This window comes from Salinivibrio sp. MA607 (assembly GCF_001996245.1).
Taxonomy (GTDB): Bacteria; Pseudomonadota; Gammaproteobacteria; order Enterobacterales; family Vibrionaceae; genus Salinivibrio; species Salinivibrio costicola.
Map to the genome: position 1 here is coordinate 1 of NZ_MUFJ01000017.1, position 57,671 is coordinate 57,671.

The 57,671-nt window shown below is 50.2% G+C and carries 53 protein-coding genes, 7 tRNA genes and 1 riboswitch (1 of these 61 running past the window's edge); of the genes, 42 read left to right on the top strand and 18 right to left on the bottom strand.

Features of this window, described 5'->3' with window-relative positions:
* Positions 1-520: 520 nt before the first annotated feature.
* The 3 genes from hemG to BZG81_RS09420 form a co-directional block, all read right to left on the bottom strand.
* Entirely contained in the window at positions 521-1,057 is a 537-nt protein-coding gene (gene hemG / locus BZG81_RS09410; protein WP_025744923.1) for a menaquinone-dependent protoporphyrinogen IX dehydrogenase, read from the bottom strand.
* A gap of 18 nt (positions 1,058-1,075) precedes the next feature.
* Positions 1,076-2,533, bottom strand: a complete 1,458-nt coding sequence (locus tag BZG81_RS09415; RefSeq protein ID WP_077647278.1) for a TrkH family potassium uptake protein — start codon at positions 2,531-2,533, stop codon at positions 1,076-1,078.
* 85 nt (positions 2,534-2,618) lie between these two features.
* Positions 2,619-3,242 (bottom strand): YigZ family protein, encoded by a 624-nt coding sequence (locus tag BZG81_RS09420; protein WP_025744921.1) that lies wholly within the window; start codon positions 3,240-3,242, stop codon positions 2,619-2,621.
* Between the two features lie 216 nt (positions 3,243-3,458).
* Between BZG81_RS09420 and fadB the strand changes: the two genes are divergently transcribed.
* The 3 genes from fadB (at position 3,459) to acuI (ending at position 7,968) form a co-directional block, all read left to right on the top strand.
* The gene (gene fadB, locus BZG81_RS09425) at positions 3,459-5,639 is read left to right on the top strand and encodes a fatty acid oxidation complex subunit alpha FadB (RefSeq protein WP_077677231.1); all 2,181 of its coding nucleotides are present in this window, start codon (positions 3,459-3,461) and stop codon (positions 5,637-5,639) included.
* A gap of 16 nt (positions 5,640-5,655) precedes the next feature.
* Positions 5,656-6,819, top strand: coding sequence for an acetyl-CoA C-acyltransferase FadA (gene fadA, locus BZG81_RS09430; RefSeq protein ID WP_077677232.1), 1,164 nt, complete (start codon positions 5,656-5,658; stop codon positions 6,817-6,819).
* Positions 6,820-6,975: 156 nt separating this feature from the next.
* Entirely contained in the window at positions 6,976-7,968 is a 993-nt protein-coding gene (gene acuI / locus BZG81_RS09435) for an acrylyl-CoA reductase (NADPH) (protein WP_077677233.1), read from the top strand.
* Between the two features lie 171 nt (positions 7,969-8,139).
* Here acuI and BZG81_RS09440 read toward each other — a convergent pair whose 3' ends face one another.
* On the bottom strand, positions 8,140-8,343 hold the full coding sequence (locus BZG81_RS09440) for a hypothetical protein (protein ID WP_025744548.1): 204 nt from the start codon (positions 8,341-8,343) through the stop codon (positions 8,140-8,142).
* A 122-nt stretch (positions 8,344-8,465) separates the two neighbouring features.
* Here BZG81_RS09440 and tusA point away from each other — a divergent pair, with 122 nt between their 5' ends.
* Positions 8,466-8,714, top strand: coding sequence for a sulfurtransferase TusA (gene tusA, locus BZG81_RS09445; RefSeq protein WP_077461800.1), 249 nt, complete (start codon positions 8,466-8,468; stop codon positions 8,712-8,714).
* Positions 8,715-8,749: 35 nt separating this feature from the next.
* On the opposite strand, the gene BZG81_RS09450 is transcribed toward tusA, so the two are convergent.
* Positions 8,750-9,310, bottom strand: coding sequence for a TMEM165/GDT1 family protein (locus tag BZG81_RS09450; protein ID WP_077461799.1), 561 nt, complete (start codon positions 9,308-9,310; stop codon positions 8,750-8,752).
* Between the two features lie 92 nt (positions 9,311-9,402).
* Positions 9,403-9,512: riboswitch (yybP-ykoY riboswitch) on the bottom strand.
* Positions 9,513-9,686: 174 nt separating this feature from the next.
* On the opposite strand from BZG81_RS09450, the gene glyQ reads away from it, so the two are divergent.
* The 3 genes from glyQ to BZG81_RS09465 all read left to right on the top strand — a co-directional run bounded on the left by glyQ (position 9,687) and on the right by BZG81_RS09465 (position 14,313).
* The gene (glyQ, locus tag BZG81_RS09455; RefSeq protein WP_025673809.1) at positions 9,687-10,598 is read left to right on the top strand and encodes a glycine--tRNA ligase subunit alpha; all 912 of its coding nucleotides are present in this window, start codon (positions 9,687-9,689) and stop codon (positions 10,596-10,598) included.
* Between the two features lie 9 nt (positions 10,599-10,607).
* Complete coding sequence (gene glyS / locus BZG81_RS09460) at positions 10,608-12,677, top strand: glycine--tRNA ligase subunit beta (protein WP_077677234.1); 2,070 nt, start codon at positions 10,608-10,610, stop codon at positions 12,675-12,677.
* A gap of 382 nt (positions 12,678-13,059) precedes the next feature.
* Positions 13,060-14,313, top strand: a complete 1,254-nt coding sequence (locus tag BZG81_RS09465; protein WP_077461797.1) for a valine--pyruvate transaminase — start codon at positions 13,060-13,062, stop codon at positions 14,311-14,313.
* Positions 14,314-14,572: 259 nt separating this feature from the next.
* Here the strand turns inward: BZG81_RS09465 and BZG81_RS09470 are convergent, their stop codons facing one another.
* The 5 genes from BZG81_RS09470 to dnaA all read right to left on the bottom strand — a co-directional run bounded on the left by BZG81_RS09470 (position 14,573) and on the right by dnaA (position 21,281).
* Positions 14,573-15,013: an Hsp20 family protein gene (locus tag BZG81_RS09470; protein WP_025744545.1), complete on the bottom strand. Its 441-nt coding sequence runs from the start codon at positions 15,011-15,013 to the stop codon at positions 14,573-14,575.
* Between the two features lie 248 nt (positions 15,014-15,261).
* The gene (gyrB, locus tag BZG81_RS09475) at positions 15,262-17,679 is read right to left on the bottom strand and encodes a DNA topoisomerase (ATP-hydrolyzing) subunit B (protein ID WP_077576845.1); all 2,418 of its coding nucleotides are present in this window, start codon (positions 17,677-17,679) and stop codon (positions 15,262-15,264) included.
* A gap of 18 nt (positions 17,680-17,697) precedes the next feature.
* On the bottom strand, positions 17,698-18,777 hold the full coding sequence (gene recF / locus BZG81_RS09480) for a DNA replication/repair protein RecF (RefSeq protein WP_077647285.1): 1,080 nt from the start codon (positions 18,775-18,777) through the stop codon (positions 17,698-17,700).
* Between the two features lie 3 nt (positions 18,778-18,780).
* A complete protein-coding gene (gene dnaN / locus BZG81_RS09485) occupies positions 18,781-19,881 on the bottom strand; it encodes a DNA polymerase III subunit beta (protein ID WP_025744543.1) in 1,101 nt (366 codons plus the stop codon).
* Positions 19,882-19,883: 2 nt separating this feature from the next.
* On the bottom strand, positions 19,884-21,281 hold the full coding sequence (gene dnaA / locus BZG81_RS09490) for a chromosomal replication initiator protein DnaA (protein WP_025744542.1): 1,398 nt from the start codon (positions 21,279-21,281) through the stop codon (positions 19,884-19,886).
* 346 nt (positions 21,282-21,627) lie between these two features.
* Here dnaA and BZG81_RS09495 point away from each other — a divergent pair, with 346 nt between their 5' ends.
* From BZG81_RS09495 to BZG81_RS09660, 34 genes are all read left to right on the top strand, one after another.
* Positions 21,628-22,380 (top strand): amino acid ABC transporter substrate-binding protein, encoded by a 753-nt coding sequence (locus BZG81_RS09495; protein WP_025744541.1) that lies wholly within the window; start codon positions 21,628-21,630, stop codon positions 22,378-22,380.
* Between the two features lie 57 nt (positions 22,381-22,437).
* Positions 22,438-23,109, top strand: a complete 672-nt coding sequence (locus tag BZG81_RS09500; RefSeq protein ID WP_077461794.1) for an amino acid ABC transporter permease — start codon at positions 22,438-22,440, stop codon at positions 23,107-23,109.
* The gene (locus BZG81_RS09505; RefSeq protein WP_077677235.1) at positions 23,106-23,852 is read left to right on the top strand and encodes an amino acid ABC transporter ATP-binding protein; all 747 of its coding nucleotides are present in this window, start codon (positions 23,106-23,108) and stop codon (positions 23,850-23,852) included. Before BZG81_RS09500 ends, BZG81_RS09505 begins: the two co-directional genes overlap by 4 nt.
* 209 nt (positions 23,853-24,061) lie before the next feature.
* Complete coding sequence (rpmH, locus tag BZG81_RS09510; protein WP_025672864.1) at positions 24,062-24,196, top strand: 50S ribosomal protein L34; 135 nt, start codon at positions 24,062-24,064, stop codon at positions 24,194-24,196.
* 13 nt (positions 24,197-24,209) lie between these two features.
* Positions 24,210-24,581 (top strand): ribonuclease P protein component, encoded by a 372-nt coding sequence (rnpA, locus tag BZG81_RS09515; RefSeq protein ID WP_025744540.1) that lies wholly within the window; start codon positions 24,210-24,212, stop codon positions 24,579-24,581.
* Positions 24,533-24,793 carry a membrane protein insertion efficiency factor YidD gene (yidD, locus tag BZG81_RS09520; protein ID WP_077456636.1) on the top strand — a complete coding sequence of 87 codons (261 nt, stop codon included), beginning with the start codon at positions 24,533-24,535 and terminating at the stop codon, positions 24,791-24,793. Before rnpA ends, yidD begins: the two co-directional genes overlap by 49 nt.
* Positions 24,794-24,795: 2 nt before the next feature.
* On the top strand, positions 24,796-26,412 hold the full coding sequence (gene yidC / locus BZG81_RS09525; RefSeq protein WP_077461792.1) for a membrane protein insertase YidC: 1,617 nt from the start codon (positions 24,796-24,798) through the stop codon (positions 26,410-26,412).
* A gap of 99 nt (positions 26,413-26,511) precedes the next feature.
* Positions 26,512-27,876, top strand: coding sequence for a tRNA uridine-5-carboxymethylaminomethyl(34) synthesis GTPase MnmE (gene mnmE, locus BZG81_RS09530; RefSeq protein ID WP_077677236.1), 1,365 nt, complete (start codon positions 26,512-26,514; stop codon positions 27,874-27,876).
* Positions 27,877-28,095: 219 nt separating this feature from the next.
* A complete protein-coding gene (mioC, locus tag BZG81_RS09535) occupies positions 28,096-28,548 on the top strand; it encodes an FMN-binding protein MioC (protein ID WP_077661258.1) in 453 nt (150 codons plus the stop codon).
* A gap of 392 nt (positions 28,549-28,940) precedes the next feature.
* On the top strand, positions 28,941-30,830 hold the full coding sequence (gene mnmG / locus BZG81_RS09540; RefSeq protein WP_077576850.1) for a tRNA uridine-5-carboxymethylaminomethyl(34) synthesis enzyme MnmG: 1,890 nt from the start codon (positions 28,941-28,943) through the stop codon (positions 30,828-30,830).
* Between the two features lies 1 nt (position 30,831).
* Positions 30,832-31,458, top strand: coding sequence for a 16S rRNA (guanine(527)-N(7))-methyltransferase RsmG (gene rsmG / locus BZG81_RS09545; protein WP_077647289.1), 627 nt, complete (start codon positions 30,832-30,834; stop codon positions 31,456-31,458).
* A gap of 13 nt (positions 31,459-31,471) precedes the next feature.
* A complete protein-coding gene (locus BZG81_RS09550; protein ID WP_025744729.1) occupies positions 31,472-32,269 on the top strand; it encodes a ParA family protein in 798 nt (265 codons plus the stop codon).
* An 8-nt stretch (positions 32,270-32,277) separates the two neighbouring features.
* Positions 32,278-33,168 carry a ParB/RepB/Spo0J family partition protein gene (locus BZG81_RS09555; protein WP_077661257.1) on the top strand — a complete coding sequence of 297 codons (891 nt, stop codon included), beginning with the start codon at positions 32,278-32,280 and terminating at the stop codon, positions 33,166-33,168.
* Between the two features lie 180 nt (positions 33,169-33,348).
* The gene (locus tag BZG81_RS09560) at positions 33,349-33,738 is read left to right on the top strand and encodes a F0F1 ATP synthase subunit I (RefSeq protein ID WP_077461786.1); all 390 of its coding nucleotides are present in this window, start codon (positions 33,349-33,351) and stop codon (positions 33,736-33,738) included.
* An 8-nt stretch (positions 33,739-33,746) separates the two neighbouring features.
* Positions 33,747-34,535 (top strand): F0F1 ATP synthase subunit A, encoded by a 789-nt coding sequence (gene atpB, locus BZG81_RS09565; RefSeq protein ID WP_025744730.1) that lies wholly within the window; start codon positions 33,747-33,749, stop codon positions 34,533-34,535.
* A 70-nt stretch (positions 34,536-34,605) separates the two neighbouring features.
* Positions 34,606-34,857, top strand: a complete 252-nt coding sequence (atpE, locus tag BZG81_RS09570) for a F0F1 ATP synthase subunit C (RefSeq protein WP_025672872.1) — start codon at positions 34,606-34,608, stop codon at positions 34,855-34,857.
* A gap of 52 nt (positions 34,858-34,909) precedes the next feature.
* Positions 34,910-35,380, top strand: coding sequence for a F0F1 ATP synthase subunit B (gene atpF, locus BZG81_RS09575; RefSeq protein ID WP_077461785.1), 471 nt, complete (start codon positions 34,910-34,912; stop codon positions 35,378-35,380).
* A gap of 15 nt (positions 35,381-35,395) precedes the next feature.
* The gene (gene atpH, locus BZG81_RS09580) at positions 35,396-35,929 is read left to right on the top strand and encodes a F0F1 ATP synthase subunit delta (protein ID WP_077677237.1); all 534 of its coding nucleotides are present in this window, start codon (positions 35,396-35,398) and stop codon (positions 35,927-35,929) included.
* A gap of 16 nt (positions 35,930-35,945) precedes the next feature.
* Positions 35,946-37,487 carry a F0F1 ATP synthase subunit alpha gene (atpA, locus tag BZG81_RS09585; RefSeq protein ID WP_077677238.1) on the top strand — a complete coding sequence of 514 codons (1,542 nt, stop codon included), beginning with the start codon at positions 35,946-35,948 and terminating at the stop codon, positions 37,485-37,487.
* A gap of 47 nt (positions 37,488-37,534) precedes the next feature.
* Positions 37,535-38,401, top strand: coding sequence for a F0F1 ATP synthase subunit gamma (gene atpG / locus BZG81_RS09590; RefSeq protein WP_025744734.1), 867 nt, complete (start codon positions 37,535-37,537; stop codon positions 38,399-38,401).
* Positions 38,402-38,437: 36 nt separating this feature from the next.
* The gene (atpD, locus tag BZG81_RS09595) at positions 38,438-39,841 is read left to right on the top strand and encodes a F0F1 ATP synthase subunit beta (protein WP_025744735.1); all 1,404 of its coding nucleotides are present in this window, start codon (positions 38,438-38,440) and stop codon (positions 39,839-39,841) included.
* Between the two features lie 19 nt (positions 39,842-39,860).
* Positions 39,861-40,283: a F0F1 ATP synthase subunit epsilon gene (locus BZG81_RS09600; RefSeq protein WP_077661256.1), complete on the top strand. Its 423-nt coding sequence runs from the start codon at positions 39,861-39,863 to the stop codon at positions 40,281-40,283.
* Between the two features lie 152 nt (positions 40,284-40,435).
* A complete protein-coding gene (gene glmU / locus BZG81_RS09605; RefSeq protein ID WP_077661255.1) occupies positions 40,436-41,794 on the top strand; it encodes a bifunctional UDP-N-acetylglucosamine diphosphorylase/glucosamine-1-phosphate N-acetyltransferase GlmU in 1,359 nt (452 codons plus the stop codon).
* A 117-nt stretch (positions 41,795-41,911) separates the two neighbouring features.
* A tRNA-Gln gene (locus BZG81_RS09610) sits at positions 41,912-41,986 on the top strand.
* 2 nt (positions 41,987-41,988) lie between these two features.
* A tRNA-Arg gene (locus tag BZG81_RS09615) sits at positions 41,989-42,065 on the top strand.
* Positions 42,066-42,107: 42 nt separating this feature from the next.
* Positions 42,108-42,192: transfer RNA gene (locus BZG81_RS09620), tRNA-Leu, on the top strand.
* Positions 42,193-42,231: 39 nt separating this feature from the next.
* Positions 42,232-42,306: transfer RNA gene (locus BZG81_RS09625), tRNA-Gln, on the top strand.
* Between the two features lie 9 nt (positions 42,307-42,315).
* Positions 42,316-42,392 (top strand) — tRNA-Met (locus BZG81_RS09630).
* Positions 42,393-42,433: 41 nt separating this feature from the next.
* Positions 42,434-42,520, top strand: a tRNA-Leu gene (locus BZG81_RS09635).
* A 46-nt stretch (positions 42,521-42,566) separates the two neighbouring features.
* Positions 42,567-42,651, top strand: a tRNA-Leu gene (locus tag BZG81_RS09640).
* 153 nt (positions 42,652-42,804) lie between these two features.
* The gene (locus tag BZG81_RS09645; RefSeq protein WP_077677239.1) at positions 42,805-43,569 is read left to right on the top strand and encodes a DeoR/GlpR family DNA-binding transcription regulator; all 765 of its coding nucleotides are present in this window, start codon (positions 42,805-42,807) and stop codon (positions 43,567-43,569) included.
* Between the two features lie 21 nt (positions 43,570-43,590).
* On the top strand, positions 43,591-45,426 hold the full coding sequence (gene glmS, locus BZG81_RS09650) for a glutamine--fructose-6-phosphate transaminase (isomerizing) (protein WP_077677240.1): 1,836 nt from the start codon (positions 43,591-43,593) through the stop codon (positions 45,424-45,426).
* 279 nt (positions 45,427-45,705) lie between these two features.
* Positions 45,706-46,077, top strand: coding sequence for a helix-turn-helix transcriptional regulator (locus tag BZG81_RS09655; protein ID WP_021022741.1), 372 nt, complete (start codon positions 45,706-45,708; stop codon positions 46,075-46,077).
* Positions 46,078-46,264: 187 nt separating this feature from the next.
* Positions 46,265-46,636, top strand: a complete 372-nt coding sequence (locus BZG81_RS09660) for a helix-turn-helix transcriptional regulator (protein ID WP_021022740.1) — start codon at positions 46,265-46,267, stop codon at positions 46,634-46,636.
* 45 nt (positions 46,637-46,681) lie between these two features.
* On the opposite strand, the gene ilvA is transcribed toward BZG81_RS09660, so the two are convergent.
* Genes ilvA through ilvG form a run of 5 tightly spaced genes read right to left on the bottom strand, consistent with a single transcriptional unit; the run spans position 46,682 to position 52,963 of the window.
* On the bottom strand, positions 46,682-48,241 hold the full coding sequence (gene ilvA, locus BZG81_RS09665) for a threonine ammonia-lyase, biosynthetic (RefSeq protein ID WP_077677241.1): 1,560 nt from the start codon (positions 48,239-48,241) through the stop codon (positions 46,682-46,684).
* Between the two features lie 2 nt (positions 48,242-48,243).
* The gene (gene ilvD / locus BZG81_RS09670) at positions 48,244-50,085 is read right to left on the bottom strand and encodes a dihydroxy-acid dehydratase (RefSeq protein WP_077677242.1); all 1,842 of its coding nucleotides are present in this window, start codon (positions 50,083-50,085) and stop codon (positions 48,244-48,246) included.
* Positions 50,086-50,102: 17 nt separating this feature from the next.
* Complete coding sequence (gene ilvE, locus BZG81_RS09675; protein ID WP_021022737.1) at positions 50,103-51,044, bottom strand: branched-chain-amino-acid transaminase; 942 nt, start codon at positions 51,042-51,044, stop codon at positions 50,103-50,105.
* Between the two features lie 18 nt (positions 51,045-51,062).
* Complete coding sequence (gene ilvM / locus BZG81_RS09680; RefSeq protein ID WP_021022736.1) at positions 51,063-51,320, bottom strand: acetolactate synthase 2 small subunit; 258 nt, start codon at positions 51,318-51,320, stop codon at positions 51,063-51,065.
* Positions 51,320-52,963, bottom strand: a complete 1,644-nt coding sequence (ilvG, locus tag BZG81_RS09685) for an acetolactate synthase 2 catalytic subunit (protein ID WP_077677243.1) — start codon at positions 52,961-52,963, stop codon at positions 51,320-51,322. The genes ilvM and ilvG overlap by 1 nt, the downstream gene beginning before the upstream one ends.
* 488 nt (positions 52,964-53,451) lie before the next feature.
* Here ilvG and BZG81_RS09690 point away from each other — a divergent pair, with 488 nt between their 5' ends.
* The gene (locus BZG81_RS09690; protein ID WP_077677244.1) at positions 53,452-54,975 is read left to right on the top strand and encodes a YifB family Mg chelatase-like AAA ATPase; all 1,524 of its coding nucleotides are present in this window, start codon (positions 53,452-53,454) and stop codon (positions 54,973-54,975) included.
* On the opposite strand, the gene BZG81_RS09695 is transcribed toward BZG81_RS09690, so the two are convergent.
* From BZG81_RS09695 to ccoG, 3 genes are all read right to left on the bottom strand, one after another.
* On the bottom strand, positions 54,976-55,692 hold the full coding sequence (locus BZG81_RS09695; RefSeq protein ID WP_021022733.1) for a thiol:disulfide interchange protein DsbA/DsbL: 717 nt from the start codon (positions 55,690-55,692) through the stop codon (positions 54,976-54,978).
* A 32-nt stretch (positions 55,693-55,724) separates the two neighbouring features.
* Entirely contained in the window at positions 55,725-56,705 is a 981-nt protein-coding gene (locus tag BZG81_RS09700) for a serine/threonine protein kinase (RefSeq protein ID WP_021022732.1), read from the bottom strand.
* Positions 56,706-56,810: 105 nt separating this feature from the next.
* On the bottom strand, positions 56,811-57,671 hold the 3' portion of the coding sequence (ccoG, locus tag BZG81_RS09705; protein WP_077461774.1) for a cytochrome c oxidase accessory protein CcoG. Its footprint extends 567 nt past the window's final position; 861 of the gene's 1,428 nt are visible here — the last part of the coding sequence; its start codon lies off the right edge, out of view — the gene reads right to left on this strand; its stop codon occupies positions 56,811-56,813.

Here is a 57,671-nt window from a genome sequence, read left to right on the forward strand (position 1 = left end):
ACAAACGAATTGACTGTGCTCTTGTTGGCATCCACTTTTAAAAAAGTGAAATCAAAACAGCTCAAGGCTGTACCAACATGAATTGGTCACTCAGTTCATCGAATAAATCTTTTTGTCTATTCTCAACGAGTGCCCACACAGATTGCATAGGTCAAATTGTTAAAGAGCGTTGACTGTACGAAGCTGCGCTTCGCCTGGTCAGGGCTGCGTATCTTACGCGCCTTACCGTTAAAGTCAAGAAGAAATTTTATCTTTTATTTTCAACCCTCAGGCTGGAAACAAAACCTCTTTTTGACTCCCCTAACGCTTGGCGTTAAGTGGACGGCTATCTTAATCTTTTAAAAACTCACGTCAAGCGTTTATTTTTATTTGATTTTTTACTTCAACATGGCGCTGAGCGCTTGCCCTGTGTGCCGTGTCGATGGAGGCGCATTATAGAGAAGTTGATCGCCTTAGCAAGAGGGAAAAGCGACTTTTTTTGCAAAAAGCCGCCGTTCGGTCAAAGAACCAGCGCTATGGGCTAAAACTGAGCAAATTGATCAGTAAATGCTTTCACTTTTTGCCAATCGGTATATTCCACTTCCTTACTCGTATCCGTCTCGCCGCCGGTAATATGCATAATCAAGCGAATCATCATACGATCGAACCATTTATAGCGCGGATAGTAGAGGGCCCCGGCGAACACGCCATGCAACTGAGGCGTCCATGGCGACTTTTCTAGAAACTTACGACTATAGGCGCTCGTTTCTGCGGTATCTTTACCAGGTTTACGCGCGGTTAAATTGACACTAAAAAAGCCCGCTTTCACTCGGTTTAGCTGTTCGCTGTGCGTATCGATAAATTGATAGAGCTTTTTATTGAAGTGGCCATAACGAATCGATGCTCCGATTAACACCCGATCATATTGGGTAAGATCGAGTGTTGGCACTTGATGGAGATCGCTCACGTCACACTGCGCACGTTCTCCAAGCTGACTCTCTATATAATGTAGAATCTTCTTAGTTTGCCCTTCCCGACTTGAGTGTAACAGCAGCACTTTCTGCGTTGCGTTGCTCATTGCTTCTCCTTCCCCTGTTTAGCTACGCCAAAAAGTGGGGGTAAATAAAACCAGTAATGTGAATATCTCTAAACGACCAAACAGCATCGCCAGGATCAGTACCCATTTCGCTGTGTCATTAATATCACCAAAGTGAGCAGCCACTTCGCCCAAGCCTGGGCCGAGATTATTGAGTGTGGCCGCCACAGCCGAAAAAGCGGTCAGCTCTTCGATGCCGGTTGCAATTAACGCAAGCATACAGATCACAAAGACCAACGCATAGGCGGAGAAAAATCCCCATACCGCGTCGACGACTTGTTGACGTAAGGCTTTGTTGCCCACCTTAATCGTATACACTGCACGGGGATGGACTAAGCGCTTAAGCTCGCGCGTACCTTGTAGTGAAAGCAATAAGATACGAATGACTTTCATCCCCCCACCTGTTGAGCCTGCACACCCGCCGATAAAGGAAGTGAATAACAAGAGAACAGGTAAAAACAGCGGCCAATGAGCAAATGTCGTCGTGGTATAGCCTGCGGTGGTTGAAATAGATACCGACTGAAATAATGCTTGAGTGAAAGTTTCAGCGGAACTGTCATAGACTTGATGGCCACTAAGCATGGTGAAGACGACCAGCCATAGTAGAAGTTGAATAAGTAAAAACGCGCGAAATTCGGGATCACGTAAATAAAACTTTAGATTGAGCCCGTTATTAGCAAATGCCGCAAAGTGAAGCGAAAAGTTGCAAGCAGATATCAACAAGAAGACCACGGTGATCAGGTTTACGGCCGTACTGTCAAAGTGACCGATACTTGCGTCATGGGTTGAAAAACCGCCAATTGCAACGGTTGAAAAGCTATGCCCAATCGCATCAAACGCTGACATACCGGCCAACCAATAGGCTAACGCGCAGCTGACCGTCAGTGTCAGATAAATGTACCAAAGGACTTTCGCGGTTTCGGCTATCCTGGGCGTCATTTTGGTATCTTTGACCGGCCCTGGGATCTCTGCACGATAAAGCTGCATGCCCCCGATGCCAAGTACGGGAAGAATCGCCACCGCTAAGACGATAATCCCCATTCCGCCCAGCCATTGAAGCAGCTGGCGGTAAAATAAAATGGCCTTGGGCAACTCATCCAGACCAACAATCACGGTCGCCCCTGTCGTCGTTAACCCCGAAAAGGACTCAAAAAACGCCTCACTGACCGATAAATCAGGCTGTTCCGACAACATCAGCGGCACAGAGCCTGCGCTGCCGATCACCGTCCAGAACAGCACGACAATTAAAAAGCCATCGCGCGCTTTGAGTTCATGCCGGTAATCACGGTTTGGAAACCAAAGCAATCCCCCCCCCGCCAGCAGTAAGAAAAATGTCAATACAAACGGGAGCCCAGCACCGTCACGGTAAATAAAAGCCACCAGCGCAGGGGCGAGCATGGTAATGCTGAACAGGGCCAGTAGAAGTCCGACGATGCGGGTAATGGAACGAAATTGCATAGCCTGACGTGGCCCTCTTATCAGCGACAGCCTTTTACTGCCGTCTCATCGTTACACGTAAAGCAGGCTAAATGCCTGACGTTAATTATTGATGTTCTGTCGAGCAAGCTTGTGCCTGCCCACGAGTTTGATTTTTTAGCGCATCAAGAAAACCTTCGATGAATCGCGCATCAATACGGACAGCTAGCTGCACATTATGACTGAACGCAGCATCAAGCTGAATGCCATGGTACTGCTTTAGTAGCGCCTCGATAGTATCAATGTGAGCATATTCACAGCTTATTGTGTAAGGAACCGTGACAGCAACCTCACGCGTTGTTAATAAGCTTAGCGCTTGTTGCACACTGGTACCGTATGCTTTCACTAAGCCCCCGGTACCCAGTTTGATCCCACCGAAATAACGGACAACCACCGCACAGACCTCTCCGACTTTTGCGCCCGACAGTTGCGCAAGCATTGGTTTACCTGCGGTTCCTGCGGGCTCGCCATCGTCACCACAGCCCCATTGTACCGATGATTCGGGTCTTCCCGCGACGAAGGCCCAACAATGATGGCGCGCATCAGGGTAAGCGTTGCGTAAAGATTGAATAAACTGCTTCGCGTCTGCCTCACCCGGTGTGTGAGCAAGATAGGTGATAAATCGGCTCTTTTTTATTTCAAGCTCGTGCCTGACAGTCTCTGCAGGAACCGCATAAGGCGTGATCGGCATAATGATATAATCCTTCAGTTTCTACCTTGCACTTTATCATATCTCCGCTTCTTCTACAGGGACGCCCATGCAGTAAAAACAATCCACACCACATATTTTAAACATTCGTTTAACTTTTGGTTGTCATTTATTATAACAATGATCCACACTAGAGCTCATCTGGTCTAACCAGAATAGTATTCAACCAGGATGGTACGGCCAACGTGGAGAAAAACCATGATCTACCAAGGAGATAACCTTTCAGTTCGTGCATTGGAAAACGGCATTGTAGAACTGACACTGGACAGCCAGGGTTCTGTCAACAAACTGGATCTGTCGACGCTAGAAAGCTTAGACCGAGCCCTCGACGCCTTAGCAGGCCGAGAAGATGTAAAGGGGCTCATGCTCACATCTGCAAAGTCGGCCTTTATTGTCGGCGCCGATATCACCGAGTTTCTCGGTTTATTTGCCAAGCCCGACCAAGAGCTCTCTGATTGGGTGTCGCGCGCGAACGCAATCTTCAATCGTTTAGAAGATCTCCCCTATCCAACGATCAGCGCCGTCAACGGCCATGCCTTAGGGGGCGGCTGCGAGTGTATTCTTTCTACCGATTTACGTGTTGCAAGCTCTGACGCACGGATTGGTCTCCCCGAAACCAAACTGGGTATTATGCCTGGGTTTGGTGGCACCGTGCGCTTACCGCGTTTAGTGGGTGCCGATACGGCGATGGAAATTATCACTGCAGGTAAAGAAAAACGCGCAGCAGCAGCGCTCAAAGAAGGATTAGTGGATGCCGTCGTTGAAGTAGATAACCTTCGTGACGCGGCAATCAATATGCTCACTGAAGCCATCAATGAAAAAATTGATTGGCAAGGCCGTCGTCAGCAGAAAAAACAACCATTGGGGCTAAACCGCACAGAAGCCGCCATGAGTTTTACTATGGCTAAAGGCATGGTGGCTCAGGTAGCCGGTAAGCACTATCCAGCGCCCATGACTGCCGTGACGGCCATTGAAGAGGCGGCCGGCATGACACGCGATGAGGCACTCAAGGTCGAAAATCGCTATTTCGTCAAACTGGCAAAAACCGACGTTGCTCAAGCCTTAGTCGGGATTTTCCTCAATGATCAAGTGATCAAAGGCAAGGCGAAAAAAGCCGCTAAACAAGGGAAAGATACCCAGCGTGGTGCCGTTCTAGGTGCAGGTATTATGGGCGGCGGCATCGCCTACCAATCGGCCCTAAAAGGCGTGCCTGTGATGATGAAAGACATTGCACAAGCATCGCTAGATTTGGGCATGAAAGAGGCCACCAAGCTACTCAATAAGCAACTCGAACGCGGTCGTATCGATGGCTTTAAAATGGGCCAAGTGCTGTCGTCAATCACCCCAAGTCTACACTATGCCGGCATTGAACATAGCGATGTAGTTGTTGAGGCTGTGGTAGAGAACCCTAAAATCAAAGCCAGTGTTCTCAAAGAGGTAGAAGAGCAAGTGAGTGCGGATGCGGTAATTGCATCGAATACCTCCACCATTCCTATCAATACGTTGGCCAAGTCAATGGCGCGCCCAGAAAACTTCTGTGGCATGCATTTCTTTAACCCCGTCCACCGCATGCCGTTGGTCGAGGTGATCCGAGGCGAAAAGACCTCCGATGAAACCATTGCCCGTGTGGTTGCCTATGCAGCGAAAATGGGCAAATCACCGGTTGTTGTCAATGACTGTCCCGGGTTTTTCGTCAACCGCGTACTCTTCCCCTATTTCCATGCCTTTAGCCTTCTTCTTCGTGACGGTGTGGATTTCCAACGCATCGATAAGATTATGGAGAAGCAATTTGGCTGGCCAATGGGCCCTGCCTACTTACTCGACGTGGTTGGTATCGATACCGCGCACCACGCGCAAGCGGTTATGGCAGAAGGCTTTCCTGATCGCATGAGTAAATCTGGTCGTGATGCGATTGATGTGATGTTCGACGCCGAGCGTTTCGGTCAAAAGAACGGCAAGGGTTTCTATCGCTACTCTATCGATAAAAAAGGGAAGCCGAAAAAAGAAGCTGATGAGGCCGTACCTGGGTTACTTGGCTCCGTGATCGAGGGGAATCAGTCAGATATCAGTGATGAAGATATAATTGCTCGTATGATGGTGCCGATGGTCAATGAAGTGGCACGTTGTCTCGAAGAAAACATTATCGCCTCTCCTGCTGAAGCAGATATCGCCTTGGTCTATGGCATTGGTTTTCCACCATTCCGCGGTGGTGCTTTCCGTTATGTTGATACTCTGGGTGTTGATCACTATGTCGCAATGGCAGACAAATTCTCTGATCTTGGCGCCTTGTATCATGTCCCAACGGATATGAAACGTCGTGCGGGCGACAAACAGGCTTACTTTGATGTGACCCCGGTCAACGCACCGCAATCAGCCTAAGGTTAAGGAGAGAACAATGAACAATGTAGTGATCGTTGACTGTATTCGTACACCAATGGGCCGCTCTAAAGGCGGTGTATTTCGCAATGTACGCGCGGAGGACTTATCGGCGCACTTGATGAAATCCTTACTGACTCGCAACCCAGCAGTCGAAAGCAGCGCAATTGAAGATATTTATTGGGGCTGTGTCCAGCAAACGCTAGAACAAGGCTTTAATATTGCGCGTAATGCCGCTTTATTAGCGGGGATCCCACACTCCGTTGGTGCTACCACCGTCAACCGCCTGTGTGGTTCGTCGATGCAAGCGCTACACGATGCAGCGCGTGCAATCATGGTTGGCGATGGTGACACCTTCATGATTGGGGGCGTGGAGCATATGGGACACGTGCCGATGAACCATGGCGTCGACTTCCATCCTGGTTTGTCTAAATCGGTTGCAAAAGCAGCAGGTATGATGGGGCTTACTGCAGAAATGCTTGGTCGTATGCATGGTATTAGCCGCCAAATGCAAGACGAGTTTGCTGCTCGCTCTCATGCGCGTGCTCACGCAGCCACGGTAGAAGGGCGTTTTAGACAAGAGATAGCCCCTATCGAAGGCCATGATGCCAACGGTCTACTGACTCTGGTTGAAGATGATGAGGTGATTCGTCCAGAAACCACGGTTGAAAGCTTGGCCAACCTGCGCCCCGCCTTTGACCCTGTTACGGGCACAGTGACGGCGGGTACTTCATCGGCGCTATCAGATGGCGCATCAGCAATGCTAGTGATGAGCGAAGAAAAAGCCAAATCACTCGGGCTCCCTATTCGAGCACACATTCGTGCGATGAGCGTTGCCGGCTGTGATCCATCAATTATGGGTTATGGCCCAGTGCCAGCCACCCAAAAAGCACTGAAACGCGCTGGATTGAGTATCGATGATATTGATCTTGTGGAGCTGAACGAAGCATTTGCCGCGCAATCACTACCTTGCGTCAAAGATCTCGGCCTGATGGATAAAGTCGATGAAAAGGTCAATCTCAATGGCGGCGCCATTGCCTTGGGTCACCCATTAGGCTGTTCAGGTGCACGCATCTCGACCACCTTGTTGCATCAAATGGAGCGTCAAGATGCCACCTTAGGGTTGGCAACCATGTGTATTGGTTTGGGTCAAGGGATTGCCACCGTGTTCGAACGCGTGTAATGCCTTCTTCGTGACGATAAAAGAGCGGTGTTTACCGCTCTTTTTTTTGGGTTGCGTCTAACGGCGTTCAATCGCATAGTGATTGATATAACGCAAGTGGTCGATTATTCGCTCGGCCTAGTATGGCCGCTCACTTATTCCAACCGGGAGAATGCCATGTTTAACGCGCTTGTCCTCGAACAACACGAAAAACAAACCCTCGCCAACATCACCGCCTTAGCAGAGAGTGATCTCCCTGACGGCAATGTTACCGTCGATATTGACTATAGTTCACTCAATTACAAAGATGGCCTCGCCATTTCCGGCAAAGGGAAAATTGTGCGCCAATTTCCGATGGTGCCAGGTATTGATTTTGCTGGCACGGTTGCAGACAGCCAGCACCCAGACTATCAACCTGGAGATAAAGTGGTGCTGACCGGCTGGGGCGTCGGTGAAGGCCACTGGGGTGGCATGGCTGAGAAAGCGCGCGTTAACGGTGATTGGTTAGTCCCCTTAGCCGAAGGACTGACTGAACAACAAGCCATGATGGTCGGCACCGCTGGGTTGACTGCCATGTTATGCGTACAAGCCTTGATTGATGGCGGCGTTAAGCCAGAAGACGGCAAAGTATTAGTCACGGGCGCCAGTGGTGGCGTAGGCTCTGTCGCCGTCACCTTATTACATGCTCTAGGTTATCGCGTCAGTGCTGTCACTGGCCGCCTAGACGCAAACCAAACCTGGCTTGAACAGCTTGGTGCCGATGATGTTTTACCGCGCGACGCATTTAGCGCCCCTGGGCGCCCGCTTGATAAACAACACTGGGCTGGTGCAGTTGATACCGTCGGCAGTCAAATGCTCGCCAACGTGCTGTCACAAATTCAGTATGGTGGTACGGTCGCTGCATGTGGCCTTGCCGGTGGCTTTGACCTCCCTGCCACCGTCATGCCATTTATTTTGCGGAATGTACGCTTGCAAGGAGTGGACTCTGTCTCTTGCCCGAGACCACAACGGCTCGCCGCATGGCAGTCACTCACCAAGCTGTTACCCGCACGCTACTTTGAACAAGCGTGCCACACTATCGCCCTGGCCCAGACGCCAGCGTACGCCGATAAAATCATCAATGGCGAAATAAAAGGCCGCGTGGTGATTGATATCACCAAGCAAGACTAACCATAAACGCAAGATTCATCATATGACACAAGGTCAATACTCAGCGAGATATTGGCCTTGTTTCCGTTACTGGTTTTCTCTGAATAACAGGCAAAAAAAATCCCGCTCTGAAAGCGGGGAAGCCCAAGAAAACTAGGGAGTGAGAGTGAGTGTCGCTGTTGAGTGAGTTAGCTAGCCTTGCGAAGAATCTGTTGGCTGAACGGTCAATGTTTCCATCAACAACCCCAGCGCAGACACCAGCAATGCTAAAGTCGTTAATAGAGCGTGACCCTGACTATGCGCTAAGTCTAAAAAAGCAAGGGCGCTCAATCCTGTATAAGCCAATACACGGTAGCCATAAGTAAAACCAAATTGTTGCTCGTTTACTTTTCTCATGCTACTCGCCATTAGTTAACGACTTGTTAATTAATTTACACAATAACTTTACAATCACAACCCTATTTGAATAATTCTGACTCGTAAGTATGATCAGGTCGACATTTTTTGAGGACACCGACATGACGACGCTTTTTAACCATGCTGATCATCAGCTTGATGCTTTAGGGTTGCGCTGCCCTGAACCTGTAATGATGGTACGTAAGCGTATCCGCCATATGGATGACGGTCAGACCTTGCTTATCACCGCTGATGATCCCTCTACGACACGAGATATTCCGAGTTTTTGTCGCTTTATGGACCATACCCTGGTCGCTGCCCAAACAGAGACCGTGCCGTTTCAATTTTTGATCAAAAAAGGGCTGGCATAATGCCAACCCTTATACCAATTCATCATTGTCCTGCGTTAACTCAGTAGATACCAGGTATCGAGTACAGCCAATGCCGCAAACATGGCCGCGGCAAGCGCGCGTACCACCGCAAATGGCACATGGCGCTGAATCTTATCGCCGGCTAAAACCACGGGAACATTGGCTAACAGCATCCCAATGGTAGAACCAATCACCACAATCCACAGTGCATCATTAAACTGTGCCCCCAGTGCCGTGGTCGCCAATTGGGTTTTATCCCCTATTTCAGCGACAAAAAAGGCGGTAAAACTGGCCCAAAATGCACTCTTTCCCTGTATGCCTTCATCCTCAAGCTTATCTGGGATCAGCATCCAAACCGCCATCACACTAAAACTGATAATCAAAATGACGTGTAAAACGGTGTCTGTTAGAACGTCTGCGGCCACCACACCAAGCCATGCGGCTATTGCATGGTTAACCAAAGTGGCTAATAGAATGGCACTGACAATCACCGCGGGTTTTCGAAACCGGGTCGCCAACGCCAAAGATAGTAACTGGGTTTTATCCCCTATTTCCGCCAAGGTGACGGTGGAAATAGAAATAGCAAGAACGCTCATGACAATGCTCATCTGGGGCAGGGCTTATTATGATTCAACCACGACAACACACACGCCCCACCCCGGTTCGTGCGATTGTCGTTGGTCTCGTCAAGCCCAGAGCACCATAAAGGTGGGCTTGCAATCACCATGAAGATTTTGCTTCAACTATGTTGATGATTGCCCCACTGACTGTGCAGTGGTCGACTACTCCCCAAGACGGCGCTAGTTTACGATTTGAACAATCATTTGGCAACGTCTATTCATCCATATTACCGCTGTATCGATAAGTCGGTTAAAGACGCACAAAAATCCGCCAGCCCCCTACTGCTTGAGCGCGCTGCGAGTTATAATTGCCAGCTATTTTCTCCATTCATCAACTCGCGCGAACCTGACAATGCATAAATTCGATATCAAAACCTTTCAGGGTATGATCCTCGCGCTGCAGGATTATTGGGCCCAGCAAGGCTGTACCATTGTTCAGCCGCTAGACATGGAAGTGGGGGCGGGAACCTCCCACCCGATGACATGCTTGCGTGCCCTTGGACCAGAACCGATCGCAGCGGCTTACGTTCAACCTTCTCGTCGTCCTACCGATGGGCGTTATGGTGAGAACCCGAACCGTCTGCAGCACTACTACCAGTTTCAAACCATCCTGAAACCGTCACCCGATAACATTCAAGAGCTGTATTTAGGCTCGCTGCGTGTGCTGGGTATTGATCCCGAAGTCCACGACATTCGCTTTGTCGAAGATAACTGGGAAAACCCAACGCTTGGCGCTTGGGGCCTAGGCTGGGAAGTGTGGCTTAACGGAATGGAAATTACCCAGTTTACCTACTTCCAGCAAGTCGGTGGTCTGGAGTGCAAACCCGTTACCGGCGAAATCACTTATGGTATCGAGCGCCTGGCCATGTACATCCAAGAAGTCGACTCTGTCTATGACTTAATCTGGACTGATGGTCCGTTTGGCAAAGTGACCTACGGCGATATTTTCCATCAAAACGAGGTGGAGCAGTCGACCTACAACTTTGAACATGCTGATGTTGACTTTCTGTTCCGCTACTTTGATCAGTGCGAAGCCGAAAGTACCAAGCTCTTGGATCTCGAGCAGCCGCTCCCCTTGCCTGCTTATGAGCAGATCCTAAAGGCTGGTCATGCGTTTAACCTACTGGATGCGCGAAAAGCCATCTCAGTGACTGAACGCCAACGCTATATTTTACGCATTCGTACCCTGACTAAGCGGGTTGCTGAGGCGTACTATGCATCACGCGAAGCACTGGGCTTCCCCATGTGCCGCCACACTCAATAAGGGAGCATCATGGCAACGCAAAATTTCCTGATAGAGCTAGGTACGGAAGAGCTACCCCCGACAGCATTGCGCACACTGGCTGAAGCCTTCGCAAGTCAGTTTGAAGCGCAACTAAAAGACGCTGACCTGAGCCACCAAGGTGTTACTTGGTATGCATCACCTCGCCGGCTGGCGTTAAAAGTGGCCGCTTTGAGCGATCGCCAACCCGATAAGGTCGTAGAAAAACGCGGACCCGCGGTCAGCGCTGCTTTTGACGCCGACGGCAATCCCACCAAAGCCGCCATGGGTTGGGCACGCGGTAATGGTATTGATGTCAGCGAAGCTGAACGCTTAAAAACCGATAAAGGTGAGTGGCTGCTTTATCGTCAACACGTTCCTGGCCAAGCCATTGACACTTTGCTGCCCGTGCTAGCCGATAACGCGCTAAACAAGTTGCCTATTCCTAAACCCATGCGCTGGGGTGATAAAGACACCCAGTTTATCCGCCCGGTGAAAACCTTGGTAATGCTATACGGGGAAACCTTAATTGAAGGCACGATTTTGGGCGTGGCGTCCGACCGTGTTATTCGTGGTCACCGCTTCATGGGTGAGCCGAATTTAACCCTGGCTCACGCCGATCACTACCCTGAGCGTCTCGAACGGGAAGGCAAAGTGATGGCGGATTATGAAAAGCGTAAGGCATTGATTATTAGAGATGCCAAAGCAGCCGCGGACGCAGTGGGCGGAATGGCTGAGCTGGATGAAGACTTGGTCGAAGAAGTCACCTCATTGGTAGAATGGCCGGTAGTACTGACCGCCTCTTTCGAGAACAAATATCTCAAAGTACCGTCTGAAGCGCTGGTGTACACCATGAAAGGCGATCAAAAGTACTTTCCAGTGTATGACGCCAACGGCGAGCTACTGCCTAAGTTTATCTTTGTTTCTAACATTGAATCGAAAGATCCGACACAGGTTATCTCAGGGAACGAAAAAGTCGTACGCCCTCGCCTCGCGGATGCGGAGTTCTTCTTTGATACTGATCGCAAACGCCCATTGATTGATCGCCTGCCAGAGCTTGATAGCGCGGTATTCCAAAAACAATTAGGTACCATTAAAGATAAAACCGACCGCATTACTGCACTTGCAGGACAGATTGCAGAGCGTATCGGTGCCGATAAAGCACACACCGAGCGCGCTGGCCAACTGGCAAAGTGTGACTTAATGACCTCAATGGTGTTTGAGTTTACCGAAACGCAAGGCGTGATGGGCATGCACTACGCACGTCATGATGGTGAACCAGAAGCGGTTGCGCTGGCACTGAACGAGCAATATTGGCCGCGCTTTGCCGGTGATAAGCTACCTACGACGCCAGTATCGTCAGCCGTTGCAATGGCCGACAAAATGGATACCATCGTCGGTATCTTTGGTATTGGCCAAGCACCAAAAGGGAGTGATCCATTCGCCCTACGCCGTGCTGCTCTCGGTGTGCTACGTATTATCGTTGAAAACGGCTATCAGCTGGATTTAGTCGACCTCATTCGCGACGCCAAAGCCCAATACGATGATCGCCTCACCCATAAAGAAGTAGAGACCGAGGTCTTAGACTTTATGCTAGGTCGTTTCCGCAGCTGGTATCAAGATATGGGCTATAGCGTCGATATTATCCAAGCGGTATTAGCGCGCCGTCCAACCAAGCCTGCCGATTTCGATAGCCGTGTGAAAGCCGTTTCTCATTTCCGTAGCTTGGACGAAGCAGAAGCCTTGGCCGCCGCCAACAAACGTGTTGGCAATATCCTTGCGAAGTACGACGGCGAGCTGCCCAGCACAGTCGATAGCAGCTTACTACAAGAAGACGCTGAAAAAGCACTGGCGGATGTAGTGGCAGAAAAAGTCGCTGCGGTTAAGCCTTTGTTTGCTGACAGCGATTATCAAGGCGCGTTGACCGAACTGGCGCAATTGCGCACGCCGGTTGATACCTTCTTTGATAATGTGATGGTCATGGCCGATGACCCAGCACTGAAGGCCAACCGTTTAGCGATGCTTCACCTTATCCGTGAGCAGTTCCTCAACGTGGCAGATATCTCTGTTCTACAGAAGTAATTATCAGCAATACACGACTCAGCCCCGCCATTGCGCGGGGCTTTTTTAAGCTATTTAAACGCCCACGCCCCTCTTCGCTACTCACTCTCATCTTCTTAGCGACCAACTCACACCCTCCTCATTGGTTCTTAACCTCAATGATGCTAATCCCCCTGTTTGTCGGCCTAAAACGAGTTGGTTTCACGTGAAACACGCGGCTTGTTATCCCTTTCAGCGGCTTTTCTCCCGAGAGTGTACCGATAACGTAACAACCCCCCGTCAACCATGCCAATTAGTGACGAAGAGATAACAAACTTATCAGACTTTCTTTTAGACAATAGATTGTTGTATGTTGATGGCAGCTTAACCAAAACAATGACATAAATATTTGAAGGCAGTAATCATGGAAGTCACTCACTTTGGCGAGAAACTCGCTAACCACTCGGGTATCACCCAGTTAATGGACGATTTGAATGATGGCTTACGTAATCCAGATGCGATTATGCTCGGTGGCGGTAACCCCGCTGCGATACCGGAAATGCTCGATTACTTCAAAACACTGAGCCAATCGATGCTGGATGATGGTAGCCTCGTCCATGCCATGGCCAACTATGATGGCCCACAAGGTAAGTCGGCATTACTGAATGCCCTCGCCGAGCTTCTAAATAAGACCTATGGGTGGCAGCTTTCCAGTAAAAACATCATGCTCACCAACGGTAGTCAAAGTGCGTTCTTTTATCTGTTTAACCTTTTAGCGGGACGTTATTCAGACGGCAGCCATAAAAAGATTTTACTCCCTTTGGCGCCTGAATATATTGGCTATGGCGATGCAGGGATCAGCGACGATATCTTTGTTAGCTACCAACCTGACATTGAGTTAATGGATAATCGACAGTTTAAATATCATGTCGACTTTAGTCGCTTAACCATTGATGACAGCATTGGTGCTATCTGTGCCTCTCGGCCGACCAACCCAACCGGTAATGTGCTCACTGATAGCGAGATCCAGCAGCTTGATAAACTCGCTCGCGAGCATAACATTCCATTGATTATCGATAACGCCTACGGTACGCCGTTCCCTGATATTATCTTTGAAGATGTTGCCCCGTTTTGGAACGACAATACTATTCTTTGCTCTAGCCTCAGCAAGCTAGGGTTACCCGGGGTGCGTTGCGGGATCGTGATCGCCAACGAAGATGTCATCCAAGCCATGTCAAATATCAACGGCATCGTTAGCCTATCGCCAAACAGTGTCGGACCGGCAATGGCGCTGGCGATGATTGAACGAGGTGACTTGTTGCGATTAAGCAAAGAGGTCGTTCGCCCCTTCTACCAACAAAAATCACAGCGCACACTTCGTATGGTGTTGGACACTATTAATGATGAGCGTGTTCGCGTGCATAAACCCGAGGGGGCCATCTTTTTGTGGCTGTGGTTTGAAGACTTACCCATTTCTACCCAAACACTGTACCAACGACTAAAAGCCCGTGGTGTACTGGTGGTGCCAGGCGAATATTTCTTTATTGGTGTGGAAAGCGAGGATTGGCCTCATGCGAGACAATGTATTCGCATGAACTACGTCCAAGACGACGATACCATGCAACGAGGCATAGAGATTATTGGCGAAGAAGTCATCCGTGCCTACCAAGAGGGCTAACACTGTTTCACGTGGAACACTTACCGAGCTCCTTCTTTACTGTTTCACGTGAAACATTGGCTCAGGCTTAGTTCGAACCAACGTAACAATCTGGCAAGTCATCCATCTTTATCATCGACAAGCCAGGTTCCTGCAATGATAAGCAGACTGAAAGCAACCAACATGCATAAATGAAGGGCAGCGTTAGCTGCCCTCTTCGTTACGATTAACTTATTGCTTGGAGTCGCTGCGCCGCTAAACCTTCATGTCGCTGCCGCGCTTATTCTGCGTTTTCTAGCATGCGGTTACCGCCTATTTCGATACGGCGAGGTTTTTCTTCTTCAGGCACCTCACGAACCAGATCAATATGCAGCATGCCGTTTTCCATTTCCGCCCCCATCACTTTAATATGATCGTCGAGGTGGAACTTGCGTTCGAAGTCTCGTTCAGCAATGCCCTGGTATAAGAACTTAGTGTTCTGGTTTCGTTCGGCTTTTTTGCCGGCGACCGTCAGGCTATTTTTTTGCTGAGTGATATCGACTTCATCTTGCCCGAATCCAGCAACGGCCATCGTGATACGGTATTGGTTCTCCTTACTTTGCTCAATGTTGTAAGGAGGGAACCCACCCGCATTATTAGTGTTACTGTTCTCGACCAAGTCGAACAAACGGTCAAAGCCAATCGCAGTACGATAGAGTGGAGAGAAATCAAAATTACGCATAATCTTACCCTTCCTATGAAGCAATAAAATTCAACTAACGGCTTTCCGTTTCGGACAAGCCCCCGGCGACCCAATGGCATCGCCTCATTACTCTATATAGGGTTGCGCCAATTGATTTCAATGGCTGATTTTAAAATTTTTTCTGTATGTAATCAGTCATACCTTGAGCATCATATTGCATATGTATAATTATTAAAAAGGCCAGCAATACTGCTGGCCTTAATAGAGACAACTAACGGATCAGTAGTTTACACGTCGAGGTTTTCCACTTTCAGCGCGTTGTTTTCAATAAAGGCCCGACGAGGCTCAACTTGATCACCCATCAAGGTGGTAAACAGCTCATCTGCCGCAACCGCATCGTGGATAGTCACCTGCATCATACGGCGCCCTTCAGGATCCATGGTGGTCTCCCAAAGTTGATCAGGATTCATCTCCCCCAAACCTTTATAACGCTGACGCGAGACACCACGCATGGATTCTTTAACCAACCAGTTTAGCGCCTGCTCAAAGGTCTCCACTTTTTGGGTCCGTTCCCCACGCTTCACGTAAGCACCCTCGTCAAGTAGCTGATCGAGTGTTTCCGATAAGCTCGCAATACGCCCATATTCTTTCGAATTCAGGAAGTCATAGCTGACCTGGTACTTGTAATCAACACCATGGGTTCGCACCACCAACTCAGGTACCCAAACTTGATGATCTTCATCAAAGCGACAAGACGCTTTATAGTGGCTTTCACCGGTCGATTTGCGATTAAGGATGTCGACAATGTTCTCAACCCACTTCTTCGCGGCCCATTCGTCACGAAGTTCCTCGACCGCTAAACGCGGTTGGTACAGTAGCTCATTCAGCAATGCCGCAGGATAACGACGCTTCATACGCTGAATCAGTTTAAGCACACCATTGTACTCTTTGACCAGCTTTTCAAGCGATTCACCATGCATCGCTGGCGCATCAGGGTTCACAAATAATGAGGCATTTTCCAGTGCCAGCGCGACCTGATATTGCTCCATCGCTTCATCGTCTTTGATGTACTGCTCTTGCTTACCCTTCTTCACTTTATAAAGGGGTGGCTGAGCGATGTAAATATAACCACGCTCAATCAACTCAGGCATTTGACGATAGAAGAAGGTTAATAACAAGGTACGAATGTGAGAGCCATCAACGTCAGCATCCGTCATGATAATGATGCTGTGGTAGCGTAACTTATCGGGGTTGTACTCTTCGCGACCAATCCCACAGCCCATGGCGGTGATCAGAGTCGCCACTTCTTGCGACGATAACATCTTATCAAAACGGGCTTTTTCCACGTTTAAGATCTTACCTTTAAGCGGCAATATCGCTTGGTTTTTGCGATTACGCCCTTGTTTCGCTGAGCCACCGGCTGAGTCACCCTCCACAATGTAGAGCTCAGACAGGGCGGGATCTTTTTCTTGGCAGTCGGCCAATTTACCAGGCAAGCCAGCTAAGTCCAGTGCCCCTTTACGACGTGTCATTTCACGCGCTTTACGCGCTGCATCACGTGCACGTGCGGCATCAATAATCTTGGAGCACACCACTTTGGCATCGGCTGGATGTTCAATTAAAAAGTCAGACAAGTGGCTGCTCATCGCCGACTCAACCGCCGATTTCACTTCCGATGACACCAGTTTGTCTTTGGTTTGGCTCGAAAACTTAGGATCAGGGACTTTGACCGATACCACCGCCGTCAAACCTTCACGGGCATCATCGCCAGACGTCGCTGCTTTAGCTTTTTTCGAGTAGCCTTCTTTGTCCATAAAGCTGTTTAAGGTTCGCGTCAGTGCACCGCGGAACCCAGCCAAATGCGTACCACCGTCGCGCTGTGGAATATTGTTGGTAAAACAGTAGATGTTCTCTTGGTAACCATCATTCCACTGCATTGAGACTTCGACGCTAACGCCATCATCACGCATATGTTCAAAATGGAACACCGATGGATGAATCGCGGTTTTCTTTTTATTCAAATGCTCAACGAACGCACGGATACCGCCTTCATATTTAAAGTGATCCGATTTGTCTTCCTCGCGCTCGTCAATCAATCGAATCGACACACCCGAGTTAAGGAAAGACAATTCACGTAAGCGCTTGGCGAGGATCTCGTAGTTGAAGTGAATATCCGTGAAGGTTTCTTCACTCGGCCAAAAACGAATGCGGGTACCGGTTTGATCGGTTTCGCCCAGTTGAACCAAGGGACCCAGTGGCTCACCATGAGAAAAATTGAGTTGGTGGGCATAACCGTTACGCCAAATTGTCAATTCAAGCTTTTCTGACAGTGCGTTAACCACAGAGACACCGACACCGTGTAGGCCGCCCGACACTTTATACGAGTTATCATCAAATTTACCCCCGGCGTGCAGCACGGTCATGATAACTTGAGCAGCTGAAACACCCTCTTCTTCGTGAATATCGACAGGGATACCACGACCGTCGTCGCGGACCGACACAGAGCCGTCTTCGTGAATGGTGGTCACGATATCGTTACAATGTCCGGCCAGTGCTTCATCGATCGAGTTATCGACCACCTCAAACACCATATGGTGTAGGCCGGTACCGTCGTCGGTGTCGCCGATATACATTCCCGGACGCTTACGGACGGCATCCAAGCCCTTCAGTACCTTGATACTCGATGAATCGTATTCGTTGGACATTGAGTTACTCTCGCTTATTTATCCTGCGTTAATTTTGCCATGTTCCACATGAAACATCTTACTATTTTCGTCGCAAATTTCCGCGACTTGATCGGCACTAATGGCGCTGACAAAAACCTGCGCCCCGATCCGGGTCAATTCACTGGCGAGCAGTGCCCGGCGGCGGCTGTCTAATTCTGAGGCAAAGTCATCGATCAGGTAAATACAGGCGATGCCTTGCTCTTCGCTATATAGCTGTCCTTGTGCAAGCCGAAGCGCACAAACCATCAATTTTAGTTGCCCTCGAGAGAGCACATCATCGACCGGGGTACCGGCCACCTTGATGCGTAAATCGGCTTTGTGTGGTCCAGACACCGTGTAGCCCATTTGCTGATCGCGTTCGAAGTTAGTCGCCAACAAAGCCTGGTAATCTGCACCGCGCTCCCAGCCTTGGGAGAACCGAAACTGAATCGAGAACTCGGGTAAAAATGCCTGGCATAACGCCGTTGCGCGCTCGGCCACAGCATTAACATAAGCTTGTCGCCAAACACTAATTTGCTCGGCCAAGCTAGCAAGTTCTGCATCCCACACTTGTATATCACGGTAATTGCGCGCAGTTTTAAGCGCGGCGTTCCGTTGCTTGGTGAGCCGCTTGACCCGCGTCCACGCTTCAAAAAAACCGGGTTGGGAATGAAACACCCCCCAGTCAATATACGCACGGCGAAATTTAGGACCATCTGTTAATAGCTCAAACCCTTCAGGGGTAATCAGCTGCAAGGGCAAGACTTTGGCCAGTGCCACTAGCTTTTGCCCTTTTTCTTGACCTATTTTAACATCGGCACTGCCGTCTCGGCGCTTTTGAATGCCGACCGGAAGCAAGATCCCATCTTGCGTTTTCACCCGGCCATGGACCGTTAAGCTCGGTTGTTGATGACGGATCACACGGCTGTTCAGTGCGCTGCGAAATGAGCGCCCGTGGCCAAGAAAATGAATCGCCTCCAAGACACTGGTTTTTCCACTGCCGTTGGGGCCAATTAAAAAGTTAAAGCCTGACGACAGTTCGATATCGCAGGCTTCAATATTTCTGAAGTCATGAATGACCAGTCGAGTGAGCGCCATAATCTAGAGGCGAATGGGCATCACGACATACATGGCATCATCGCGATCACAGTCCTCAATCAAAGTACTGCCGACCGCGTCTGTCATTGAAAAACGGACAGTGTTACAGCGCAAAACGTTGAGCACATCTAAAACATAACTGACGTTAAAACCAATCTCGATGGCCTCGCCTTGATAATTCACTTCCAAAAATTCTTCGGCTTCTTCTTGCTCGGGGTTATTGGCAGAGATGCGCAGCTCACTGCCATCAATATTCATCCGAACACCACGGAATTTCTCGTTCGACAGCACCGCGGCTAACGACAAGGCTTGCTTGAGCTCCGCGCAATTAACCTCAAGTGTCCGAGACGTCGATTGCGGCAGCACTCGGCGATAGTCAGGAAATCGTCCATCGACTAACTTCGAAGTAAAGGTCACGTTGCCGACTACCGCACGAATATTGGAAGCACCAATCTGAATATTGACCGGGTTCTCACTATCATCCAACAAACGCGCTAGCTCACTGACGCCTTTACGCGGCACAATCACTTGTTGCGCTGGCGCGCTTTCATCCATGGTCAGGTGGCACACTGCCATACGGTGACCATCGGTCCCTACCGTACGTAGCGTTTGTCCATCGGTTTCGAACAGCAAGCCATTGAGATAATACCGCACATCTTGGTTTGCCATTGAAAACTGAGTCGCATCAATCAGGTGATTCAGTTTATTTTGTGGCAGCTGCAGGCTTACATCCGCTTGCCAATCATCGATGTTGGGATAATCGCTAGCCGGCAAGGTGGACAAGGTGAACCGGCTTCGACCCGCTCGCACCACGACACGATCACCTTCTTGAGCAACCGTAATACGGGCTTCACTGTTCAAGCCTTTGATAATATCCATGAACTTACGCGAGGGAACCGTTATCGCCCCATCTTGATGCTCTCCCTCCAACGGTGCCGTTGCATTAAGCTCCACCTCCATATCAGTGGCGGTGAGCTTAAGTTGCTGCTCGGCGACTTCAATCAGAAGATTGCTTAAGATCGGTAAGGTACTGCGCCCACCTAAAGCCCCAGAAACTTGTTGCAGCGGTTGAAGTAGCTGCTCACGCGTAAGAATAAATTTCATAATTAGGACGACAATGTTCGAATCAGGTTAGAGTAATCTTCTTTAATATCGTGACTTTCTTCACGCAGTTGCTCAATTTTACGGCATGCATGCAATACGGTTGTATGGTCACGACCGCCAAAGGCATCACCAATTTCTGGCAAGCTGTGGTTGGTCAGCTCTTTCGATAAGGCCATCGCCATTTGACGAGGGCGTGCAACCGAGCGAGACCGGCGCTTAGATAACAAATCCGCCATCTTGATTTTATAATATTCTGCCACGGTTTTCTGAATATTATCGATAGTGACCAGCTTTTCTTGTAGCGCCAACAAATCGCGCAACGCTTCCCGAACGAAATCAATGGTGATCGCGCGGCCGGTAAAGTTGGCGTTGGCAATGACACGATTAAGCGCCCCTTCCAGTTCACGGACATTCGACCGCAACCGCTTAGCAATAAAGAAGGCAACTTCATCCGGCAAACGAATCGCGTGGTCTTCTGCCTTTTTCATCAAGATCGCCACACGCGTTTCCAATTCAGGCGGTTCGATAGCAACCGTCAGGCCCCAACCAAAGCGTGATTTCAAGCGATCCTCAACCCCATTGATTTCTTTTGGGTAGCGATCGGAGGTCAAAATGATCTGCTGATTCCCCTCAAGCAAGGCATTAAAGGTATGGAAAAACTCTTCTTGTGAGCGCTCTTTATTGGCAAAAAACTGAATATCATCGATCAAGAGTGCATCCACGCTACGGTAGTAGCGCTTAAACTCTTCGATGGCGTTGTTCTGCAGTGCTTTGACCATGTCTTGCACAAACCGCTCAGAGTGCATGTAAACCACGCGAGCATCTGCCTTTCGATCGGAAATAGCATTCCCCACCGCATGGAGCAAGTGCGTTTTACCCAGCCCCGTCCCACCATACAAAAACAGCGGATTATATGCCGCTCCCGGGTTTCCCGAGACCTGCCGTGCCGCCGCGAGTGCAAGCTGGTTCGATTTACCTTCCACAAAGTTATTAAACTTGTGTTTCGGATTCACGTTGGAGCGATGATTGACATCCGATTGCACCGGTGACGGTGCCGGCTCCCAAACGCGTCCACGAGTGGGGGCAGGGGCCGCTTGTTGAGGCGCAGGGGCTGACGCCGGGCCAGCTGGCGCAGATTGCGGCGCAGCAGCAACCGGTTTACTGCCCACTTCAAAGCGCAGCATAGGCACGTCGACACCACAAAACTCATTCAGCAGTTGATTAATCTGATGCAAATATTTATCCCGCACCCAATCAAGCACAAAACGGTTAGGGGCAAACAGGGTCAACGTATTGTCATTGAGTTCGGCTTGAAGTGGCCGTACCCACATACTAAATTCTGTTGCAGGTAAATCATCTTGAAGCCGTTCAAGACACTGCAACCAAAGCGATGATGACACGTTTGACTCCACGCAGTTATACCGAAAAGGAAAAGGTCATAATGGTACTCCTGTCGCGCCCAGATCGCTACCCACAAGATCCCGAAATCAGTGAATAAGATCCGACTTATGCACATAGATCCCACAGATAACCCAGAGATCGCCACAGCCTACCCGCTTTTTACTCACAACATTACGCACATGGTCGTCGTGACCAGTCCGAGAATTCGAGGCCATGTCCCGCATCGATCCGACTCACGCCTGTTAATACGTTATTACTCATAACAACAAGGTATTTCTCGTCCCCTCTTCGCCCCTCTATATTACGTTTCCTATCAATATTGATGTGGTTATTACGGAGTTTTTCATGACTAAATGGATCCTCAACGCCCTGCTCAGCCTGAGCATGGTGATTTCAGTCCCCGCTTTTGCATCAGACACCGTCAAAGTGGGCATGTCTGGCCGATACTTTCCTTTTACCTTTGTCAAACAAGACCAACTACAAGGGTTTGAAGTCGACCTTTGGGATGAGATTGGTCAGCGTAATGACTACGATATCGAGTATGTAACGGCTAACTTCTCGGGCTTATTTGGGCTTTTACAAACTGGCCGTATCGATACGATTTCAAACCAAATCACTATCACCGATGAGCGCCAAGCGAAATATTTGTTTACCAACCCGTATGTCGTCGATGGGGCGCAAATCACGGTTCGTAAGGGCAATGACGCGATTCAGTCCGTCGCAGATTTAAAAGACAAGACGGTCGCGGTGAACTTGGGCTCTAACTTTGAGCAACTCCTTCGCGATCATTCAGCGTCCGATGATATCCATATCAAAACCTACGAAACCGGTATTGAGCACGATGTGGCCCTGGGCCGTGCCGATGCGTTTATTATGGACCGCCTCTCCGCACTACAATTGATCAAAGAGTCGGGCTTGCCTCTACAATTAGCGGGTCAGCCTTTTGAAACCATTGCCAACGCCTGGCCATTTGTTGACAACGACCGCGGCCAGCGCTTACGTGATGAGGTGAACACAACACTCGTCAACATGCGTGATGACGGCACGTTAGCCGATATTTCGATCAAGTGGTTTGGTGCTGACGTCACCCAAAAGTAAGTATTCACCAACATTAAAAAGCCCGCGTTGGCGGGCTTTTTTGTTTAAAGGACTCTCATGGCGTTTGATTTCGATTATATGGTCTCGCTGTTCCCTCTATTGCTTAGCTATTTAGGGATCACCATGGAAATGGCCTTTTTGGGGCTACTTTTCTCCCTCGCCTTAGCCGTCGCCATCGCCTTAATTCGCGTCTTTCGTGTCCCTGGGTTAAATGGCTTAGCGCAAATCTTCATTAGTTTCTTTCGCGGCACCCCTTTATTGGTGCAGTTGTTTTTGCTCTATTATGGCTTACCACAGGTGATCCCCAGTTTAGTGGGGATGGATGCCTTTACTGCAGCCGTGATTGGGATCAGTTTGCACTTTTCTGCCTATATGGCCGAATCGATTCGTGCCGCAATTCTCGGGGTCGATCGCAGTCAGATGGAAGCAAGCTTAGCCATCGGCATGACGACGCGACAAGCCATGCAACGCATTATTTTACCGCAAGCCGTGCGCATTGCTCTGCCGTCGTTGATGAACTATTTCATCGATATGATTAAAGCCACCTCTCTCGCTTTTACACTAGGCGTGACCGAAATCATGGCACAAGCGCAAATGGAAGCCTCATCCAGTTTCAAGTTTTTTGAAGCCTACTTGGCCGTCGCGCTCATTTACTGGGCGATCGTGGTCGCACTCACCCGCGTGCAATATTGGGCCGAAGCACACCTCAATAAGGCGTATCAACGATGATAAAAATAGAAAAGTTGAAAAAAGTCTATCAGGGCATCGCTGTTCTCGATGGGATTGATTTGACTATCGAACGTGGCGAAATCGTTTGTATTATTGGTCCAAGTGGTACTGGGAAATCTACTTTATTGCGCTGCATTAATTTCCTAGAGCGTGCAGAACAAGGCGTGATAACAATCGGCGAACAACGCGTCGATAGCGGCAATTCAGCCACTCCAAAAAAGGACATTCTGGCGTTGCGGCGTCAAACTGGGTTTGTATTCCAAAACTATGCCTTGTTTGCCCACCTGAGCGCACGCGATAACATTGCTGAAGGCCTGCGCACTGTAAAAGGATGGCAAAAAGCTAAAGCCCGCCAGCGCGCGCAACAGATTTTGGACGATATCGGGCTTGGCGATAAAGGCGACCACTATCCGGCCTCTTTATCGGGTGGCCAACAACAACGCGTAGGGATTGGCCGTGCGATGGCGCTGGAAGCCGAGCTACTGCTTTTCGATGAGCCAACATCCGCGCTCGATCCAGAATGGGTAGGCGAGGTGTTAGCGCTAATGAAAAAGCTCGCCACTCGCCACCAAACCATGCTGGTGGTGACCCACGAGATGCAGTTTGCGCGTGATGTTGCTGATCGTGTGGTATTTATGAACGATGGCAATATTATCGCTCAGGGCACACCGGATTGGCTGTTTAATCACTGTGATGATCCCCGATTGCATAAGTTTTTGAATCAAGTCGGGATCACCGCTTAATTTGCGATCAGTTGGCAAGGATCCTTGCGATCTGCGACTAAGCGCTTATAATTCACGGCCCGAAGTGGCGTGGGTTTTGTGATTGACTAATCGTTAGTCAATGGCTACAATCCGCCCTCTTTGTTGAGAGGCGTCGGAGACAAGCATACTGCTATCCTCCCACGTCGGGTTAACAAACCTAACACTGATCAGTAATAAAGGTAGAAACCATGAAACGCACTTTTCAACCTTCAGTTCTAAAGCGTAAGCGCACTCACGGTTTCCGTGCGCGCATGGCGACTAAGAACGGCCGTAAGGTCATTGCCGCTCGCCGTGCGAAAGGCCGCAAGCAGCTTTCTAAATAATCCGTAGTGATTTGTGAATAAGCTCGCTTATCCTCGGGAGTTACGTCTGCTAACTCCCGAACATTTCAGTGCCGTCTTTCAGCAACCTCATCGCGCAGGTTCGCCGCACTTGACTATACTCGCCAGAAACACCGCGCTCGAACACCCACGTCTCGGTCAAGCTGTCCCGAAAAAGCAAATCAAACTTGCCGTTGATCGCAACCGCTTTAAACGTGTGGTTCGCGAGAGTTTTCGTTTACGTCAGCATCAACTGCCGGCGAAAGACTTTGTGGTTATCGCGAAAAAAAGTGCCAACAACCTGAGTAATCAAGCGCTGCGAGACGAATTGGACAAGTTATGGCAACGTTTGTCGCGACCGCCGCGCAAAAAGCGCTCATCGCGCTGATTCGGGGATACCAACTGGTGATTAGCCCATTAATTGGGCCACGATGCCGGTTCACACCAACCTGCTCCCATTACGCCATCATGGCGATTCAATCCCATGGTGTGATAAAAGGGTGTTGGTTGGCAGGCAAACGTCTATTAAAATGCCACCCTTTGAATGATGGCGGCTACGATCCTGTACCGCCTTGCGACCACCATAACAGAGACAATTAACAATGGATTCCCAACGCAATATCCTGTTGATTGCCCTATTGTTCGTTTCTTTCATGCTATACATGGAATGGAGCAAACCAGAATCCCCGCAGCCGCAGGGACAGGGCGTTGAGCAGCAGCAAACGACTCACAGTGACGTGCCAAGCAGCAATGACGGTAACGATACCACGTCTCTTGATGCACAGCCTGTCTCTGACAAGCTCGTCACCATCAAAACCGACGTATTAACACTGAAAATTGATACGCAAGGCGGTGATGTTGTCCATGCCGAGCTTCCACAATACGATGCTGAGCTGGACTCTGATAATGCCTTCACCCTGCTACATACTAAGCCAGATCATACCTTTGTCGCCCAAAGTGGTTTAATTGGTGCCAATGGCATTGATACCGCTGAAGGCCGCGCACAATACCAGGTGACCCAGAACGACTTCTCTCTCTCAGACGATCAAGACACTTTGCGCGTCCCGATGACAGTCGAAAAAGAAGGGATCAGTTATACCAAAACCTTTGTATTTAAACGTGGTAGTTATGCGGTAGACGTTGAGCATACAATCAATAACCAAACCGATGCGAATGCCAGCGTCACTATGTACACCCAGCTCAAACAAAACTTGCTGGATGATGGTGGTAGCCTAACCATGCCGACTTATCGCGGCAGCGCTTACTCAACGGACGACAAGCGTTACGAGAAGTACAGCTTTGATGACATGGAAAGCAAAAATCTCAGCGTAACCTTTGATCAAGGTTGGGCGGCCATGATTCAACACTACTTTGCCACCGCGTGGATCCCACGAGCCGACAATAATGTGTTGAGCACACGTACCACCTCGCAATACGGTTATATTCAGACCAAAACCAGTGACACCATTCCTGCTGGTACCAGTAAGACCCTAACGGCAACTCTATGGGTTGGCCCGAAACTGCAAGAACAAATGGCCGCCGTGGCGCCAAGCTTGGATCTTGTGGTCGACTATGGTTGGCTCTGGTTTATCGCCAAGCCTTTGCATTGGTTGCTATCAACCATTCAGACCTTTGTCGGTAACTGGGGTCTATCAATCATTATGCTGACCTTTATCGTCCGTGGTGCCATGTACCCGCTTACCAAAGCGCAGTACACCTCGATGGCGAAAATGCGCATGCTGCAGCCTAAACTGCAAGAAATGAAAGAGCGTATTGGTGACGACCGTCAGCGCATGAGCCAAGAAATGATGGAGCTGTACAAGCGCGAAAAAGTTAACCCACTGGGTGGCTGCCTACCGCTAGTGCTGCAAATGCCGATCTTCATTGCGCTCTATTGGGCATTGATGGAATCGGTCGAACTACGTCACGCACCTTTCTTTGGTTGGATTCAAGACTTGTCAGCACAAGACCCTTTCTATGTGCTACCCCTGTTGATGGGGGCGTCTATGTTCCTGATTCAGAAGATGAGTCCAACCACGGTCACCGATCCGATGCAGCAGAAGATCATGACCTTTATGCCCGTGGTCTTCACCTTCTTCTTCTTGTTCTTCCCATCCGGTCTGGTTCTATACTGGTTGGTATCGAACGTGGTCACGCTGCTCCAACAGACGTTAATCTACAAGTCGTTGGAGAAAAAAGGCCTGCATTCGCGCTCGTAACTCAGGCCGCGTCAAGCAATAATAAAAAGGCGACCTGGCGGTCGCCTTTTTCACGTTAATGGCCCACAGGCCTGTCACTGCAATCATAGAGTGTGCATTATGGCTCAAACAGACACTATCGTGGCGCAAGCCACAGCAACTGGCCGGGGCGGCGTGGGAATCGTTCGCGTGTCTGGCCCCCTCGCCCATGAGATTGGCAAAAATATGACCGGACGTGAGCTGGTGCCTCGTCGTGCTGACTACCTCCCCTTTCTCGACCAGGATGGTCAGCCTATCGATCAAGGCATCGCGCTATTCTTTAAAGGCCCTCATTCATTCACGGGCGAAGACGTGCTTGAACTGCAAGGCCACGGTGGCCCCGTTATCATGGATATGCTCATCCAAAGGATTAGCGCCTTTGACGGGGTACGAGCCGCTCGCCCGGGAGAATTCTCTGAACGCGCTTTTTTAAATGATAAGTTGGATCTCGCGCAAGCAGAAGCCATTGCTGACTTGATTGATGCCAGCTCTGAGCAAGCCGCACGTTCGGCGCTACAGTCGCTACAAGGCGCCTTCTCTAGCCAGGTGAACGCGCTGGTGGAAAAGGTCATTCACCTGCGCATTTACGTCGAAGCCGCAATTGATTTTCCCGATGAAGAAATCGATTTTCTCTCCGATGGTAAGGTCGCCAGCGATCTCAATCACATTATTGAGCACCTCGCCACACTGCGTAAAGAGGCCAACCAAGGCGCCATCATGCGTGAAGGAATGAAAGTGGTAATCGCTGGCCGCCCAAATGCAGGTAAATCGAGCTTACTCAATGCCTTGTCGGGGAAAGACAGTGCCATCGTCACCGATATTGCCGGGACTACTCGCGATGTGCTGCGTGAACACATTCATCTCGACGGTATGCCTTTGCATATTATTGATACCGCAGGCCTACGTGACGCTACCGACGAGGTCGAACGCATCGGCGTGGAAAGAGCGTGGGACGAAATAGAACAAGCAGACCGCGTTTTATTTATGGTGGATGGCACCACCACTGACGCTACCGATCCACATGATATCTGGCCTGACTTTGTCTCCCGTTTACCTCAAGATATGGGCATGACGGTGATCCGTAATAAAGCCGACATGACGGGCGAGCCTATGGGCCACTGCGATACCAACCACCCAGCGCTTATCCGCCTTAGCGCTAAAACAGGCCAAGGCGTCGATGCACTCCGCCAACACCTCAAAGCCTGTATGGGCTACGCAGGAGGCAGTGAAGGGGGTTTTATGGCACGTCGCCGCCACTTAGACGCACTCGCCAGTGCAGCCGCACACCTGGACATTGGTCAAACACAACTAGAAGGTTACATGGCCGGTGAAATATTGGCGGAAGAGTTACGCTTGACCCAGCAGTACCTCAACACCATTACTGGCGAATTTAGTGCCGATGACTTATTAGGAAAAATCTTCTCCTCATTTTGTATCGGCAAATAATTATCCCCAACCTGATCACGGGATCCTTACACAAAGGATCCCTTTATCCTACTGTGTTGATCGCGGTTATCCTTGTTATAAGATCATAAGTTATCCCCATAGTTTTCACCATGATCCCCTCGACTGCATCCCCGAAGATACCCGCAATATTCAGCAAGAATTGACTCCCAGGAACAAGGTCTCAATACTAGGCAAGAGACTCTTAATCGTGAGGATAATATGGCGAATATAACAATTATTACAGGCAGTACCTTGGGCGGCGCGGAATATGTTGGCGATCACCTGTCAGATCAACTACAGGCAAAGGGGTACCAAACAGCTGTTATCAATGAGGGGATCCTCGATGATGTATTGGGCGCCAGCACGCTCTTAGTCGTCACATCGACTCATGGCGCTGGCGACTTCCCCGAGAGCATCGCCCCTTTGATGGAACAGCTAATGACCGAACGTCCGATGCTACGTGCGTTGAAATACGGGGTGGTTGGCATTGGCGATTCTAGTTATGACACCTTTTGTGAAGCTGGCATGAAAGCAGACGCCCTATTACAAGATCTCGGGGCCGTCAAAATTGGCGAACGAATCGACATCGATATTCAAGCTCATCCGGTGCCTGAAGATGAAGCGGAACGCTGGTTAACCGATTGGGAGCCATTACTTCAGGCATCTAAGTGAACAATAATTAATCAAACAGACTGTGGATAACTAAGGAATAACCCAGTGATCTTCCTTTAGTTATCCATTTGATAGTTTTTCTTTTCGATCGCCCTGTGGATAAAAGGGCATTTTGATCCCAGGTGATACAGGATCCGATCCAAGGCCACCCACAGAAAGTGATCGTTCCAAGATCCTTGATCTCAATGATCTTTTACCGCTTATCCACTGAGATCCGCTTCCTTAGTAGTAGATCTAATAAAGGATCTATATAAAGATCTTATATATATAAAGCGAAAGCCTTAAGAAGATCAGGATCAAGGTTTGGTTCCTTGTTGAGAGAAAAAGCGCTAGAATGTCGCCCCTTTTGCTTAGTTCATGCGCAAACACTTAACCAGGTTGAGGCTTTAATCATGTTTTACCAGGATCACTTTGACGTCATCGTTGTGGGTGGTGGCCATGCTGGTACCGAGGCAGCACTAGCCGCCGCTCGAATGAATCAAAGAACGTTGTTATTAACCCATAATATCGACACTTTGGGACAAATGTCGTGTAACCCTGCGATTGGCGGGATCGGGAAAGGACACCTGGTAAAAGAAATTGATGCCCTAGGCGGTGCGATGGCGCAAGCTATCGACAAAGGCGGGATCCAGTTTAGAACCCTGAACGCGTCGAAAGGACCCGCAGTACGAGCAACACGAGCACAAGCTGATCGTGCGTTGTACAAAGCGGCAATCCGCCATACCCTGGAAAACACGCCACACCTATCCCTTTTCCAACAAGCCGTGGTGGATTTGATCGTCGATCAGGATCGCGTCACTGGGGTAGAAACAGAAATGGGACTGAAATTCAGCGCAACCACTGTGGTGTTGACTGTCGGTACCTTTTTAGGTGGAAAAATCCATATTGGTATGGATAACTACTCCGGAGGGCGCGCTGGAGATCCACCGTCGAACAAGCTCGCCGATCGCCTACGTGCACTGCCGTTTCGCGTCGATCGTTTAAAAACGGGAACGCCACCGCGTATCGATGCGCGTTCAGTCGATTTCTCTGTGATGCAAACCCAACATGGTGATACACCACGTCCGGTCTTTTCGTTTATGGGCGATGTCAGTCAACATCCTCAACAAATGCCTTGCTATATCACGTATACCAATGAAAAAACCCATGACGTGATTCGAGAAAACTTATCTCGAAGCCCAATGTATGCCGGTGTCATTGAAGGGATTGGTCCACGCTATTGCCCATCGATTGAAGACAAAGTGATGCGCTTTGCCGACAAAGACAAACATCAGATCTTTGTTGAACCTGAAGGGCTAACCAGCAATGAGCTGTATCCAAATGGTATTTCCACCAGCTTACCGTTTGATGTGCAGATGGGGATCATTCAATCGATCAAAGGCTTTGAAAACGCCAAAGTGATCCGCCCAGGTTATGCGATCGAGTATGACTTTTTCGATCCTCGCGATCTTAAGCAAACACTAGAAACCAAATTTATTAGCGGGTTATTCTTTGCCGGACAAATCAACGGCACCACCGGCTATGAAGAAGCGGGGGCTCAAGGGTTGCTGGCAGGATGTAACGCGGCGCTGCAAGCACAAGGCAAAGACGGTTGGAGCCCGCGTCGCGACCAAGCGTATATGGGCGTATTGATTGATGATCTCTCTACCATGGGCACGCAAGAGCCCTACCGTATGTTTACGTCGCGTGCTGAGTATCGCCTATTGCTGCGTGAAGATAATGCGGATATGCGTTTGACGGAAAAAGGCCGTGAGCTCGGTTTGGTCGATGATACGCGCTGGGCGCGTTTTAACCAGAAAATGGAAAACATGGAGCAAGAGCGTCAACGGTTACGTGGCACATGGATCCATCCCCATTCTGACGATGTGGCAGCACTGAACGCGATGCTCAAAACACCGTTAACACGCGAAGCGAATGGCGAAGATCTCCTGCGTCGTCCTGAGTTGCGGTATCGCGATATTGTGACATTGCCAAGTTTTGAACCGGCTCATGCGGATCAGCAAGCCAGTGAACAGGTGGAAATTCAGGTGAAATATGCGGGGTATATTGACCGTCAGCAAGATGAAATTGCTAAATCACAACGTCATGAAAATACCGAATTACCCACTGATCTCGATTACGACCACATAAAAGGTTTATCGAACGAAGTGAAAGGTAAGCTCGCCGATGCGCGCCCTGAAACCGTGGGTAAAGCTTCACGTATCTCTGGCGTCACGCCGGCGGCGATCTCCATTTTGCTTGTCCATTTGAAAAAGCAAGGCATGCTGAAAAAAGGGGCATAAAATGGAACAACAACTCGAATATGGGCTGGCGCAAGCTGGCCTTGTCCTGTCAGCACAACAGCAACAGCAGTTACTGGACTACGTGCGTCTGCTGCACAAATGGAATAAAGCTTACAATTTAACCTCGGTCCGTCATCCTGACGACATGGTGGTGAAACATATTCTTGATAGTCTCGTTGTCTCGCCCCACCTCAAAGGCCAACAGTTTATCGATGTCGGCACAGGACCGGGACTACCAGGCATCCCATTGGCCATTGCTAATCCGGACAAACAGTTCACCCTATTGGACAGTTTGGGTAAACGGATTCGTTTTATTCGCCAAGTTCTTCACGAACTTGGGCTGACAAATGTGACCCCGGTCCAAAGTCGGGTGGAAGACTTTACCCCTGAGCATGGATTTGATGCTGTACTCAGTCGCGCCTTTGCATCGATGAGCGACATGGTGAGCTGGTGTCACCACTTACCGCATGCGCAAGGATGCTTCTATGCGTTGAAAGGACAAGTGGACCAACAAGAAATTGATGCGCTTCCTGCTGATTGTTCTGTGACCGATATCAAAGCTTTGAAGGTACCGGGATTGGAAGGGGCGCGTCATCTAGTAATCTTGAGAGCTAAGAGTAACGAGTAGAGGTCGAAAGCACGTGGGTAAAGTTATCGCGGTAGCAAACCAAAAGGGCGGCGTGGGTAAAACCACCACGAGTGTCAATCTCGCAGCATCACTGGCTGCCACCAATCGCAAGGTGCTACTGATCGATTTGGACCCACAAGGCAATGCGACCATGGCGAGTGGCATCGATAAGTACGATGTCCATGCAACGGCCTATGACCTACTCATTGAAGAAACACCGTTCGAACAAGTTGTGGTTGAAAATACGGCGGGAAGTTATCACCTTGTCGCTGCCAACGGTGATGTGACAGCAGCAGAAATAAAACTCATGGAAGTGTTCGCTCGAGAGGTTCGTCTACGCACGATGCTCGAGACTGTCGTTGACCGTTATGATTATATTTTTATTGACTGTCCCCCTTCCCTGAACCTTCTGACCATCAATGCGATGACTGCGGCTAATTCCGTTCTTGTCCCGATGCAATGTGAGTACTTTGCCCTGGAAGGACTGACTGCTTTAATGGATACCATTAGCAAGCTGGCAAGCGTGGTGAACGCCGACCTTCACGTTGAAGGTGTCTTGCGCACTATGTACGACCCAAGAAACCGATTAGCGACCGAAGTATCGGATCAGATCAAAAAACACTTCGGTGATAAGGTGTATCGTACAGTGATTCCCCGCAATGTGCGGCTCGCGGAAGCGCCAAGTCATGGCCGACCCGCCATGTACTACGACAAACTATCGAGCGGTGCTAAAGCCTACCTCGCCCTTGCGGGTGAAATTCTGCGTCGCGAAGAGCAAGCTCGCTCCTCGCCAGACGCTGTCAATGCCTGAGGAAAACAATGAATTCAGCGAAACGCGGGCTTGGAAAGGGCCTCGACGCCCTATTGGCGACCAGTGCACAGGCACAGTCTTCACAAACAGTGGTCCCTGAATCGACCGATACCAGCAATAGCGAATTACAACAGTTATCGGTCACCGTGCTGGAGCCGGGTCAGTATCAGCCGCGCCAAGGCATGGCTGAAGACGCACTGGAAGAACTGACGGAGTCAATTCGCGCTCAAGGTGTGATTCAACCTTTAGTCGTGCGTCAGATCGCGGCGGGACGCTATGAGATCATCGCCGGTGAACGTCGTTGGCGAGCCGCTAAACAAGCAGGATTAAAGCAAGTCCCTTGTTTGGTACGAGAAATGAGCAATAAGGTCGCGAGCGCGGTCGCTTTAATTGAAAACATTCAACGCGAAAACTTGAATGCCATGGAAGAAGCGCAGGCATTGGCGCGCTTAGTGGATGAATTTGAACTGACTCACCAACAGCTTGCTGAGTCACTGGGAAAGTCTCGGACCACTATTAGTAACCTACTTCGGTTAAATGGTTTGGAATCCGGGGTGCGGCAATTGCTGCTTAACAAACAACTCGAAATGGGCCACGCACGTGCCTTGCTGGCACTGGAAGGCGACGTACAAATTGATGCGGCTTTGACTGCGGTCAATAAGAAAATGACGGTTCGCCAAATAGAAAAACTGGTAAAAAAAATGCTTTCGCCACCAGTTGAAGCGAAAAAGCCTAAATTATCACCTGAAGTTGAAGCCCTTCAGCAACGCCTAGGCGATAAATTTGGCGTGAGTGTCGCTTTAACACAACAGAAAAACGGCAGTGGAAAATTAGTGATTAATTTCGAAGAATCTGAAAAGTTAGCGCAAATTCTTGCAATTTTCGACGAAGAAATGTGACTTATGCCAGTCGCTTTTTGTTACATAAAAGTGCTTACTGTGATCAGGTTACGCTGTTGTAAAATTTTCCCTGCTTTTTTACATTGATGCGATTGCATTAGTCGGGGCGAAACGTATAATTTTTGCTGTTTTCCCAGCACGGCAACAGTGCTAAGTGGAACGGAATCGAGGAACAAATACATGGTATCGACGCTCGCGCGGCCGGGTCGTGAAATCGCGACAAAATTGGTGCTTTTGCAGGCTGGCGTCGTATTAGCAACGGCAATCTTGATGGCACTTGCTATCAATGTCGACTGGGGAAAATCCGCGTTAATCGGTGGGGGTATCTTTGTGATAGCCAATGCTGTGTTTGCGTCGTGTGCTTTCCTCTTTAGTGGGGCAAGAGCTGCAAAATTTGTGGTCGCGTCCTTCTTTGGCGGTGAAGTCTTAAAAATTTCACTGACCGTCGTCCTGTTTGTCCTTGCTTACCTGTATGTCGAGGTGGAACTTGTTCCCCTCAAACTGGCCTATTTGCTGGCATTAGGGATTAATATCTTTGCGCCAGTTTTATTCATTAACAACAACAAATAGGATGAGTTATGGCTGCGTCAGGTGATGCGCTTACACCGTCTAGCTACATCACTCACCACCTGACACACTTGTCAAGCGGTGAGGGGTTTTGGGCGGTTCATATTGATAGCCTGTTTTTCTCTGTCCTCATCGGTATCGTCTTCTTAGGCATTTTCCGATCAGTGGCAAAGAAAGCATCGACAGGTGTCCCGGGTAAGCTTCAGTGTTTTGTCGAAATCTTGGTTGAATTCGTTGATGACAATGTCCGCGAAACCTTCCATGGACGCAATCCGCTGATCGCACCTTTGGCCCTGACTATCTTCGTCTGGATATTCCTGATGAATACGATGGACTTAATTCCTATCGATTTTCTTCCTTATCCGGCGGAACACTGGTTGGGTATTCCATATTTAAAAGTGGTTCCAACTGCAGACGTAAATATCACCCTTGCAATGGCGCTGGGCGTGTTCTTCTTGATGATTTTTTACAGCATCAAGATAAAGGGTATCGGTGGCTTTGCTAAAGAGCTAGCGTTACACCCGTTTAATCACCCGATCATGATTCCGTTCAACCTCCTGTTGGAGATAGTTTCGTTACTGGCGAAGCCTATTTCTCTTGGGATGCGTCTGTTCGGTAACATGTTTGCCGGTGAGGTGGTATTTATTCTTATCGCGGCGTTACTGCCGTGGTGGGCGCAATGGCTGGGTTCTGTGCCGTGGGCAATTTTCCACATTCTAGTCATTACGATTCAAGCCTTTGTCTTTATGATGTTGACCGTCGTGTATCTCTCGCAGGCGCACGAAGACTCAGATCATTGATGACATTTTTTAGAAAGCAATTTGTTAGTCATTATTGGCTTATAGCCGACAACGAAAACTGGAGATAGTGATGGAAACTTTATTGAGCTTTTCTGCAATTGCCGTGGGCATCATTGTAGGTCTTGCTTCCCTTGGTACTGCGATTGGTTTCGCCCTGCTGGGTGGTAAATTCCTTGAAGGTGCAGCACGTCAACCTGAGATGGCTCCTATGCTGCAAGTTAAGATGTTCATCATCGCGGGTCTTCTTGATGCGGTTCCAATGATCGGTATCGTAATTGCACTGCTGTTCACGTTCGCGAACCCATTCGTAGGTCAACTGTAAACTGGCTAATAGCTGAACAGACCCTTTAGCTTATGATTAAGGAGGCGCCGTTGTGAATATCAACGCAACTCTGCTAGGCCAGGCAATCGCGTTCACTATCTTTGTGTGGTTCTGCATGAAATATGTATGGCCACCATTGATGCAAGCGATTGAAGAGCGTCAGAAAAAAATCGCTGACGGTCTCGCGGCGGCTGATCGCGCCGCCAAAGACCTGGATTTAGCCCAGGCGAACGCTTCTGATCAATTGAAAGAAGCGAAGCGCAATGCAACTGACATTATCGAGCAGGCCAACAAACGCAAAGCACAAATCCTCGATGAGGCACGTGTCGAAGCGGCTGCTGAGCGCGACAATATCCTAAACCAGGGTAAGGCCGAGTTGGAAGCAGAGCGTAACCGTGCACGCGATGAGCTGCGTAAGCAAGTCGCATCGCTCGCTGTTATTGGTGCCGAGAAAATTATTGAGCGTTCTATTGACCAGAACGCGCATAAAGATCTTCTCGATAAAATCACTGCAGAACTGTAACAAGGAGGGGCAGCAATGTCTGAACTGACAACACTCGCTCGCCCCTACGCGAAAGCAGCCTTTGATTTTGCGGTAGAAAAAGGCGAGTTAGTCCAATGGGCTGAAATGCTTGCCTTTACTGCTGAGATTGCCCGTGATGAGCGCGTAAAACATATGTTAGACGCGTCCTACTCTGCCGAGAAATTAGCAGATATTTTCATCACAGTGGGTGGCGATCAGCTCAACGATTTCGGCCAAAATTTGATTAAAATGATGGCGGAAAACAAGCGTCTAAAAGCGCTTCCTGAGGTTTGTGAACAGTTTCTCGCCATGCGCGCGGAATTGGAAAAAGAAGTTGATGTGCAAGTCACGTCAGCGACGGCTCTTTCCGAAGAGCAACAACAAGCCATCAGTGAAAAGCTAACGACGCGTTTTGAGCGCAAAGTAAAGCTGAACTGTAGTGTAGACGAAGCCCTGGTTGCCGGGGTTATTATTCGAGCTGGAGACTTGGTCATCGATAACTCAGTAAGTGGCCGTATGCGCCGCCTGAGCGATGCATTGCAGTCTTGATTTGGGGAATTGGAGCATGCAACTTAATTCCACGGAAATTAGCGATCTGATCAAACAACGCATCGAAAAATTCGACGTTGTGAGTGAAGCGCGTAACGAAGGTACCATCGTGTCAGTCAGCGACGGTATTATTCGTATCCATGGCCTTGCTGATGCGATGCAAGGGGAAATGATTGAACTGCCTGGTAACCGTTATGCGCTAGCATTAAACCTTGAGCGTGACTCTGTAGGTGCGGTTGTGATGGGTCCGTATTCGGACCTACAAGAAGGCATGAAAGTCACCGGTACTGGTCGCATTCTTGAAGTACCGACGGGTCCTGAACTGTTAGGTCGTGTGGTGAACACCTTGGGTGAGCCAATCGACGGTAAAGGACCGATCGAAACCGAAACCACTTCGCCTGTCGAAGTGATTGCGCCGGGCGTTATCGCTCGTCAATCGGTCGATCAACCTGTTCAAACCGGCTATAAAGCGGTTGACTCAATGATCCCTATCGGCCGAGGCCAGCGTGAGCTGATCATCGGTGACCGCCAAACCGGTAAAACCGCGTTGGCGATCGATGCGATCATTAACCAGAAAAACTCTGGTATCTACTCTATTTATGTCGCGATTGGTCAAAAAGCCTCAACCATTGCAAACGTAGTTCGCAAGCTGGAAGAGCATGATGCACTGAAAAACACCATCATCGTCGTATCATCGGCTTCTGAAGCGGCTGCTCTGCAATACCTGGCACCTTATGCAGGTTGTGCAATGGGCGAGTATTTCCGTGACCGCGGTGAAGATGCGCTGATTGTGTATGATGATTTGTCGAAGCAAGCCGTTGCTTATCGTCAGATTTCATTGCTATTGCGTCGCCCACCAGGCCGTGAAGCCTATCCAGGTGACGTTTTCTATTTGCACTCACGTCTTCTTGAGCGGGCTGCACGTGTAAACGCGCACTATGTCGAAGAGTTCACCAAAGGTGAAGTGAAAGGTAAAACCGGTTCATTAACCGCCTTGCCTATCATTGAAACCCAAGCGGGTGACGTGTCTGCATTCGTACCGACCAACGTTATCTCGATCACCGATGGTCAGATCTTCCTGCAAACTGAGCTGTTCAACGCCGGTATCCGTCCCGCGGTTGACCCAGGTATCTCGGTCTCTCGTGTCGGTGGCTCTGCGCAAACTAAGATCATGAAAAAACTGTCAGGCGGTATTCGTACAGCCTTGGCACAATATCGTGAGCTTGCTGCATTTGCTCAGTTCTCATCGGATCTGGATGACGCAACCAAGAAGCAATTGGATCACGGTCAGAAAGTGACCGAGCTGATGAAGCAGATGCAATATGCGCCAATGTCTGTCTTTGAGCAGGCCATGGTTATTTTTGCGGCTGAAAAAGGCTACTTGGAAGACGTTGAGCTGAACAAGATCGGTGACTTTGAGCACTCTCTGCTCGCCTTTGCGAAGGCGCAGTATGCCGACCTAGCTGCTCAGATTGATGAGTCTGGTGCTTACAACGATGACGTTGAAGCGCAGTTGAGAAAGCTGTTGGACGACTTCAAAGCGACCCAGACTTGGTAACATTGTAGGTGACCACTTAGGTGGTCACCCACTAACGGAGAGTAACTATGGCCGGCGCAAAAGAGATTCGTACTAAGATCGGAAGTGTGAAAAACACACAGAAGATCACTAAAGCGATGGAAATGGTGGCAGCCTCCAAAATGCGTAAAACGCAAGAAGCCATGGAGTCGTCACGTCCATATGCTGTCACTATGCGCAAAGTGATCGGTCATCTTGCACTGGGTAACTTGGAGTACCGTCATCCTTATTTGGAAGAGCGGGAAGCCAAGCGCGTTGGTTACATCATCATTTCTACTGACCGCGGATTGTGTGGTGGCTTGAACATTAACCTGTTCAAAAATGTTATCACAGATATGGAAAGCTGGACCCACAAAGGTGCTGAGATCGATATGGCATTGGTCGGGGCGAAAGCGACCGCTTTCTTTAACAATTACGGCGGAAATGTAGTCGCACAAACCTCTGGTTTGGGGGATACCCCCGTACTGGAAGACCTGATCGGTACGGTCGGGGTGATGCTGAAAAAATACAATGAAGGTGAGCTGGACCGCTTATATGTTGTTTTCAATAAATTTGAGAACACCATGGTGCAGACCCCAGTGATCGATCAATTGCTGCCTTTGCCCAAGTCAGACGACGAGGATATGCAGACTAGCCACGCTTGGGATTATATCTATGAGCCTGAGCCGAAGCCCTTGCTCGATACTTTGTTGGTTCGCTATGCCGAGTCACAAGTGTATCAAGGTGTGGTGGAAAACCTCGCCAGTGAGCAAGCGGCGCGTATGGTGGCGATGAAAGCTGCGACCGACAATGCAGGTAATCTGATTGATGATCTGCAGTTGGTGTACAACAAAGCCCGTCAGGCTGCGATCACCCAAGAGCTGTCAGAGATTGTTTCTGGCGCAAGTGCGGTGTAAAGGCAAAGGTTAACGAACTAGTTTAGAGGAATAACGATGGCTACAGGTAAGATCGTTCAGATCATCGGTGCGGTAGTCGACGTAGAGTTTCCACAAGACGCAGTGCCGAAGGTATATGATGCGTTGAATGTGAAACGTGAAGGCGAGCGTCTGGTGTTGGAAGTTCAGCAGCAGCTAGGTGGTGGCGTAATTCGTGCTATCGCTATGGGCTCATCTGATGGTCTGCGTCGTGGAATCGAAGTAGAAAACTCAGGGGCTGCAATCCAAGTCCCTGTTGGGGAAGCAACGCTAGGACGTATCGTCAACGTTCTGGGTGATGCAATTGATGAGCGTGGCGATCTTGGTGAAAAAGAGCGCTACTCGATTCACCGTGAAGCGCCAACTTACGAAGAACAATCGAATTCCACTGAGCTTTTGGAAACCGGTGTTAAGGTTATCGACCTTATCTGCCCGTTTGCGAAAGGCGGTAAAATCGGTTTGTTCGGTGGTGCGGGTGTTGGTAAAACCGTCAACATGATGGAGCTTATCAACAACATCGCACTGCAACACTCAGGTCTGTCTGTATTTGCTGGTGTAGGGGAGCGTACTCGTGAGGGTAACGACTTCTACTACGAAATGCAGGAAGCGGGTGTTGTTAATATCGAAAACCCTGAAGAGTCAAAAGTGGCCATGGTGTATGGTCAGATGAACGAGCCACCAGGTAACCGCCTGCGTGTCGCACTGACCGGTCTAACCATGGCGGAAAAATTCCGTGATGATGGCCGTGATGTTCTACTGTTCATCGACAACATCTATCGCTATACCCTTGCCGGTACTGAGGTATCTGCACTGTTGGGTCGTATGCCATCAGCAGTAGGTTATCAGCCAACGCTCGCTGAAGAGATGGGTGTATTGCAAGAGCGGATCACGTCTACCCGTACTGGTTCGATTACTTCCGTACAGGCGGTTTACGTGCCAGCGGATGACTTGACTGACCCGTCACCAGCCACCACCTTTGCCCACTTGGATGCAACGGTTGTATTGTCACGTAACATCGCGTCTATGGGTATGTACCCAGCGATCGACCCATTGGATTCGACATCACGTATGTTGGACCCCTTGGTGGTAGGTCAAGACCACTATGATATGGCACGTGGTGTGCAATCTGTGCTTCAGCGCTATAAAGAGCTGAAAGACATTATTGCTATTCTGGGTATGGATGAGCTATCTGAAGAAGATAAGCTAACGGTTGCACGTGCACGTAAGATTGAACGTTTCTTGACTCAACCTTACCACGTCGCTGAAGTGTTCACCGGCCAACCAGGTGTTTATGTTTCGCTGAAAGATACTATTGCAAGCTTCAAAGGCCTGCTCAGTGGCGAGTACGATGATATTCCAGAGCAGGCTTTCCTGTACTGCGGTAGCATCGACGAAGTACTCGAAAAAGCGAAAAACCTGTAAGGCTTGAGTAGGAGGCGATATGGCAGCGATAACCTTCCATCTGGATGTGGTCAGTGCAGAGCGACGATTGTTCTCTGGCCGTGCCGAGCATATTCAGGTGACCGGTAGCGAAGGTGAACTGGGTATTCACGCAGGACACACACCGCTGCTGACCGCTATCACGCCGGGCATGGTGCGTATCGTCAAGCAAGGCGGTAGCGAAGAGATCATTTATCTTTCTGGCGGCACGCTTGAAGTTCAGCCTAGTACAGTCACTGTACTGGCTGATACGGCAATTCGTGGTGAAGAGCTAGACCAAGCCAAGGCAGAAGAAGCGAAGCGTCGCGCTGAGGATAAAATCCATAATCAGCATAAAGACGTCGACTTTGCTCAAGCGGCCAGTGACCTGGCTAAAGCGGTTGCGAAGCTTCGAGTGATCGAGCTGACCAAACACAAGCGTTAATCAGGCACTTACGGTAAGAATATAAGCGACGCTTCGGCGTCGCTTTTTTTATGTGCCGCGCGACGTGATATCTGCTAGGTGCGTCTTACCACCAAAAAGCGTTACACTGAGCCTCATTATTTATTCAAATCAACCCTCATCACGGAAAGACTATGCAATACAGTGCGGTTATTCTCGCGGCCGGTAAGGGCACGCGCATGTATTCTCAAACCCCTAAAGTGCTTCACACATTGGCTGGTAAACCAATGGTTGAACATGTGATTGATACCTGCCATGGCCTCGGCGCTTCGCAAATTCATTTAGTGTATGGCCATGGTGGTGAAACCATGCAGCGTGTGTTAGCTCACTCGCCGGTGAATTGGTGCTTACAAGCCGAGCAGCTCGGGACAGGCCATGCAGTGCAACAAGCTGCGCCACATTTCGCCGATGATGAGCAAGTGTTGGTGCTCTATGGCGATGTGCCCTTAATTTCAGAGCAAACCTTAACGCGTTTGCTAGAAGGGCAGCCAGAGGGCGGGATTGGGCTGTTAACTGTGCATCAGGACGATCCAACCGGTTACGGTCGTATTGTGCGTGAAAAAGGGGAAGTGGTCGCGATTGTCGAGCAAAAAGATGCGACTGACAGTCAGCTTTCGATCACCGAAATTAACACCGGCGTATTGGTGGCAACAGGACGAGACCTACGTCATTGGTTGTCGCAGCTAGACAATAATAATGCCCAAGGGGAGTTTTACCTTACGGATGTGATTGCGCTGGCGCATCAACAAGGCCGGGCTATTCAAGCGGTTCACCCCGTCAATGCTGTCGAAGTCGAAGGCGTCAATAACCGCCTGCAGCTCTCTCGTCTTGAGCGTGAGTATCAAAAAATGCAAGCCGAGCAACTGCTACTGAGCGGCGTCATGCTTACCGATCCGGCGCGCTTTGATCTACGCGGCCAGTTGCAATGTGGCCGAGATGTCACCATTGATGCCAACGTCATCATCGAAGGCAGTGTGACCTTGGGTGATAACGTCACTATCGGGGCCGGAAGCGTACTGATTGATTGCGAGATTGATGACAACACCTTAATTCGCCCTTATAGCGTGGTGGAAGGTGCTAGCGTCGGGGAAGACTGCACGGTTGGGCCGTTTACGCGGCTACGTCCTGGCGCTGAAATGGCACGCAATGCCCATGTGGGCAACTTCGTGGAAATGAAAAAAAGCCAACTTGGCGAAGGCTCTAAAGCCAACCACCTGACGTATCTTGGTGATACTGAGGTGGGATGCGGCGTGAATATCGGCGCTGGCGTGATCACCTGTAATTACGATGGTGCCAATAAACATAAAACCGTGATTAAAGATAATGCCTTTATTGGATCGGACTCTCAGCTCGTCGCCCCGGTGGTGATTGGTGAAGGGGTCACCGTTGGCGCGGGCAGTACCATCAGTAAAGATGTCGCGGATGGTCAACTAATCATCACTCGCGCCAAACCAAGGACAATTGAGGCTTGGCAACGGCCGAAAAAAAAGTAGAATACTGACTATTGAGCGCGCACAGCGGCTTTTTAGCTTGATAGGCGAAAAGTTGTGCGGTTGGTAAAATCAGGTATTGACTCCCGATAAAAACCAGCCTATTATGCGCGCCTCAGTTGGGGTATCGCCAAGCGGTAAGGCAACGGGTTTTGATCTCGTCATTCCCAGGTTCGAATCCTGGTACCCCAGCCAACGCGTCCGTAGCTCAGCTGGATAGAGTACCTGGCTACGAACCAGGCGGTCGGAGGTTCGAATCCTCCCGGACGCGCCATCTTTCTTCAACTACCATGAAGTGAGATGAACAACTTGGAAAGCGGAAGTGGCGGAATTGGTAGACGCACCAGATTTAGGTTCTGGCGCCGCAAGGTGTGAGAGTTCAAGTCTCTCCTTCCGCACCATTTATTAAAGACATGTGGCTGTAAAGCGGCATGAAAAATTGGGGTATCGCCAAGCGGTAAGGCAACGGGTTTTGATCTCGTCATTCCCAGGTTCGAATCCTGGTACCCCAGCCACTTTAGGTCGGCTACGTAGCTCAGTTGGTTAGAGCACATCACTCATAATGATGGGGTCACAGGTTCGAATCCCGTCGTAGCCACCATTATTCTGATTTATTGCAGATGCAGTGAATCACACCGGTTTGCGGCGGTGGCGGAATTGGTAGACGCGCTAGCTTCAGGTGCTAGTGTCCGAAAGGACGTGAGGGTTCAAGTCCCTCCCCCCGCACCAAGACAATTGATACTTAGCCCGCCCGCTGAGTTATCATAAAAAACATGCGGAAGTGGCGGAATTGGTAGACGCACCAGATTTAGGTTCTGGCGCCGCAAGGTGTGAGAGTTCAAGTCTCTCCTTCCGCACCATATTAAGCCCACTAGCTTCAGCTGGTGGGCTTTTTTCGTTTTTGTTATCTGCCAGTCACACTTCTCGGTCCCTCTAATACTTTTCGCCACTTCATCTTGAACTTTGTTTTGTTTTGTTTATCATAAGTTTCGAATCGAAACTTTAGTGGTTATATGTCGAAACGAAATACCCAACAACGCCGTCACACCATTGTGTCCTTGCTAACAGAGCAAGGGCAGGTGAGTGTTGATGCCCTCTCTCAACGCTTTGAAACCTCCGAAGTGACTATCCGTAAAGATTTGGCCGAGCTGGAGAAAAACGGCCTGCTACTGCGCCGTTATGGCGGAGCTGTGCCTGTACCGCAAGAAATGGTATCGGAGCAGGCGGTGAAAGTGTCGAAGCAAAAGCAAAGTATTGCCGATACTGCGGCGGCGCGTATTCGAGATCATAACCGTATCGTCGTCGACAGTGGCACCACGACTGCGGCTTTAATCCCTTTGCTCGACAAAAAGCGCGGTCTAGTGGTGATGACTAACTCATTGCAGGTTGCCAATGCGATTCGTGAGCTTGAACACGAACCCACTTTATTAATGACGGGGGGAACGTGGGATACCCATTCTGAGTCCTTTCAAGGCCAAGTAGCCGAACAAACCTTACGTGCCTATGACTTTGATCAGCTCTTTGTTGGCGCCGACGGCATTGATGTCGGGCGTGGCACGACCACATTTAATGAAATGACGGGTCTGACACGGGTGATGGCGGAGGTCGCGCGTGAAGTGGTGGTGATGATCGAATCTGACAAGATCAGTCGCCGTATTCCCAACTTGGAGCTTGCCTGGTCCAGCATCGATACCTTGATCACCGATAACCAACTCGACGACGATCTCAAGCGCGCGATCGAACAAACGGGGACAGATGTGATCTGTGCCGATACCTGATAAACCCAATAAGGAAAGACTATGTGTGGAATTGTAGGCGCTGTGGCGCAGCGTGATGTGGCTGAAATTTTAGTGGAAGGCCTACGTCGTCTTGAATACCGCGGTTATGACTCTGCTGGCGTTGCGATCACGGATGACCAGGGGCAATTAACCCGCGTTCGTCGTTTGGGTAAGGTTGCTGCGCTCTCCGATGCCGTTGCAGCGTCTCATCCGACCGGAGGAACGGGGATTGCGCATACACGTTGGGCCACCCATGGAGAACCCAGCGAAGCCAATGCCCACCCACACATGTCCGGTAATGATATTGCGGTGGTCCATAATGGCATTATCGAAAACCATCAGACATTGCGTGAACAGCTGCAAGCACGTGGCTATCAATTTGATTCGCAAACCGATACCGAAGTGATCGCTCACTTAGTTGACTGGGAGATGCAACAAAGTGGTGATTTGCTGAATGCATTTCAACGCACCGTCGATCAGCTTGAAGGGGCTTACGGCACCGTAGTGATGGATAGACGCCAACCTGAGCGTTTGATTGCCGCGCGCTCAGGCAGCCCGTTGGTGATTGGCCTTGGGGTAGGAGAAAACTTTCTCGCCTCGGATCAGCTTGCGCTGCTCAATGTCACGCGTCGCTTTATCTATCTCGAAGAAGGGGATGTGGCTGATATCTCTCGCCGCGAGGTGACAATTTATAATCAGGAGGGCACACCGGTCGAGCGCGAGGTGAATGAAGCCAGTGCTCAATACGATGCCGCCGATAAAGGCCAATATCGCCACTACATGCAAAAAGAAATCTATGAGCAACCCACGGCATTGACGAACACCATGGAAGGCCGTTTGGGCAACGACCATGTGATTGTGGATGCGATTGGCAATGGCGCCAGCGATATTTTGGCCAAAGCGCAGCACATTCAAATTATCGCCTGCGGGACCTCTTACAATGCGGGCATGGTGGCACGTTATTGGTTTGAGTCGTTGGCTGGGATTAGCTGTGATGTCGAGATTGCTTCTGAGTTTCGCTATCGCCAGTTTGTTACCCGTCCCAACAGTGTGCTCATTACCTTATCGCAATCTGGCGAAACGGCCGATACGTTAGCGGCGCTGCGCTTAGCGAAAGAGCGTGGTTATATGGCGACCATGGCCATTTGTAATGTGGCAGGTTCATCACTGGTTCGTGAGTCTGACTTAGCCTTTATGACGCGAGCAGGGACGGAAATCGGCGTTGCATCGACCAAAGCTTTTACTACCCAGCTGTCCGCGCTACTGATGCTGGTCACCGCGCTGGGTAAAATGCAAGGGCGTATCGGCCGTGATAAAGAGCGTGAGGTTGTCGATGCCTTGCACCATCTCCCCTCTAGCATTGAGCAGGCACTCACGTTTGATAAAGCGATTGAGCAGCTCGCTCAGGACTTTGCTGACAAGCATCATGCGCTCTTCCTTGGCCGTGGTGAGTATTATCCGATTGCTATTGAAGCCGCGCTCAAGCTAAAAGAAATCTCTTACATTCACGCTGAGGCCTATGCCGCTGGTGAGCTAAAGCATGGCCCATTGGCGCTGATTGATGCTGACATGCCGGTGATTGTGATCGCACCGAACAATGAGCTGTTGGAAAAGCTCAAATCAAACATTGAAGAAGTACGTGCTCGTGGTGGCCAGCTCTATGTGTTTGCCGATCAAGATGCCGGTTTTACACCGGAAGAAGGCATGAAAATTATCGCCATGCCACACGTGGATGACATCATCGCCCCGGTTTTCTACACCATCCCGATGCAGCAATTGTCGTATCATGTGGCCTTAATTAAAGGCACGGACGTTGACCAACCTCGTAACCTCGCCAAAGCGGTGACGGTGGAATAATCCTGCCTAGTAATCACCACGCTCTGACTAGGAGCGTGGTTGATCATTTATCAGTTACTTCTTCTTTGCTATAAAAATGCGATCTGCATAGGCTTTGTTGCAAAATGCAAATCATTTTGCATTCAATCTCAGGCATGGCGTCTTGAAATATAAACAGGATGTCGTGTGTGTATCTAAATATATGATTTTTAAGTCTTTATTTGATGCCTAATAACCTGGCCTACATTGTGCATACTCAGGGTATAACGACAAATATTGATAAGTTGTAGTGAGGAAGCAATGATTGATTCTAAAACCCAAGTAGCAAAACGCATCAAAGAAGCGCGTGAGTGGAAAGGCATCACTCAAGTAAAAATGGCCAAACTACTCAATGTGGCGCGTCAGACTTATTTGGATATCGAAAACGGTAAAACTGAGCCTCGCGTTCGCATGCTTTCCAATATCGCTGAATTGACTGAACGTCCATTAGTGTGGTTTGTCTATGGTGACGAAGATGTTGAGATGCATGATGTTCAATACAAGCAAGATGTGAACCGCTTGCTCGAGCATTTCTCGCGTTTACCCCATGAAGCGCGCACGGCCATTTTAAATCAAAGCGTGAATATGGCGTCGTTCCTTGTGAACTATTCAAAGGCCGCTCAACGCGCATAAGAGCACTGCCTGACCGACTAGATATGCGGGTAAGTGCTTGCTTACTGAGGTAGGCATCCGTAGCGCAGCATCACACTATCGATGTGCGCTACCATGATACGCCTACCGAGCCATGCATAATGCAGGGTTGGTGTTGTGACGGGCTTTTGTTTAATACAGCTCGGGTAGCAGAGATGAGGCATGAATCATGGTGATTTCGACCGCGCATATGGCGCAACGGATCCGTGAAGCACGGGAATTCAGTAAAATCACTCAGGTAGAGATGGCGCAGCGTTTGAATGTCGCGCGGCAAACCTATCTAGATATGGAATCGGGGAAAACCGATCCAAAAATTCTAGCGCTGGTCACGATTGCAGAGATCACCGGTCGCCCTTTTAATTGGTTCGTGCATGGTGAGTCTGATGAGCGCGACATTGCCTTCACTCATCGTGACGATTTGGCCGCCTTAACCAGCTTGCTGAGTCAGTTGCCGCAAGTTGCGCGTCAAACCGTTATGGATAACGCACTATCAATTGCTGAGTATGTCGTATCAATGACGCCCGAGCCGCGAAACGAATAAACAAAAAGCCCGATAAACGTTATCGGGCTTTTGCTTATTTGGCGTCTATGTCGTCGAGTGGGAGAGGAAAAAACGAAAGGCGGGATTCGACGTTTCATCTTTCCATTCATAGCCGAGCTCGCGTAAATGCGCGGTAAATGCCAGCAAATCTTGGTCGCCGATCTCAAAGCCACATAAAACACGTCCGTAATCTGAGCCATGGTTTCGGTAGTTAAACAGGCTAATATTCCAGTGGGTGCCCAGTGTTTGTAAAAAATGCAATAGTGCGCCTGGGTATTCAGGAAATTCGAAGCTGTACAGGCGTTCATGGAGGTGGGTTGAGGGACGCCCGCCAATCATGTAACGCACATGAACCTTGGCCATTTCATCGTCGGATAAATCTTCTACCGGATAACCTGCTTGGCGTAGATCCTTGATTATCTGATCCAACTCTTCTTGGCCTCCCAGCAACCGCACCCCGACGAAAATGTTCGCCAGGTTTTCATCCCCATATCGATAGTTAAACTCAGTCACGGCGCGATCGCCCAAAATCTGACAGAAATTGAAAAAAGCGCCAGTGTGTTCAGGGATAGTGACGGCAAGTAGGCCTTCGCGTTTTTCCCCCAGCTCAGCCCGTTCAGAGACGTAGCGTAGCGAGTGAAAGTTGGTGTTGGCACCGGATAACACCGCCGCCATTTGCTTGTCTTTTAGCTGATGTTTTTCAACATAGTGTTTTAGTCCAGCCAGTGCTAACGCGCCTGACGGCTCGGAAATAGCACGGGTGTCTTCAAAAATGTCTTGTACCGCCGCGCAAATGGCATCACTGGACACCGTGATGCTGTCATCAAGGTATTGCTGGCATAGCCGAAAGGATTCATCGCCGATGCGCTTGACTGCAACGCCATCGGCAAAGGTTCCAACCCGATCGAGGGTGACGGGAAAGCCAGCATCTAACGCCGCGCGCAGACAGGCCGAGTCTTCCGCTTCGACACCGATCACCTTGATATTAGGCATCAGTTGTTTGATAAGCACTGCGACGCCGGCAGCGATGCCTCCGCCCCCGACGGGTAAGAAGACATAATCGAGATGACCATTTTGTTGCACTAGCTCAAGACCGATAGTTCCTTGACCGGCAATCACCTGTGGGTGATCAAAGGGCGGAACAAAGGTATAGCCATGCTCATCGGCAAGCTGTTGTGCTCTGCCTTTGGCGTCATCAAAATTATTACCATATAGCACCACTTTGCCGCCAAAGCCGCGTACCGCATCGACTTTAATCGCCGGTGTTGTCCGTGGCATGACGATGGTTGCTTGCACGCCAAGCTTGCTTCCAGATAACGCCACCCCTTGTGCATGATTACCGGCAGAGGCAGCAATCACACCGGCTTGCTTTTGCGCGTCGGTTAACTGGGCCATCATATTATGCGCGCCACGCAGTTTAAATGAATGAACCGGTTGACGGTCTTCGCGTTTGAGCTGCACCTGGTTATCGAAGCGCTCAGACAAGCGTTTCATGGTTTGAAGTGGCGAGGTGATCGCCACTTCATAAACAGGCGCGCGCAAGATATCCCTAAGGTAATCAGCACCGTCCATCGGTTGTGCGGGTAAAGATTGCGCCTGTTGCATGCTTACTCCTCCAATTTACTGCGATCGCGCACCGCGCCTTTATCAGCACTGGTGGCAAGGGTGGCATAGGCTCTTAAGGCGTAAGAAACCTGACGCTGGCGATCTTTCGGTTTCCACCCTCTTGCCTGCGCCTTTTCTCGGCGTGCAGTGAGGGTGGCTTCATCTACCCGCAAGCTGATTTCACGGGTCGGGATGTCAATGTGAATGCGATCACCGTCTTCAACGAGGGCGATGGTGCCGCCGTTAGCTGCTTCGGGTGACACATGACCAATGGATAGCCCGGAAGTGCCGCCAGAAAAACGGCCATCAGTGAGCAGGGCGCACGACTTACCCAGCCCCATCGATTTTAAGTAGGTGGTGGGGTAGAGCATTTCTTGCATCCCTGGTCCACCTTTGGGTCCTTCATAGCGAATCACGACCACATCGCCGGCTTTGACTTTTCCACCGAGAATCGCTTCCACGGCGGTGTCTTGGCTTTCGAAGACCACCGCGGGCCCTTCGAAGGTCAGAATGCTCTCATCCACGCCGGCGGTTTTGACGATACAGCCATTTAAGGCGATATTACCTTGCAGCACGGCAAGGCCACCGTCTTGGCTGAATGCGTGCTCGAGGGTACGAATACAACCAGATTGACGGTCATCATCCAGAGTGTCCCAGCGACAGGTTTGCGAGAAGGCTTGGGTGGTACGAATGCCCGCCGGCCCGGCGCGATAGAAAGCTTTAATCGCTTCATCATCGGTTTGTACAATGTCATATTGCGCCAGTTGCTCTTTAAGGCTCATGCCCAGCACAGTTTGCTGGTCCATATTCAGTAAGTTGGCGCGTTGGAGTTCGCCGAGGATCCCCATCACACCACCGGCGCGGTGCACATCTTCCATGTGATACTGCTGGGTGGATGGTGCCACTTTGCAAAGATGAGGGACTTGGCGTGACATGCGATCAATATCATCCATACCAAAATCGATATCGCCTTCTTGAGAGGCGGCCAGCAAGTGCAGCACGGTATTGGTTGATCCTCCCATGGCAATGTCGAGTGCCATGGCATTTTCAAATGAGGCGCGATTTGCAATATTGCGTGGCAGGATGCTGTCGTCGTCTTGCTCGTAATAGCGCTTGGCGAGCGAAACAATCCGTTTACCGGCGTTGAGAAACAGTTGTTCACGATCTGCATGAGTGGCGAGCATGGATCCATTACCGGGTTGGCTGAGCCCCAGCGCTTCGGTTAAACAGTTCATCGAGTTGGCAGTAAACATACCTGAGCATGAGCCACAAGTGGGGCACGCTGAGCGTTCAATTTGCTCGCTTTGCTCATCAGACACATCTGGGTTGGCCCCTTGCATCATGGCATCGACCAGATCGAGTTTAAGGATTTGATCGGAAAGCTTGGTTTTCCCTGCTTCCATGGGGCCACCCGAAACAAAAATCACCGGCACGTTTAGCCGCATCGACGCCATAAGCATGCCCGGGGTGATTTTGTCACAGTTGGAAATACAGACCATGGCATCGGCACAGTGGGCGTTGACCATGTACTCGACCGAGTCAGCGATAATCTCACGCGAGGGCAGCGAGTAGAGCATGCCGCCGTGGCCCATGGCGATGCCATCATCCACTGCGATGGTATTAAATTCTTTGGCAATCCCGCCGGCTTGTTCGATTTCTCGCGCCACCAGCTGGCCCATATCTTTGAGGTGGACGTGCCCGGGCACAAACTGGGTAAACGAGTTCACCACCGCGATGATGGGCTTGCCGAAATCATCATCTTTAACGCCGGTGGCGCGCCATAATGCGCGTGCGCCTGCCATGTTACGACCGTGAGTAGTGGTTTTGGAACGATAGGTTGGCATATTACGACTCCTTTGCCTTATGCGCGCTGGTCGGGGTGAACGGGATCAAGCCAGCCCCATTTGTCTTCGGTAGTGCCATCAAACAGGCCAAAAAAGGCTTGCTGTAGTGAGGCGGTGATCGGGCCTCGTTGACCTTCACCCACTGTAATTTGGTCGACGCTGCGCACGGGGACGATTTCAGCTGCGGTTCCCGTCATAAACACTTCATCGGCCAGATAAAGCGCTTCACGTGCAATCGACTCTTCGCGAATCGTTAGCCCTTGTTCTTTGGCGAGCGTGATGATCGAATCGCGTGTTAGTCCAGGTAAAATCGCGCTGGTGGCCGGTGGGGTACTGATCACGCCATTTTTGACAATAAAGAGGTTCTCACCGGCCCCTTCGGACAGGTAGCCACGCACATCCAGTGCAATGCCTTCTGCGTAGCCATGACGGCGGGCTTCTCCACCCACTAATAAGGACGATAAGTAGTTGCCGCCGGCTTTTGCCGCGGTTGGAATGGTATTGGGGGCGGCACGGTTCCAGCTCGAGACCATGGCATCGACCCCTTGTGCGAGGGCGTCTTCGCCAAGGTAGCTTCCCCAGCTAAAGGCAGCGATGATGATGTCCATCTGTGTCTCTGGCGGTGGACAAACGCCGAGGCCAACATTGCCGACAAAGCCAAGCGGACGAATATAGGCGGAGCGAAGCTGGTTCACGCGCAGGGTTTCTCGGCAACCTTCCATCAGCGCATCCACGCTAAATGGGATCGGGAAACGATAAATCTTCGCCGAGTCTTTAAGGCGCTGCATGTGTTCGCGATGGCGAAATACCACGGGGCCGTTTGGGGTGTCGTAGCAACGTATCCCTTCAAAGACTGAGGTGCCATAGTGCATGGCGTGGGTGAGTACGTGCACAGTGGCATCCTGCCAAGCGATCATTTCCCCGTTAGACCAAATATAATCAGCGGTATTTGTCGACATTCTTTTCTTCCTTTTTGGTTATGCGCGTAGGGACTGTGTAGTCGAAGAGGCCATCATGACCTCTGCCACGTCCCATAGCTTAGTCAGTTGTGGCCGCAAGGTCTCGATCGCGCGTTGGCTTTCGACGGTGACATCAAAAATTACCTGTCCCGAGTCCGAAGGCATTGACATCGTAAACTGGCAGACGGTAAAGCCACGATGACGGATCACGCGCAACACGCGCTCCAACAACTCAGGGCTGTGGGTGGCATGAATTGAAAATTGGTGTTGTGTCATCAGCTTTGCTCCATCATTTGTTGGTTGGCTGCCCCAGGCGGTACCAGTGGCCATACATTTTCCATTTCGTCGATAGCCACATGCAGCAAATAAGGCCCCTGGTGAGCCATCAGGGTGCGTAGCCCCTCTTCAACGTCTTGCTTGCAGCTAATGGTATGCCCAGGGATATCGAACGCGCTCGCGAGGGTGAGAAAATCCGGATTGTCAGACAGGTCGGTCTCACTGTAGCGTTGATCGAAAAACAGCTGCTGCCATTGACGAACCATGCCTAAACGCTGGTTATCAAGCAGAATGATTTTAACGGCGATCCCTCGGCGTTTGAGTGTGCCCAGCTCTTGAATATTCATCATAAACGAGCCATCTCCGGTCACTAACACCACCTCATCATTGGGGCGAGCGACTTTGGCGCCCATTGCAGCCGGTAAACCAAAGCCCATAGTGCCCAGCCCTGCGGAGGTTAATAGATTCTCTGGCCGTGATGGGAGTACATGTTGCGCGACCCACATCTGGTGCTGGCCGACATCGGTCGCGACCACCGTACTGGTTGGCATACGCTGCGAAAGGTTATTCAGCAGTGCCGGCGCATAGATAGCGTCACCTGGGTGGTCATAACGCCACGAGTGCGTCGTTTGCCAGGTGGTGATTTGAGCGCGCCAATCAGGCGATGTGTCAGGGTTTTCTAGGGCGGGAAGCACGAGATTGAGTGGGGCGCAAACCGGTGCTTGTGCGCGGCGCAGTTTGTTGATTTCCGCCGCATCGATATCGATATGCACCACGTTAGCGTGGGGGGCGAATGTATCGAGCTTGCCGGTGACTCTGTCATCAAAGCGTGCGCCGATGACAATCAGCAAATCGGACGCTTGCACCGACAAGTTAGCGGCTTTGGTGCCATGCATGCCTAACATGCCTAGATAATACGGATAGTGCGGTGCGACGGTGCCTAAGCCTTTTAAGGTACTGACCACAGGTAGTTCACTGCGCGCTAAATAATCGCGCACTGCTTGAGTGGCTTTGCCTAACACCACACCGCCGCCGAGATAGACCATAGGGCGCTGACTGGCTCGGATAAGCGCATTCGCCTGGTCGATATCTGTCTTGTTGAGTGGCGCGATATGTGGCGTGGTGATCTGGACTGTAGTCTCAGGGATCAAGCCTTGCTGTACGTCTTTGGCGATATCGACGAGCACGGGGCCCGGTCGACCTGATTGTGCCACTTCAAATGCTTGTGCGAGTGTGGGGGTGAGCTCAGCGGGATCGGTCACTAAAAAACTGTGTTTGGTGCAGGCTAACGATAAGCCTAGCACATCGATTTCTTGAAAAGCATCGGTACCGATAAGAGGGCTAGCAACCTGGCCGGTGATGGCCACAATAGGGACTGAGTCCATCATCGCATCGGCAAGTCCGGTCACGAGATTGGTGGCGCCAGGACCTGATGTCGCAATGCATACCCCAGGACGGCCACTGGCTCGGGCATACCCGATCGCAGCCATGGCGGCGCCTTGCTCGTGGCGACAGAGGATATGTTCCACCCCGCCGTCAAAAAGGGCATCGTAAACGGGCATGATGGCGCCCCCAGGATAACCAAAAACGGTATCCACCCCTTGTTGTTGTAACGCTTTTACCACCCATTGTGCACCGGTCATCGTCGCCCCTCCCCGTCTAAGCGGGGAGAGCAGGGTTGCGAATAACCTGTCTCTGCGCGCTCCATCATGATTGCTTCCGTTGTCGCGTGGCATCGCCACATGAATGAAAAAAGCCCCCGAACCTTTGGGTTGCGGGGGCTTGGTTGCGATGTTGCTGCTGTCTTTCGCGTACCTACACCCCTCGCGGAATAATGACCACGATGAGGCGAATAATGAGAACGATAGCGAAATTTAACATTTGTCTGTCTTATCTTTTATTGGGCCCATTTTATGAGCGTTTTGTTAATTATGTTTTTGTTTATGCCTGCTTGTTGCAGGTCAGTCACGGAGCCGATCTATCGCCGAGTCTCGTGTTTAATTGTTGTGCATTTGTAGTGGTATCACAGACCTCACTCGCATGACAAGAAAAAATTACTCTCAATCACAGATTAGCGCGGCAGTATAAGAGCTGGGTTTCATAGCGATGACAGTAAGCGGAGTGGGAAAATATGGCATTGGCGATAGTTCACAGTCGAGCCTGTGTCGGTGTAGAAGCGCCGAGTGTGACCGTAGAAGTACATATATCTAATGGTTTACCGGGGTTTGCGTTGGTGGGCTTACCGGAAACGACGGTCAAAGAAGCCCGTGATCGGGTACGAAGTGCGATTGTGACTTCTAATTTTGAGTTCCCCTCGCGCCGGATCACCGTCAACCTGGCCCCAGCCGACTTACCTAAAGAAGGGGGACGATTTGATTTACCCATTGCGCTTGGGATCTTGGTGGCGTCGGGACAGTTGCCAGAAAAGCGTTTAAACGCGTTTGAGTTTTTAGGTGAACTGGCGTTGTCGGGGCAATTACGGCCGGTTAAAGGCGCATTGCCGGCGGCGCTCGCCAGTCAAAAAGCGCAGCGAGCCCTGGTGGTACCGGATGATAATGCCAATCAGGTGGCGCTGGTAGACAATGAGCGGCATGTGTCAGCGCCCGACCTGATTGCCGTGAGCCAACACCTAGCCGGCCAGCAAAGTTTATGTTTAAACGCTGTCCCTGCCGTGAATGACATGCCAGCGGTGACGCGATGCTTACGCGACATTATCGGTCAGCAACAAGGTAAGCGGGCGTTAGAAATTGCCGCCAGTGGATCTCATAACTTACTTTTTGTAGGTCCTCCCGGTACTGGGAAAACCATGCTTGCGTCGCGTTTATGTGACTTGCTGCCACCGATGAATGATGATGAAGCGTTAGCCTCAGCCGCCGTCACCTCTTTGACTCAACAACCTTTGCATGAGGGTAATTGGCGTCAGCGCCCTTTCCGTAGCCCCCACCATTCCAGCTCCATGGCAGCCTTGGTCGGAGGCGGCAGCGTACCGCGCCCTGGTGAGATTTCGCTGTCTCACCATGGTGTATTGTTTCTTGATGAAATGCCGGAGTTTGAGCGTCGCGTACTCGATGCGTTGCGCGAGCCGCTTGAGTCTGGCGAAATTGTGATTTCGCGCGCCAATGGTAAAACCCGGTTTCCGGCTCGCTTCCAACTTATCGGTGCATTAAACCCGAGTCCAACCGGTCATCATGAAGGTGAATTGGCCCGGTCTAACCCACAACAAATTCTGCGTTATTTAGCGCGTTTATCTGGCCCACTGTTAGACCGATTTGATATGTCCATTGATATTCCCGCACTGCCACGAGGCTGTCTTTCTAGTGGCGGAGAACGCGGTGAGTCAACGTCGACGGTAAAAGCGCGGGTAGCGGCTGCGCGTGAGCGTATGCTGGCACGCCAAGGAAAGGTGAATGCGTTGTTGAGTAATCAAGAAATGGAGCTGCATTGTCAGCTCGCTCAGGCTGATGCGGCGTTTTTAGAGCAGGCTTTACATCGATTGGGGTTGTCCGTTCGGGCCTATCACCGCATTATCAAGGTAGCACGTACCATTGCCGATCTTGGCGGCGACGCTCAGATCTCACGCCCTCATTTAGCGGAAGCGCTGGGATATCGGGCGATGGATGGCTTATTGCGCCATCTCAACGCCCAAGTCAGCTAATTACTTTTGGGTCAGTAAAAAGTTGATCAACTGGAAGTATTCTTCCGGAGTTTCTACTGTTTTGGGTGTCACGTGATATTTGCCGTTGACGATCACCGCAGGCACACCGCGCAAGCCCGCTTTTTCGAACGATTGGTCGAAACGCTTGGCCATGGAGTTCGCGGCAAAGCTGTTGTAAGCGCTGTCAAATTCTTTGCCATCAATGCCGTTATCGACAAACATTTGGCGAACCTCCGCCAGTGATTTCGGTGGGTTTTGTGCCGCATGAATGCGATCAAACATCACCGGAATAATGGTTTTTTGTGCATCGAGCACAACCGCCGCTGCGTAGGCGCGTGTTACCACACTGCCCATCTCGCCGCCCATAAAAGACACATGGTGTTTTACCACTTTCGCATTATCAGGCACTTGTTGTTTGAGCTGCTGGACCAGTGGTTCAAACTGATAACAATGTGGGCAATAGAAAGAGAAAAACTCGGTCACTGTTGGGGAATCAGTTGCCGGCGTCTCTAGCACCTGGTAATCCTCACCAGCTTTAAAGCGGCCTGGTTTAGCATCCGCTACCTCAATCGGTGTTGCAGGCTCTGCCGACTCCGTTTGCGTCTGCGTGGTTTCGGTTGTTGGGGTGGTGTCTGGTGATGTCTGCGTCACGCTCTCAGGCTCAGAGCACGCGGTTAGGCCTACGACCAGTAGCAAAGGCAACAGTTTTTTAAACATGATTGAATGACTCTCCGTTATCGATTGAGTGCTTACGGATACAGTGTAAGCGGTGGTGCTTCAAGGGCGGCAAGTTGTTCTTTAAAAGCGAGTACCTGACCTTCCCAGTATTTTGCATCAGCAAACCAAGGAAATGCACGAGGAAACGCCGGGTCTTGCCAGCGTTTTGCCAACCAGGCCATGTAATGCACCATTCTCAGACCTCGTAATGGCTCGATCAGTTGCAATTGGTCGGCGGGGAATTCACGAAATTCACGATAACCCTCCGCCAAGGTGTCGAGTTGCGCGAGCTGATCGGCGCGACTGCCGTTTAAAAATAGCCATAAATCTTGCATCGCGGGACCGTTACGTGTGTCATCAAAATCGACAAATAGTGGACCGTCTCGCCACAAAATATTGCTGGGATGACAATCGCCATGGAGCCGAATCGCGGGCCACTCCGTGTGCCATCGCGCCGCGATGGCATCGATTAATCGGTCGAGATCAGAGAAGAATGTCGCTTGCAGGCTTGCTGGGATCAAGCTGGCTTCTCCTAGCTCGCGGCGTGGCTGATAAAGGTGGCTGTCGAGATCAAATTTAGCGCGAGTTTGAAAAGGCTTAGCGGCGCCCATTTGGTGGATACGACCCAGATAACGGCCGACCGCTTCGAGCTGATCCCAATTGTCCACTTCAAAGCCGCGACCGCCCACACTGGGGAATAAGGCAAAGCGAAAGCCTGACGCGTAAAAAAGACTGGTTCCCTCTCGTTGAATCGGCGCAACGACGGGAATATCTGCGTCAGCTAGCTCGCGGCAGAAAGCATGTTCTTCATGAATTTGCGCATCGGACCAGCGAGCGGGCCGATAGAACTTGACCACATAGCGCTGGCCATCATCGGCGACAAACTGGGCCACCCGATTTTCATAGCTGTTCAGCGCGAGTAGGCCGGATTGAGGAAAAATACCGACCGATTCAATCGCATTTAATTGAACGTCGGGAGTAAGAGCATGAAAGTCAAAGCCTATCTCGGTCATACGCCACCTGAGAATGACAAAAGAAACGTTATAGTAACAAATAAAAAGGGCGCTGCCTGCGCCCTGTTTAGTTGTCGTGAATGGTTGTTGTGGTGAATTGGCCGATTACAGATCCGTGATAAAGCGGCTTTCTGCCGTTACCCTTTTTTGTTTGTCGCCTGATTCACGCTCCATCACAAAGGTGATGTCGGCAATGCGTTGCTCCATCTCGTACGTATCGACTGCCAGACTAATCGGCAGTGAGAAAACCTCACCCGCTTGTACATTAACGGTTTGTGGCCCGTGCCATGTCACCTCATCCAAGCCTTTAACCGACAGCTGATATACGTCGTCTGTCTGCGTTTTATTTAAGATTTTTAAGGTGTAGGTATTTTCAACCAGTCCTTGGTTGTTAATGCGATACAGTTGATTACGGTCGCGTATCACATCCAGCTCCATCGGCATGACCGACATCGCCAGATAAATAAACATTGCAGTCACAATAACCATGACCGCCCCATAACCCACCAGTTTTGGTCGCATGACCGCGGTTTTCTTTCCTTCGAGCTTGTGCTCGGTGGTGTAGCTGATTAGGCCGCGCGCGTACCCCATGCGATCCATGGTTTCATCACACGCATCGACACAGGCACCACAGTTGATGCATTCATACTGCAAACCATCACGAATATCGATACCTGTCGGACACACTTGCACACATAGGTTGCAGTCAATACAGTCGCCTAATCCTAATGCTTTGGGATCTTTCTTACGTGGGCGAGGCCCGCGTTTTTCGCCGCGTTTGGCATCATAGCCAACGATAAAGGTGTCTTTATCAAACATTGCGGACTGAAAGCGCGCGTAGGGGCACATGTGAATACACATGATCGATCGCATCCAGCCCGCATTCCCGTAAGTACAGGCAGCAAAGAAGATCACCCAAAAGCCGACCCAAAAGCTAGTATCGAACGTGACTAAATCGACCGCGAG

Bases quoted from the DNA above. Each gene is read 5' to 3' on its own strand.
- atpH (WP_077677237.1), top strand. From the start codon at position 35,396: ATGTCTGAACTGACAACACTCGCTCGCCCCTACGCGAAAGCAGCCTTT.
- BZG81_RS09470 (WP_025744545.1), bottom strand. From the start codon at position 15,013: ATGCGTAATTTTGATTTCTCTCCACTCTATCGTACTGCGATTGGCTTT.
- rsmG (WP_077647289.1), top strand. From the start codon at position 30,832: ATGGAACAACAACTCGAATATGGGCTGGCGCAAGCTGGCCTTGTCCTG.
- yidC (WP_077461792.1), top strand. From the start codon at position 24,796: ATGGATTCCCAACGCAATATCCTGTTGATTGCCCTATTGTTCGTTTCT.
- atpG (WP_025744734.1), top strand. From the start codon at position 37,535: ATGGCCGGCGCAAAAGAGATTCGTACTAAGATCGGAAGTGTGAAAAAC.
- BZG81_RS09600 (WP_077661256.1), top strand. From the start codon at position 39,861: ATGGCAGCGATAACCTTCCATCTGGATGTGGTCAGTGCAGAGCGACGA.
- BZG81_RS09505 (WP_077677235.1), top strand. From the start codon at position 23,106: ATGATAAAAATAGAAAAGTTGAAAAAAGTCTATCAGGGCATCGCTGTT.
- glyQ (WP_025673809.1), top strand. From the start codon at position 9,687: ATGCATAAATTCGATATCAAAACCTTTCAGGGTATGATCCTCGCGCTG.
- BZG81_RS09690 (WP_077677244.1), top strand. From the start codon at position 53,452: ATGGCATTGGCGATAGTTCACAGTCGAGCCTGTGTCGGTGTAGAAGCG.
- mnmG (WP_077576850.1), top strand. From the start codon at position 28,941: ATGTTTTACCAGGATCACTTTGACGTCATCGTTGTGGGTGGTGGCCAT.
- BZG81_RS09700 (WP_021022732.1), bottom strand. From the start codon at position 56,705: ATGACCGAGATAGGCTTTGACTTTCATGCTCTTACTCCCGACGTTCAA.
- BZG81_RS09450 (WP_077461799.1), bottom strand. From the start codon at position 9,310: ATGAGCGTTCTTGCTATTTCTATTTCCACCGTCACCTTGGCGGAAATA.
- rpmH (WP_025672864.1), top strand. From the start codon at position 24,062: ATGAAACGCACTTTTCAACCTTCAGTTCTAAAGCGTAAGCGCACTCAC.
- atpA (WP_077677238.1), top strand. From the start codon at position 35,946: ATGCAACTTAATTCCACGGAAATTAGCGATCTGATCAAACAACGCATC.
- tusA (WP_077461800.1), top strand. From the start codon at position 8,466: ATGACGACGCTTTTTAACCATGCTGATCATCAGCTTGATGCTTTAGGG.
- dnaN (WP_025744543.1), bottom strand. From the start codon at position 19,881: ATGAAATTTATTCTTACGCGTGAGCAGCTACTTCAACCGCTGCAACAA.
- ilvD (WP_077677242.1), bottom strand. From the start codon at position 50,085: ATGCCAACCTATCGTTCCAAAACCACTACTCACGGTCGTAACATGGCA.
- BZG81_RS09655 (WP_021022741.1), top strand. From the start codon at position 45,706: ATGATTGATTCTAAAACCCAAGTAGCAAAACGCATCAAAGAAGCGCGT.
- BZG81_RS09440 (WP_025744548.1), bottom strand. From the start codon at position 8,343: ATGAGAAAAGTAAACGAGCAACAATTTGGTTTTACTTATGGCTACCGT.
- BZG81_RS09555 (WP_077661257.1), top strand. From the start codon at position 32,278: ATGAATTCAGCGAAACGCGGGCTTGGAAAGGGCCTCGACGCCCTATTG.
- atpE (WP_025672872.1), top strand. From the start codon at position 34,606: ATGGAAACTTTATTGAGCTTTTCTGCAATTGCCGTGGGCATCATTGTA.
- ilvA (WP_077677241.1), bottom strand. From the start codon at position 48,241: ATGCAACAGGCGCAATCTTTACCCGCACAACCGATGGACGGTGCTGAT.
- BZG81_RS09645 (WP_077677239.1), top strand. From the start codon at position 42,805: ATGTCGAAACGAAATACCCAACAACGCCGTCACACCATTGTGTCCTTG.
- ilvM (WP_021022736.1), bottom strand. From the start codon at position 51,320: ATGACACAACACCAATTTTCAATTCATGCCACCCACAGCCCTGAGTTG.
- ilvG (WP_077677243.1), bottom strand. From the start codon at position 52,963: ATGACCGGTGCACAATGGGTGGTAAAAGCGTTACAACAACAAGGGGTG.
- glyS (WP_077677234.1), top strand. From the start codon at position 10,608: ATGGCAACGCAAAATTTCCTGATAGAGCTAGGTACGGAAGAGCTACCC.
- mnmE (WP_077677236.1), top strand. From the start codon at position 26,512: ATGGCTCAAACAGACACTATCGTGGCGCAAGCCACAGCAACTGGCCGG.
- ilvE (WP_021022737.1), bottom strand. From the start codon at position 51,044: ATGTCGACAAATACCGCTGATTATATTTGGTCTAACGGGGAAATGATC.
- BZG81_RS09560 (WP_077461786.1), top strand. From the start codon at position 33,349: ATGGTATCGACGCTCGCGCGGCCGGGTCGTGAAATCGCGACAAAATTG.
- BZG81_RS09660 (WP_021022740.1), top strand. From the start codon at position 46,265: ATGGTGATTTCGACCGCGCATATGGCGCAACGGATCCGTGAAGCACGG.
- mioC (WP_077661258.1), top strand. From the start codon at position 28,096: ATGGCGAATATAACAATTATTACAGGCAGTACCTTGGGCGGCGCGGAA.
- fadB (WP_077677231.1), top strand. From the start codon at position 3,459: ATGATCTACCAAGGAGATAACCTTTCAGTTCGTGCATTGGAAAACGGC.
- BZG81_RS09495 (WP_025744541.1), top strand. From the start codon at position 21,628: ATGACTAAATGGATCCTCAACGCCCTGCTCAGCCTGAGCATGGTGATT.
- yidD (WP_077456636.1), top strand. From the start codon at position 24,533: ATGGCAACGTTTGTCGCGACCGCCGCGCAAAAAGCGCTCATCGCGCTG.
- hemG (WP_025744923.1), bottom strand. From the start codon at position 1,057: ATGAGCAACGCAACGCAGAAAGTGCTGCTGTTACACTCAAGTCGGGAA.
- BZG81_RS09500 (WP_077461794.1), top strand. From the start codon at position 22,438: ATGGCGTTTGATTTCGATTATATGGTCTCGCTGTTCCCTCTATTGCTT.
- atpB (WP_025744730.1), top strand. From the start codon at position 33,747: ATGGCTGCGTCAGGTGATGCGCTTACACCGTCTAGCTACATCACTCAC.
- gyrB (WP_077576845.1), bottom strand. From the start codon at position 17,679: ATGTCCAACGAATACGATTCATCGAGTATCAAGGTACTGAAGGGCTTG.
- recF (WP_077647285.1), bottom strand. From the start codon at position 18,777: ATGGCGCTCACTCGACTGGTCATTCATGACTTCAGAAATATTGAAGCC.
- acuI (WP_077677233.1), top strand. From the start codon at position 6,976: ATGTTTAACGCGCTTGTCCTCGAACAACACGAAAAACAAACCCTCGCC.
- BZG81_RS09695 (WP_021022733.1), bottom strand. From the start codon at position 55,692: ATGTTTAAAAAACTGTTGCCTTTGCTACTGGTCGTAGGCCTAACCGCG.
- fadA (WP_077677232.1), top strand. From the start codon at position 5,656: ATGAACAATGTAGTGATCGTTGACTGTATTCGTACACCAATGGGCCGC.
- atpD (WP_025744735.1), top strand. From the start codon at position 38,438: ATGGCTACAGGTAAGATCGTTCAGATCATCGGTGCGGTAGTCGACGTA.
- glmU (WP_077661255.1), top strand. From the start codon at position 40,436: ATGCAATACAGTGCGGTTATTCTCGCGGCCGGTAAGGGCACGCGCATG.
- BZG81_RS09465 (WP_077461797.1), top strand. From the start codon at position 13,060: ATGGAAGTCACTCACTTTGGCGAGAAACTCGCTAACCACTCGGGTATC.
- glmS (WP_077677240.1), top strand. From the start codon at position 43,591: ATGTGTGGAATTGTAGGCGCTGTGGCGCAGCGTGATGTGGCTGAAATT.
- BZG81_RS09415 (WP_077647278.1), bottom strand. From the start codon at position 2,533: ATGCAATTTCGTTCCATTACCCGCATCGTCGGACTTCTACTGGCCCTG.
- BZG81_RS09420 (WP_025744921.1), bottom strand. From the start codon at position 3,242: ATGCCGATCACGCCTTATGCGGTTCCTGCAGAGACTGTCAGGCACGAG.